Raw genomic sequence first — 57,671 nt, forward strand, 5'->3', positions numbered from 1 at the left:
CGAAGCCCGAGACGGGTGAGGGGGATGGGCGGCAGGGTGCCAAATCAGGCCGGTGCCTGGGAGCACCCCCTCCTAGCTTCGCTAGGCCTTACGGCCAAGCTGCGCTACCTCCCCCATCAAGGGGGAGGTGGGGGTGCGGTGCATGGGGGTGGGTCGTTGGGGTGGGTCGTTCGGCAAACTCGATGCGGCACCCTCCCCCTTGCGGGGAGGGATGGGGTGGGGGGATGGGCGGCAGGGTGTTTAATTTCTAGCGCCAGTGCCTGCCGGCACCCCCTCCTAGCTCCGCTAGGCCTTCGGCCAAGCTGCGCTACCTCCCCCGTCAAGGGGGAGGTGGGGGCCGGTGTTTGGGATAGCACCCCGCCATTCGCGCATAGCGCTCATAGCCTTCTCGCCTCAAATCTCTCCACCGGAGAGATTTGCCCTTCGGGACGGCTCGAAGCCCATCAAGGGGGAGGTGGGGGCCGGGTGTTTGCCACACCCACCGCTCGTCACCCTCGGGCTTGACCCGAGGGCGTTCAAAGGCGAGCCGCTGGCGTAGCGCGTGTGGCGACTGGTTTGTATCGGGAAAGGTGATCAAGCCAGGCTCGCGCGCCGGAGATAAGGCCTGAGGGCACTGCCGGCCAAGGCGGGGTTGATTGGTTCAGGTTTCCTGATACACAATTGCCGTCCTTTTTCTCCCGCGTGGCAAAATTCCATGAGCCGTAATTTTCTGGTCGTCGATCCCGAGGAAGGGCTCGAAGTGCTCAAGGGCCTCGCCTCGGCCATCCGCATCAAGATTCTCAAGCTGCTGCACGTGGAAGGGCCGCTCAACGGCAATGACATTGCCGAGCGGCTGAGCCTGCCGCAATCGACGGTCTCGACCAATCTGCAAATCCTGGAAACGGCAGGACTGATCCGCACCGAGACGCAGAAGGCGCGCAAGGGCAACCAGAAGATCTGCCATTCCACGTTCGATGAAGTGCTGGTGATGTTCAAGGAAGACATCACGCCGCTGCGCTCGAACACGATCGAGGTGGCGATGCCGCTCGGGCTCTATACGAGCTGCGAAGTATCGGCGCCCTGCGGGCTGTGCTCGAGCGACGGCATTATCGGACTGCTCGACGTGCCCGACACCTTCCTCGATCCCGACCGGATGAAGGCCGGGCTGATCTGGTTCACCCGGGGCTTCCTCGAATACCAGTTTCCCAACAATGCCAAGCTGGCGCAGAACACCATCACGACGATGGAATTCGTCATGGAGCTGAGCTCGGAAGTGCCCGGCACCTCGGCGGACTGGCCCAGCGACATCACGCTTTCGGTCAATGGCACGGAAATCGGCACCTGGATGTCGACCGGCGATTATGGCGACAAGCGCGGGGTCTATACGCCGGACTGGTGGAAGCTGAAGGGCAGCCAATATGGCAAGCTCAAGAACTGGCGGGTGACCAATGACGGCACCTATGTGGACGGCATGAAAATCTCGCCGGTCTCGCTGACCGATCTCGACCTGGCCAACCATCACTCGATCCGGTTGCGGATCGCGGTGAAGCCCGATGCCAAACACCCGGGGGGCATCAATATTTTCGGCCGGGGTTTTGGGAATTACGACCAGGACATCATCCTGCGCCTGCATACCGCGCCCTGAGCGGGCGTTCCACGAGCCCTGAACGGCGCGTACGAACACGCATGGCAAAAATCATACAATAAGGCTTGCACCGCGCCGCGACGGCCGCTAAAAACACCATAACTGATATAAATCAGCAAAATGGGATTAGTGGGAGGCCTCGGTGAAAGCGACCGTTATCGCGAACAAGAATTTTACGATCTCCAAAATCGACGATCGTGTCTATGGAGCTTTTCTGGAGCATCTGGGCCGCGCCATCTACGAGGGGATCTACGAGCCCGACCACCCCAGCGCCGACAAGAACGGCATGCGCGGCGACGTGGCCGAGCTGGTGAAGAAGCTCAATGTACCCGTGGTGCGCTATCCCGGGGGTAACTTTGTCTCCGCCTATAATTGGGAAGACGGGATCGGGCCGCGCGAGGAGCGCCCTACCCGGCTGGACCTGGCCTGGCATACGTCCGAGAGCAATGCGGTGGGCGTGCACGAATTCGCCGATTGGTGCGCGACTGTAGGCACCGAGATGATGCTGGCGGTGAACCTGGGCTCGCGCGGCGTCGACGACGCCCGCAATTTCCTCGAATATGTCAACCATCCCGGTGGCTCCTATTGGAGCGACCTGCGCATCAAGAACGGGCGCAAGGAGCCGTGGAACGTCAAGATGTGGTGCCTCGGCAACGAGATGGACGGCCCCTGGCAGGTCGGCCATAAGGATGCCGACGAATATGGCAAGCTGGCCGCCAATACGGCGCGGGCCATGCGCATGTTCGACAAGAGCCTGGAGCTGATCGTGTGCGGCTCCTCGCATATGGACATGCCCAGCTTCCCCGATTGGGAACGCATCGTGCTCGAGCACACCTATGATCATGTCGATCATATCAGCCTGCACATGTATTTCGCCAATCGCGACGACAATACGCCGAACTATCTCGGGCTGAGCCACAAGCTGGAGCGCTATATCGACACGGTCGCGGCGACTATCAAGCAGGTCAAGGCGAAGAAGAAGTCGAAGAAGGACATCACCATTTCCTTCGACGAATGGAATGTCTGGTATCATTCCAACAAGAAGGACCGCGAAATCCTCGACGGCGGCAATGGCTGGCCGCATGCGCCGGGCCTGCTGGAAGACATCTACAATTTCGAAGACGTGCTGATGGTGGGGCTGATCCTCAACACCTTCATCCGCCGCTCGGACGTGGTGAAGATCGCCTGTATCGCCCAGCTCGTGAATGTCATTGCCCCGATCATGACCGAAAAGGGCGGGCCGGCCTGGGCGCAAACGATCTACTATCCCTATTATTTCGCTTCGGTTTTCGGTCGCGGCACGGCCTTGCAGCTGGTGGCCAGCTCGCCGGGCTACGAAACGACCCATGCGGCCGAAACGCCGTTCGTGGACGTGTCGGGCGTGCATAACGAGGACGAGGGGAGGCTGACCTTCTTCCTGGTCAACCGCCACACCACGGACAGCATCGACACCGAAATCAGCCTGCAAGGCTTTGGCGATGCGTCGATCATCGACCATCAGGTGATGACGCATCCGGACCTCAAGGCGGTCAATACGGCCAAGGCGCAGGAAGAAGTGGCGCCGCGCAAGGGCGACGGAGCCCGGATCGGCGACGGCAAGCTGACGGTCGCCTTGCCGCCCTATTCCTATCAGATGGTTCGCGTCAAAATCTGAGGCGCAGGCCGGCCACGATTATCGGCCAACGCATTTTAGCATCGCGGGGCAATAGGTTAGCAGACTGTTAGCACTGAGCCCCGCACCCAAAGGAAATGAGGGTCCATCGGCAGCGATGGGCCCTCATTCAATTTTATATCATAGTTCTGGATTTACATCATAAACCACATTGACAGAGAAAGAGCCCTCGCTAAAGTATGACTTATCGCGGGGTCGAGGAGCCTCGCGCAAAAGGAATGCGGCAACGCGTTCAAGTGGGAGGATTACATGGACAGACGACATTTTTTGATCGGCAGCACCGCCGTCGGCACCCTGATGGTGGCCGGCAACGGGCTGGCATTGGCGCAGGACGCGCAGGGCACCGCCCCTGACCTGGCGCAATTTCCGCGCAACGAAACCCTGATCATCCACAATCCGGAAGGCGTGATCCGCAATCCGGGCTGGTTCAACAATTGGGTGGTGGGCGCCGGCGCGGGCATTTCCAACGGCCTGCACCAGCTGACCACCGACACGTTCTGGCTGATCGATCCCGATGCGGGCATCGAGGGCGCCAGCGAGAACGCCATCTACAATTCGCTGGCCGACGATCTGTGGGAATATAACGAGGACTTCACGGAAATGACCGTGAAGCTGAAGCAGGGCATCTATTGGAGCGATGGCGTCGAGTTCACCGCCGACGACGTGGTGTTCACGGTCGAAAAGCACAAGGCGACGCCCGGCCTGTCCCAGAACGGCGCCTATAATGCCCAGGTCGAGACGGTGGAAGCCGTCGATCCCTATACGGTGCATTTCACCCTCAAGGGCCCCAATTCGCGCTTCCACACGCTGTTCTCGGTGCGCTGGACCGGCGCCTGGATTATGCCCAAGCATCACTTCGAAGGCGTCGAGGACATCCTCAGCTTCCCGAACGATCCGCCGGTGAGCCTGGGGCCGTACACGCTGCATTCCTACGATCCGAACGGCACCTGGTATATCTGGCAGCGCCGCGAGGACTGGCAGCGCACCGCCTTGGGCATGATCGGCGAGCCGACGCCCAAATTCATCATCTATCGCAACAATATCAATGCCGATAACCGGCTGATCGAGATGCGCAACGGCAATCTCGACATGGTGCATGACCTGTCGCCGGAAGCCACGTTCTCGATCATCCAGCAGGACCCGCAAATCCAGGGCTGGTTCCCGGGCTTCCCCTATGCCCACCCCGATCCGACGCTGGTGATGGCCATCTTCAATCACCAGAATCCCAAATTCCAGGACAAGCGCGTCCGCTGGGCCCTGGCGCTCATGCTCGATGCGCGCGCCATGTCCATGGCCTCCTATCGCGGCGCGGCGACGCTGTCGGCGATCTCGGTGCCGCCGACCGGCACGCATCCGCGCGACTATCATGCGCCTTTGCAGGAGTTCATGACGAACTACGAGATCACGGCCGGCGGCAACACGGTCAAGCCATACGATCCCACCATCGGCATGCAGATCGCCGACATGGTCCGCGGCCAGTTCCCCGACGCGCCGACCGACGAAGATGCGATCCGCAACGCCTTCGGCTATGGCTGGTGGAAGCAGGATATCGCGACCGCCGAAGCCCTGCTCACCGAGGCCGGCTTCACCAAGAACGGCAATCAGTGGATGATGCCGGACGGGCAGCCCTTCAGCTTCTCGGTGATGGTGCCAACCGACGGCGTGGTCAACCGCCTCGGCGCGATCATCGCCCAGACCTGGGCCCAGAACGGCGTCGGCGCGCAGATGGAAGCGGCCTCCGATACCTGGGACCGCCAGCGCGTCGGCAATTACGAGGTCAATATCGCCTGGGCCGTGGAAACCTGGGGCGGCCACCCCGACCTCAGCTTCTTCCTCGACAGCTATCATTCCGAATATGTGGTGGAGCCCGGCCAGTCCCAGCCCGACCGCAACTGGATGCGCTGGAAGGATCCGCGCCTGGACGAACTGATCGAAAAAATCCGGAACAGCGACTTCAACGATCCCGTGGGCATCGAATATGGCCATGAATTCGTGAAGCTGCATCTGGAGGAAATGCCGAATATCCCGATCATGGCCTATAACGTGTTCTCGGTGCAGTCGAACCGGTTCTGGACCGGCTGGCCCAATGCCGAGAACCCCTATGCCAATCCGGTGACCAATTGGTCGAACGGCCGCTACATCTTCACCCAGATCACGCCCGTCGAAGGGGCGTCATAGGGTCCTCCCCTGGTGGCCCGGCGCAAGCCGGGCCGCTTGGAGGTGTTTGGGTTTGGGTGGTTTGGTTCGGTTCGCGTAGCAGGTTTGGTTCTTTCGCCCCCTCCCCCTTGAGGGGAGGGCCGGGGTGGGGGTTCTGGAGGTGCAGCGTACTCACATGGTTGTGGCGATTGCTGATAGGCCTGAACCCCCACCCTCATTCCCTCCCCTCAAGGGGGGAGGGAGGCGATGGAGCCGGAAAACAAGAGTGGCAAGCATGCAAGTGTACTCCCTCGTCGAGCGGGCATTTCCGGCGCGCCAATGCCTGGACCTCCACGATGTCGGTGGATCAATGAAGCCCCAGAGCGAATATCTTGGGGCGGCGATGAAAGTTGAAGACCGCCGCGCCGAAGCATCGACGATGCGCCGTGATGCGGCGATATGAAGGTTAGTTGAGGAGGCCAGATGCAGGGCTATCTATGGTTCGTGGGCAAGAGATTGCTGCAATTGCTCGCCGTTATCTTCTGCGGCATCTCGGCCACATTCCTGGTGACGCATCTGTCGCCGGTCGATCCGGTGGAGCAGGTGCTGGGCCGGCTTTCGGCGCGCTCCAATCTCTCGCCTGAGGCCATCGCGGCGACGCGCGCGGCGCTGACCGAGATGTACGGCACCGGCCAGCCCATATTGCAGCAATATTTCAATTTCTGGACGCGGCTGCTGCGCGGCGATCTGGGCCCGTCGCTACTGGCCTTCCCCACGCCGGCCATGGACCTGGTGGGCCGGGCCATGCCCTGGACGCTGGGCCTGCTGGTCACCTCGACCATGATCACCTTCATCATCGGCAATCTGCTCGGCGCGCTGGCCGGCTACAATCCCGACAACCGCTTCCTCAAGGCCTTCGGGCTGGTGGCCATGGGCATCCAGCCCATCCCCTATTACGTGGTGGCGTTCATCCTCCTGATCATCTTCGGCTATTTCTTCCCCATCCTGCCGGTTTCGGGTGGCTTTGCCATGGATGTGCGGCCGGGGCTGTCCTGGCAATTCGCCGGTTCGATCCTGCAGCATTCCATCCTGCCGGCGCTGTCGCTGGTGCTGGTGGGCTTCGGCGGCTGGTTCCTGGGCATGCGGGCGCTGGTCAGCAATGTGGTGAACGACGATTACGTGACCTATGCCGAACTGGCCGGGGTCAAGCGCTCGACCATTGCCGGCGGCTATGTGATCCGCAATGCCATGGTGCCGCAGATCACCGCCCTGGCCATGGCCATTGGCGGGGTGTTTTCGGGCACGGTCATCACCGAGCAGGTGTTCAACTATCCCGGCCTGGGCTCGCTGCTGATCGATGCGGTGAACTGGGGCGATTATTCGCTGGTGCTGGCGGTGTCGACCGTCTCGATCACCGCCGTGGCGGGGGCGATCTTCATCGTCGACCTGCTGCACCCCCTGCTCGATCCTCGCGTGCGTGCGGAGTAAGCCATGTTTTCCATTCTCCGCGACCTCATCCGCTACAATATCGAATTCGCCATCGGGCTGGCGCTGGTCGCCATCGTGGTGCTGTTCGCCGCGCTGAGCTTCTTTTCGCCGGTCGATCCGACGCTGATCTATGTGGCCATCCCCGACCAGCCGCCCTCGGCCCAATATTGGTTCGGCACCAATTCGCGCGGGCAGGACCTGTTCTGGCAATTGTCCGCCGCCTTCCGCAACAGCCTGATCTTCGGCATCACCGTGGCGGTGCTCAGCCGCATCATCTCCATCGCGGTGGGGCTGGCCTCGGGCTATATCGGGGGCTGGGTCGACCGGGTGCTGATGTTCGTCAACGACATCTTCGTGGCCATCCCGATCTTTCCCATCCTGGTGCTGTTCTATTTCGTGCTGCGCAACAATATGGACAGCTTCACGCTGGCGCTGATCATGGCCTGTTTCGGCTGGCCGTTCGACGCGCGGCTGATCCGCTCGGTGGCCCTGGGCCTCAAGCACCGCGAATTCACCCGCCATGCGGTGTTCGCCGGGATGAGCACGCGCAAGGTGCTTCTGGAAGAGCACCTGCCCTATGTGATGCCCATCGTGTTCTCGACGTTCATGAACAACATGCTGTGGTCGATCGGGCTCGAAGTGACGCTGGCGGTGCTGGGCTTCACCAATCTTAACAATCCCACCATCGGCACGGTGCTGTACTGGGCCAATTCGCACTCCGCCATGGTGGTGGGCGTGTGGTGGTGGATCCTGATCCCGGTGATCCTGATCGTCATGACCTTTCTCGGCCTGTTCCTGCTGGCGATCTCGATGAACGAATATATCGACCCGCGCAGCCGGTTGCGGAGGATGGGGGCATGAGGGCGGTGCAGTCGTCTCCCTCCCCCTTGTGGGGAGGGATCAAGGGTGGGGGTGAGTCACGCGCACCGCATGTGCTGCCCCACCCCACCCTAACCCTCCCCATCAAGGGGAGGGAACCGCGCGGTGATAGCCGCGATATCGCAGAAGGAACCGTGCGATGACGGACAATATCCTCACGGTCGAAGGGCTTAAGGCCTATTACCAGATGAATTATTTCGGCGTGGAGCGGGAAGTCCGCGCCGTGGACGACATCACCATGAATGTGCGCAAGGGTGAGGTCTATGGCATTGCCGGGGAGAGTTCCTCGGGCAAGACCAGCTTCATCAAGGTGCTGGCCGCCGCCATCCGCCCGCCTTTGCGCATCATGTCGGGCAGCGTCAAATACGATTTCAAGACCGGGCCGATCGACGTGGCACGGGCCAGCCCGGCCGAGATCGAGGCGGTGCGCTGGCGGCACCTGTCCTACATCATGCAGGGCTCGATGAGCGTGCTCAACCCGGTGCGCCGCATCGGCAAGACCTTCCACGATTTCGCATCGCGGCCGCTGGGGCTAAGCGGCAAGGCGTTCGAGGAGCGGGTGCTGGGACACCTGGCGCGGCTCAAGCTGCCGCCCGAAGTGCTGCGGGCCTATCCGCACGAATTGTCCGGCGGCATGCGGCAGCGCGTGACCATCGGGCTGGCGACGGTGTGCCATCCCGAATTCGTCATTGCCGACGAGCCGACCACGGCGCTGGACGTGGTGGTGCAGAAGGAAGTGCTGAACCTGATCCGCGACATCCAGAAGGAAATGAATTCCTCGGTGGTGTTCGTGACCCATGACATGAGCGTGCATGCCAATGTGGCCGACCGGGTGGGCATCATCTATGCCGGGCGGCTGGTGGAGGAAGGGCCGACGCGGCAGATGTTCTTCACGCCGCGCCATCCCTATACGGCGCATCTGGTGGCCAGCCTGCCGCGCATCGGCGACACGCGGCAGCGCCCGGCCCTCGAAGGAAGACCGCCGAACCTGGCCGATCCGCCGCAGGGCTGCCGCTTCCATCCGCGCTGCCCCTTGGCCGTGGACAAATGCCGCAAGGAAGTGCCGCCGCTCGAAACGGTGGCGCCCGATCATCGCAGCGCCTGCTGGCGCTGGCAGGATGTGGAGCCGCTGGTCAACGCGGCGGCGCCGGCGGGAGAAATGGCATGAGTAGCCTGCTCGATATTCGCAATGTCTCGAAACGCTTCACCATGGGCGGGCTGTTCGGCCGCAAGGTGGTGGACGCGGTGGTGGACGCCAATTTCTCGCTCTCGGCGGAAAAGCCCGAAATCTTCACCATTATCGGGGAATCGGGATCCGGCAAGACGACGCTGGCGCGGATGATCCTGGGGCTGGAAGACCCCACCGAAGGGGAAATCCTGTTTCGCGGGCAGAAGGTGGACCGGCATGGGCGCGCCAAGCGGCTGGACTTCATGGCCAATGTGCAGCCGGTGTTCCAGAACCCGTTCGAGGCGTTCAATCCGCTGAAGAAAATCGAGCGCTACCTGGAAAGCACGGCGCGGCGGTTTCTCCACACCACGGACAAGGCCGTGATCGACAAGGCCATGGACGAGGCGCTGCAGAAGGTGGGCCTCAGCCTCAAGGAGGTGCGCGGGCGGTTTCCGCACGAAATGAGCGGCGGGCAATTGCAGCGCTGCGCCATCGCGCGGGCGCTGATCCCCAATCCGCCGCTGCTGATCGCGGACGAGCCGGTGTCCATGGTGGATGCGAGCCTCAGGATGAGCATCGTCAACCTGCTCAAAAGCCTGCGCGACGACCTGGGCGTCTCGGTCATCTACATCACGCACGACCTGGCGACGGCCTATTACATCTCCAACCGGCTGATCATCATGCAGCGTGGGCGGATCGTGGAAATGGGGGATGCGCGCACGGTGCTGGACAATCCCGAGCATCCCTATTCGCGGCTGCTCAAGGCCTCGGTCCTCTCCACCGACGATGCGGGCGCGGGGAAACTGGCGACGGACCCGGCAATGGTCAGCCTGGCCACCGATATGGTCGGCAAGCCGGGGCGGCTGGTGGACCGGGCCGATGGGCGCAGCGTCAGGGTGTATGAAGGAGCATGATGGCCATCATCCGGACGGAAGGCCCCCTCACCCGGCGCTACGCGCCGACCCTCGGGTCTTGGCCCGAGGGCAGGCTCTCTTCCCCGGAGGGAGAGGTAAGATGAGCGCGCCGATCTATCGCGACCCCATTCAGGATGGCGCCGCCGATCCCGTTGTCGTCCGTAAGGAAGGCACGGACGAATATTGGATGTTCTACACCAATCGCCGGGCGCAGATGGATGCGCCGGGCTTCGGCTGGATTCATGGCTCGCCCATCGGGGTGGCCGTGTCGAAGGATGGTGGCGGGAGTTGGACCTATCGCGGCACGGTGAAGGGGCTGGATGCGCCGGGCGATGATGGGCTCAACACCCATTGGGCGCCGGAAGTGCTCTGGGCCGAGGGACAATATCACATGTTCCTCAGCTATATTTCCGGCACGCCGACGCATTGGAAGGTGGCGCGGACCATCACCCATTTCACCAGCCCCGACCTCGAAAACTGGACGCGCGTGGGGCCGCTGAAACTCTCGAGCAATAATTGCATCGATGCCTGCGTGTTCCGCAGCCCCGATGGGCTATGGCGCATGTGGTACAAGGACGAGGGCCAGGGCTCGAGCACCTGGAGCGCGACCAGCACGGACATGATGGAGTGGAAACTGGAAGGGCTGGTGCTGCCCGGATCGCCGGAGGCGCCGCCGCATGAAGGGCCGAATGTCTTCGAGATGGGCGGCTGGTATTGGCTGATCACCGACGAATGGCGCGGACAGGCGGTGTACCGCTCGGACGACACGCTGAACTGGACGCGGCAGAGCCTTGTGGGCGGAGAACCCGGGGCGGACCCGATGGACAAGAGGTTCGTGCGCCATGCCGATGTGGTGGTCAATGGCGAGCACGCGGCCATGTATTATTTCACCCATTGCCAATGGGACGAAAAGGGCCAGCCCGAGGGGCCGCCGGATGTGGCGGCGCGGGCGACTGCCATTCATCAGGCGCGCTTGAGCGTGGTGGACGGCAACCTGGTGTTCGAGCGGGATGTGCCGGCGGGACTGGCGCTGCTGGCTTAGGGCGCGGCATGAAGGTGCGCGGTTCCTCCGCTCATGCCGGCCGACCGGCCGGCTCGCCGCCGGGACCGCATGATGGCTCAACCTTCAGGACGGAGACGCAGTGACCAAGGTTGAACGGGCGTCATTTGGTCAATTGCTGCGTTATCCCGGCTTCGTGCGACTCTGGGCGGCTGACGGGCTCTCGAATTTCGGCATCTTCATTTTCGGGCTGTCGCTGCAGCTCCTGCTGATCCACGTGCTCGATGCCGACCAATTGGAGATCGGCTGGGTGCGGTCCGCGCAATGGCTGCCTTCATTGTTGTTCGGGCTCTTGGCGGGTGTGATCGTCGATCGTGTGCAGCGGAAGACATTGCTGATCGCCACCGACATCGCGAGTTGCGTGCTGCTGTTGGCGATTGCCGGAATGGGCCTGTTGGGCATGCTCTCCCCGCTTGGGGTGGCCGTGCTGGTCTTCCTGCTCGGCACCGCCGCGGTCCTGCAAGGCGGGGCACATCAATCGTTCACCGCCGACCTGCTGCCTCCGAGCCTTCTGGCCTCGGGCAACGTGGCGTTGACCCAGACCTATACGGCAGCGCAGACAGTGGGGCCGCTGATCGCGGGGGCGTTGGCCGGTGTCGTCGGCGCGCCGGTCACGATGCTGATCAATGCCGCGACCTATGCCATCTCGGCAATGCTGCTGGCGGGGGTACCCGGCGGGCGGCCAGCCGAGCGCGGGCCTTCATCCTCACTCGGCGCCGATCTGAGGGAGGGTATCGCCTGGGTCTATCGGCATCCGTTCCTCGCGCCCTATGCCCTTTGCCTGCATGCCTGGTTCATCGGGAATGCCATTGCCGGGACGGTTTACATCTTCCATGCGACGCGCCTGGGGCTGGACGCGGGCGCCGTGGGGCTGACGCTGGGCGTGGCGGGGCTGGCCGGGGTGATCGGGGCGGGAGTGGCGGAACGCACGGCGCGACTGCTCGGGACGGGCAAGGCCATCCTGTTCTGCGACTTCCTGACCGGGTTCGCCTGGCTGGCGATAGCGGTGGCGCCACAGACGGACCTCCTGCTCTACGCATTCTGCGCTGCGCAATTCGTCTATGGCATAGGGCTTGGCTTGCGTGGCCCCCTGGAGATGAGCTCCGCAATGCGGTGACGCCCTCGCGCCTGAGGGGACGGATGAACACGACGATCCGCTCGATAAACTGGGGCCTGATCGCGCTGGCGGCGCCGCTGGGCGGGTGGCTGGCGCTACAGTTCGGCGATCGGGTGGCGCTGGCAATTGCGGGCGCGATGATGCTGGCGACGGGGACGGTTCTGCTGCTCTCGCGGTTCCGCGACGCCTCGATGCCCGCGGACGAACCGACTAACCCTTGAGGATGGCGATGAAGCTTGCCCCTATTCCGGCTTCCACACCGGGGCGGCTTCGCGTTTCAGCGGGCCCATCTGGGTGATGTCGTCGCCGCGGCGCATGTAGATGTTCATGCGGAAGGAATTGCCGATGCGTTCGGAGCGTTCGGTGAAGAGGGCGGCGATGTCCGGGGGGCAGAGTTCTTCCACGGTTTCGCGGAAGAGGCGCAGCCAGCGCATGAAATGGGCGTCGGACAATTCGGGAATGGCCATGTGCTTGGGCATGGGGCGGCCGTCATAGCGGCCGGTGCCGAGCAGCATGGAGCTCCAGAAATCGGCGATCTTGGCGAGATGGGCGGGCCATTCGGCATCGGGGATGACGCGATTGAAGACCGGGCCGATGACGTCGTCGCGCCGGGCGCGGGCATAGAAGGCGTCGACCACGGCACCGATCATGGCTTCGTCGAGGCCCTCGGGGGTTTCCCAGCCGATCCGGGTGAGACGGGTGCCGGGGGGCGGGCGATCAGGCAGGGACATCGGTGCGGGCCTTGATGGAATAGGTGCAGCGGCGGCCGCCCGACACGATATGATCCTGCCGCTCGACCGTGACGTCGGGTCCGAGCACCGCGCGGAACACGTCCAGCTCGGCCCGGCAGAAGCCCTGGCAGGCCGTGGCGGCGGCGCAGATGGGGCAATGATTTTCCACCAGCAGCAGCGAGCCATCGGGCAGCTCGGTCCAGGCGGCCATGTAGCCTTCCTGGCTGCGCAGATCGGTCAAGGCGGCGACGCGGGACTTGAGATCGCCGGCAGAGGCGACGGCGGCCTCATAGGCCGCTTTGGTATCGGTCTCGCGGGCGCTGATGATCGTGTCGAGCGCGGCCTCGCCCAATTGCGCGCGGACGATATCGAGCAATTGCACGGTGAGGGCGGCATGGGTATCGGGGAAACGGGCCTGAGCCGAGGGGGTGAGGCTCCAGAGCTGGGTGGGGCGCCCCCGGCCGGCGGCGGCGCTGTGCGCCTCGACCAGGCCCTCTTCTGCCAGCCGCACGAGCTGCTGGCGCGCCGCCTCGCCCGAAGTGCCCAGCCGCTCGCCCAGCGTCGAGGCGGACAGGGAGCCGGACATCTTGAGCGCCATGAGAATGCGCTCGGCAGGATTGCGCGGCGACCAGGACGCATTTTCCAAGCCTGAACTTGACATATCTGCGGAAAGGGTTTTCAAAGCCATTACTTGGAAATTAAACGTTCCGGTCAATCCTGTCCAGTCCACCCCGAAAGGAGCGACAACATGACCTTCTCCCTCCCTACCCTGCCCTATTCCGTTTCCGCCCTGGCCGACAAAGGCATGAGCCAGGAGACGCTGGAACTGCACCACGGCAAGCACCACCAGGCCTATGTGACGGCGCTGAACGGCTTCGTGGAAAAGAATGCCGACCTGGCCGGCAAGTCGCTCGAAGAGATCGTCGCCTTCGCCAAGGACAAGGCCGACCTGGCGCCGGTGTTCAACAATGCCGGCCAGCACTGGAACCACATCCATTTCTGGCAGGCGCTGTCGCGCGATGGCGGCAAGCTGCCGGGGCGGCTGGAAGCCAAGATCGTCGAGGATTTCGGTTCGGTGGACGCGTTCAAGGACAGCTTCAAGACCGCCGCCACCACCCAGTTCGGCTCCGGCTGGGCCTGGCTGGTGCTGGGCACTGACGGCAAGCTCAAGACCACCAAGACCCCGAACGGCTCCAACCCGCTGGCGACCGGGGAAGGCAAGGTGCTGCTCGGCCTCGATGTGTGGGAGCATTCCTATTATGTCGATTTCCGCAATCGCCGCCCCGATTACGTGAGCAATTTCCTCGACAAGCTGGCGAACTACGAGTTCGCCGAAGCGAATTTGGGATAAAGGCGGGCTTTGCCGGCCTTTATCCGAGACGTCACCACCGGGCCATCCTCGGGCTCGACCCGGGGACCCGGTGGTCCATGTTCGGTGGCACGACGGATTGCCGGAACAAGCCCGGCAATGACGGCAGCACTGGGCCCCTGCCCTCTCCCTTAAGGGGGAGGGAGCGACAGCGCCGCTGCGCCGAACGCGCCCAAACGTTTGCACCTTTAGCGATTATACGCGATGACCATTCTCATGCCCGATTTCGACCTGCCCGACAGCATGGCTCTCCGGCCGCTTCGCCGCCCCGCGGTGAGCGACAAGGAATTTCGCGCCGCCATGTCCGGCATGGCCTCCAGCGTGCACGTGGTGGCGGCACAGCGGGGCAACGAGCGGGTGGGACGGACGGCCACGGCGGTGCTGTCGCTGTCGGCGCAGCCGCCCGCCGTACTGGTGTCGATCGACATCGTCAGCCGGCTGGCCGATTTCATCGCCAAGACCGGCGGCTTCTCGCTGGCCATGCTGGCGGAGGACCAGGACGCCATCGGGGATGCCTTTGCCGGCCATGTGGCGCCCGAGAAGAGGTTCGATATCGGAGATTGGGGCGCCTGGCCCTCGGGCCAGCCGCTGCTGCGCGGGACGGTGACCATGCTCGATTGCGAGGTGATCGGGGCCATGGAAACGGGCACGCATGTGCTGTTTGCCGGCGCGGTGGTGGAGGCCGAGACCGATCCGGCCCGCGCGCCGCTGCTGTGGCAGCGCCACACTTATCACGGACTGCGCAGGCTCGACGGCGCCGCCGAGCAATGACAGACTGAACCGGTTGGGGCGGCAACATATTCCGCCGCCCGACGTTCATCCCCGATAAGGGAAGTCCGATGCCGCGCTATTTTTTCCATTACCGCACCGAAGAAGCCCTGATCCGCGACGAGGCGGGCAGCGAGCATGCCAATCTCGAGGCGGCCGAGCACAATGCCGCCGAGATGGGCCGCGCCATCATCGAGCGAATCGCGGGCGAAGGCGGCGAAATGGATGCGCCGCGCTCCATCGAGATCACCGACGCGACGGGGCAGGACCTGCTCTATGTGGTGTTCTGGGCGGGCCCGAAAGTGGGCGACGGCCCGGCAAGCCCGGTGGAGCCGGCACGGCTGCATTGAGGGGCGGCGCCGGAGCAGTGCCGGCGTTCCCGACCTCGTGGTTCGACAGGCTCACCATGAGGTCTTCCGAGGATCGCGCTTCAACAGGGGTCGGCGCAAGCACCAAGCCTAGAAGAAAAGCCCCGCATGGGCCGTGACCGCGAAGCCGAGGATGAGCGCGGCGGCGAGGGCCGCGTAGGACACGTATTGGGATAGCTTCGGCATGAAATGCACCTGCATTGTGATCCCATAAGACTACCAGAGTGCTAGAGTTTAACAAGAGGTAAACACCGTTTCGCTTTGCGCGGCGGGAAAACGCTTTGCCCAAATGCGGCATTTTCCGGCAATGGCTTGCTCCTTGGATGGGCCAAATGTCCCACTGGGTTGAAGTGGCTTTGTCACAGGTCCCGGCCTAGACTTGCCGGCAGCGATTCAGGGAGCATGGCATGACGGACATGGTGACGGCGCGGTTTCTGGCGGGAATCGAGGCCGGGGCGGCGGATGAGAGCCTGCGGCGCTTCCTGAAGCAGGCCATTGCCGCCATCGACCCCGACGACCTGGCGCGGCAGGATGAAAAGACGCTGATCGCGGCTTTGCGGCGCAGCCATGAACGGCTGGTGGAAGGCCCGCTGGAGCAGACGCGGATCTATGCCACGCCGGCCGCGGCGCCCGGCGATGCGCTGGTGCTCGACATCATCTGCCCCGACATGCCCTTCATCGTCGACAGCGCCCTGGCCGCGTTGCGCGCCATGGGCGGGGCGATCCGGCTGTTCGCGCACCCGGTGGTGCATGTGGCCGATGGGCGGGTCGGCGCCGGCGGCGTGGCGATGAGCGTGCTGCATATCCATAGCGCCCCCATCGCCGATATCGACGCCCTGGTGGCCGAATTGCGCGCCACCCTGCAGGACGTGACCTGGGCGACGCGGGACTGGCAGGCCATGCTGGAGCGCGTGCAGGGCGCCATGGCCGGCCTGACCGCCGCTCCCACGGGCCAGCGCGAGGAGGCGCTGAGCTTCCTCGACTGGCTGATCGGGCACAATTTCACCTTTCTGGGCCTGCGCGAATATCGCCTGGAAAATGCGGCGCTGACGCCGGTGGCCGGCTCGGGGCTGGGCATATTGCGCGACGAGCAGCTCAAGGTGGTGCGCAGCGGCGCCGAATATGTGGACAGCACGCCCGAACTGGTGGCTTTCGCCAAGGGCAAGGAGCCGCTGCTGGTGACCAAGGCCAATATCCGCGCCCGGGTGCATCGGCGCGTGCATATGGATTATGTCGGCATCAAGCTGTTCGGGCCGGACGGGCAGGCGCGCGGGGAATTGCGCGTGGTGGGGCTCTATACGGCGCAGGCGCTGGTGGCGCCGCATACCGACGTGCCCATCATCCGCAAGAAGATCGCCGAGGTGATGCGGCGCTCGGGCGTCGATCCACTGGGCCATGCCGGGCGCACGCTGCTGGGGGCGCTGGACGGCTATCCGCGCGACGAATTGTTCCAGATCGAGGCCGGGCAATTGGGCGAATTCGCCGAGGCCATTGCCGGGCTCTATGACCGGCCGCGCGTGCGGGTGCTGCCGCGCATCGACCGGTTCGACAATTTCGTCTCGGTGCTGGTCTATGTGCCGCGCGACAAATATGACGGCGCCGTGCGGGCGCGGATCACGCGCTATCTCGCCGAAATCTATGACGGGCGCGTCTCGGCCTTCTATCCGCATTTCCCCGAGGGGGAATTGGTGCGGCTGCATGTGATCATCGGGCGCAATGGCGGGCCGACGCCGCGACCGGAACGGCGGGAACTGGAAGCGGGCGTCGAGGCGCTGACGCGGGATTTCGCCGACATGCTGGCCGCCGCCGCGCCCGAGCCGGGGCTGATCAGCGATTGGCGGCAGGCCTTTTCGCCGGCCTATCAGAGCCGCAACGGCGTGGCCGAGGCGCTGGCGGACATCGCCATCTTCCAGGGGCTGGAGGCGGACGGGATCGGCCTGCGCCTGGGGGCGCGCAGCGGCGCCGATGGCGGATTGAGCCTCAAGGTCTATCACGAGGGTACGGCCATTCCGCTGAGCGAGCGCGTGCCGGTGCTGGAGAATTTCGGCTTCCAGGTGATCGACGAACGCACCTATACGCTGGTGCCCCGCGACGGGGTGGAGCGCTACCTGCACGACATGGTGCTGGACCTGGGCGAGGGCGGCATGGACGAGGTTCTGGCGCGCGCAGCCGCCATCGAGGCGGGGCTGTCGGCCGTATGGCGCGGGGATGCCGAGAGCGACCAGCTCAATAGCCTGGTGACCCTGGCGGGGCTGGACTGGAACGAGGCGGCGCTGCTGCGGGCGCTGTCGCGCTATCTGCGGCAGATCGGGATTTCCTATTCGCAGCGCTACCTGGCGCGGGTGCTGGTGACGCAGAAGCGGGCGGCCCAGGCGCTGGTGGCGCTGTTCGAGGCGCTGCACAATCCCGCCCTGCCCGATGGCGCGCAGCGGGCGGAGGCGGCACGGGCCGCCATCGCCGTGGAGCTGGAGCAAATCTCCTCGCTGGACGAGGACAATATCGTGCGGCGGTTCCAGAACCTGATCGAGGCGGCGCTGCGCACCAATGCCTGGCAGCGCGATGCCGAGGGCGGGCGGCGGCCGGCCCTGGCGATCAAGTTCGACAGTGCTGCCGTGGACGGCATGGCCGAGCCCCGGCCCTATCGGGAAATCTCGGTCTATTCGCCGCGCGTGGAAGGGGTACACCTGCGCTTCGGCGCCATTGCGCGCGGCGGCATCCGCTGGTCGGACCGGCCGGAGGATTTCCGCACCGAAGTGCTGGGCCTGGTCAAGGCGCAGCAGGTGAAGAACGCGGTGATCGTGCCGGTGGGCGCCAAGGGCGGCTTCGTGCCCAAAAGGCTCAGCGCCGGCATGCCGCGCGACGCCTTCATGGCGGAAGGCACGGAAAGCTACAAAATCTTCATCGGCGCGCTGCTGGACGTTACCGACAACCTGGTCGAGGGCGCCATAGTGCCGCCGGACAATGTGGTGCGGCGGGATGGGGACGATCCCTATCTGGTGGTGGCGGCGGACAAGGGCACGGCGAGCTTTTCGGACATCGCCAATGGGCTGGCCACGAGCCGCGGCTTCTGGCTGGGCGATGCCTTCGCCTCGGGCGGCTCGGCCGGCTATGACCACAAGAAGATGGGCATTACCGCGCGGGGCGGCTGGGAGGCGGTGAAGCGGCATTTCCGCGAGATGGACCGCGACATCCAGAGCGAGCCGTTCAGCGTGGCCGGCGTGGGCGACATGAGCGGGGACGTGTTCGGCAATGGCATGCTGCTGAGCGGCGAAATCCGACTGGTGGCGGCTTTCGACCATCGGGATATCTTCATCGATCCCGCACCGGACGCGGCGACCAGCTTCGCCGAGCGGCAGCGGCTCTTCGCCCTGCCCCGCTCCAGCTGGCAGGACTACGACAAAAGCCTGATCTCCAAGGGCGGCGGCGTCTTTTCGCGGGCGGCCAAATCCATTCCGCTCAGTACGGAAATGCAGGCCCTGCTGGGTCTGGACAAGGACGCGGCCAATCCGGCGGAAGTGATGCGGGCCATTCTCTGCGCGCCGGTGGACCTGCTCTGGTTCGGCGGCATCGGCACCTATATCAAGGCCGCCGAGGAAGACGATGCCAATGTGGGCGACCGGGCCAATGACGCCATCCGCGTCGCTGCCGAGGCGGTGCGGGCCAAGGTGGTGGGCGAAGGCGCCAATCTGGGCGTGACGCAGCGCGGCCGCATCGCCTATGCGCTCAAGGGCGGGCGGATCGATACCGACGCCATCGATAATTCGGCCGGCGTCAATTCCTCCGACCTCGAGGTCAATATCAAGATCGCGCTGGCGCCCGTCGTCGCGTCGGGCCGGCTGGACATGGCGGCGCGCAATGCCTTCCTCGCCGGCATGACCGGGGACGTGGCGGCCTTGTGCCTGCGCAACAATTATCTTCAGACCCTGGCGCTGTCGCTGGCCGAGCGGGCGGGCGTGGCCGAATTGCCCGACCATCGGGTGCTGATCGAAGGGCTGGAAGCGCGGGGCCTTCTCGACCGCAATGTCGAATTCCTGCCTAGCGACGCCACGCTCGATGCGCGGGCCGCCGAAGGCAAGGGGCTGACGCGGCCGGAACTGGCCGTGATCCTGGCCTATGCCAAGCTGACGCTGTTCGACGATTTGCTGGCCGGGACGGAAATCGACGATCCCTATCTCGCCAGCGAATTGTTCCGCTATTTCCCCGAGCCGATCCACGCGAGCTATCCCGAGGCGGTGGAAGGCCATCGCCTGCGGCGCGAAATCATCGCCACGGTGCTGACCAATGCCATGATCAATCGCGGCGGCCCGGCCTTCATTTCCGAGTTGACGGCGGCGACCAGCGCCAGCCCGGGCGAAGTAGCGCTGGCCTTTGCCGCGGTGCGCGATTCCTATGGGCTGAGCGCGCTCAATGCCGGGATAGACGCGCTGGACGGCCGGGTTTCGGGGGCGGTGCAATTGTCGCTCTATGCGCAGGTTGAAGCGCTGCTGCGGCAGGAAACACTCTGGTTCCTGCGCAACAGCACGGTCCGCGAGGGGCTGGCGGGATTGGTCGAGCGGCACCGGCAGGGCGTGGAGGGATTGCGCGCGGCCGAGGGGCTGCTGCCCGCCGAACAAAGGGCTGAGCTGGACAGCCGGATCGGCGAATTAGTGGAAGCCGGCGTGCCCGAGGCCCTGGCGCGGCGGATCGGCGAATTGCCGTTCCTGGGCCATAGCAGCGATATCGTGCTGGTGGCCGAGCGCAGCGGCAACAGCCTCGAACAGACGGCGCGCGCCTATTTCGGGGTGGCCGGCCTGTTCGACCTGTTCCGCGTCATCGCGGGGGGCCGCGCCATCGTCATGAGCGACCGCTTCGACCGCATGGCGCTGGACCGCGCCATGGCCAATGTGATGCGGGCCCTCCGCGACCTGACGGCCGACGCGCTGGCGGCCGGCTCGGTGGACGACCTGGTGGCACAGCGCTCCGTCGCCGTGGCGCGGAGCGTGGCCGCGGTGAAGACGCTTACGGAAGGCGGGCTGACCGTGTCGCGACTGAGCGTCGCGGCGGGGTTGCTGGCCGATCTGGCGCGGGAGGGGTGAGGAAGCCTTGCTGCCATTTGTGAGCGTGTGGCGGCATCCCCCTCATCCGCCCTCCGGGCACCTTCTCCCCGAGGGGGAGAAGAATGGTTCTGCGTTCGCCTCTTATTCCTCTCCCCCTCGGGGAGAGGGTGGATCGGCCGAAGGCCGAGACGGGTGAGGGTCCTCCCCCGAAAGTCGCTCTTGTATGGTTGATCCACATGAGGAGATTGGGGACACAAGAAGGAGCCCTCCATGACCAATCTGTCCCAATGGCTTGCCGCCCAGACCGATGACGCGAACATTGCCGGGGTGATCACCGCCATGGCGGCGGCGGGGGCGGAAATCGCGGCCGTGCTGCGCCAGGCGCCGATTGCCGGGCAGACGGGGCTGGCGGGGGCGACCAATGTGCAGGGTGAGGCGCAGAAGGCGCTCGACGTGATCTCGAACGATATTGTTTTGAATCACTTACGGGCAAATCCGGCAGTATCGATTCTGGTTTCCGAAGAGCTGGATGAAGCCGTTGACATCTCGAGTCAGGGCGCGGTGATTGTCGCCACCGATCCCTTGGACGGATCTTCAAATCTCGACGTAAATGTCACCGTGGGCACGATTTTTTCGCTGCTGCCGGCCGATGGCGGGCCGTTGCAGAAGGGCAGCGCGCAATTGGCGGCGGGCTATGTCGCCTATGGCCCGGCCACCAGCCTGGTGCTGCGCATCGCGGGGCCCACGAGCGTCTTCACCCTGGCCGATGACGGGCAATGGCTGCTGACCGTCGCCGCCGCGGCGGTGCCGGAAGCATCGGGGGAATTCGCCATCAATACGGCGCGGGAACGGTTCTGGGACGCGCCGACGCTCGGCTACGTGCAGGAGAGCGTGGCCGGCGAGACCGGGCCGGCCGGCAAGCGCTACAATATGCGCTGGGTGGGCTCGATGGTGGCCGATATCCACCGCATCCTGATGCGCGGCGGCATTTTCCTCTATCCGCTGGACCGCGAGACCGCGAGCAAGGGCGGGCGGCTGCGGCTGCTCTACGAGGCCAATCCCATGGCCTGGCTGGTGGAGGGCGCCGGCGGGCGTTCGACTACCGGGCGGCAGGGCATATTGAGCGTGCAGCCGACGGGAATTCACCAGCGGGTGCCGGTGATCCTGGGATCGGCGGAGGAAGTGAAGCGGGTGGAGGACTGGTACGCGCGGGGATAGTGAGAGGAGGCATATCGGACTTCTCGATTTGGCGGCTCCATCGCCTCCCTCCCCCTTGAGGGGAGGGAATGAGGGTGGGGGTCCATCAGTAGATCACCGCACCACCCCCACCCCGGCCCTCCCCTCAAGGGGGAGGGGGCAAAGAACCGAGATCGTTGCGCGTGCCAAAGCAAAACTATGGCAGCCTAGACCGCCTCAAAATTTGCAACGTTCTTTTGGCTTCGCTAGAAAGCATCCCATATCGCGCCGATGGGAGCCAAGATGAGCGACGCCGACTATTCCTTGCCGAAGACCAATGCCGGGCCGTGGCAGGCGCGACCCTTCCACCGGCAATATCTGATGCGGCAGGCCAATAATCTGTTCGACTTCTTCGAGGCCGCCTCGATCAATCCCCGGGGCGGGTTCTACGAATTGAGCGACGAGGGCAGCCCGCTCAAGCCCGACAATGCCGTTCGGCAAATCCATGTCACGACGCGCATGATCCATTGCGCGGTGATCGGGAGCCTGCTGGGCCGGCCCGGCTCGGACGAGGTGATCGACCATGGCATGCGCTATCTGTGGGAAAAGCATCGCGATCCCCAACATGGCGGCTATGTCTGGGGCCTGGACGACAATGGCTATACCGATCCCAGCAAGCAGGCCTATGGCCATGCCTTCGTGCTGCTGGCCGGGGCCAGCGCCAAGCTGGTGAACCACCCGCTGGCCGACAGGGTGATCGCCGACGTCACCGAGGTGATCGAGACCCGGTTCTGGGACAAGAAGGTGGGCGCGGTGCGCGAGGAATTCGCCAATGATTGGGGGCAGACCAGCACCTATCGGGGGCAGAATTCCAACATGCACCTGACGGAGGCGCTGATGGCCGCCTATGAGGCGACGGGGCAGAACGAGTATATCGCCAAGGCGACGCGCATTGCCGACCTGATCATAAGGCGCAATGCCGTCCAGCTCGACCATCGGGTGGCCGAGCATTTCCACGAGGACTGGAGCCTCGACAAGGACTTCAAGGGCTCGGAAATGTTCCGCCCCTCCGGCACGACGCCGGGCCATGCGCTGGAATGGTCGCGCCTGCTGTTCCAGCTCTTCGTGCTGGGCCGCAAGGAACATGGCTGGATGACCGAGGCGGCGCGGGGCCTGTTCCGCAACGCCATCGACCTGGGCTGGGACAAGGTGCATGGCGGCTTTTTCTACACGCTGGACTGGGACAACCAGCCGATCATGCGCGAGAAGCTGTGGTGGCCGGTGGCCGAGGCCATCGGCGCGGCGGCCTTTATCGGCGCCTATGACAAGGACGCCTATTACCAGCATTGGTATCGCCGGCTCTGGGACTTTGCCGAGAACCACGTGATCGATCACGAGCGCGGCGGCTGGACCAGCGAGCTCAAGGAAGACCTGACGCCGACCTCGCGGCTCTTCGTGGGCAAGCCGGACATCTATCATGCGCTGCAGGCCTGCCTGATCCCGCTCTATCCGCCCAGCGGCAGCCTGACCCGGGCGATCATCGAGGGGGACGATCTGGGGCCGCGCTACTAGGGGAAGGCCCCCTCACCGGCGCTTCGCGCCGACCTCTCCCCCAAAGGGAGAGGTGCGCCTGCCGGCGACAACCATTGCCCGGCTCCCGCGTTGCTCCTCCAGCAACACGGAGAACAGGCATGGCTTTACTGGACGGCAAGGTGGCGCTGGTGACGGGCGCGGGATCGGGCATCGGCAAGGCGACGGCCCTGGCGCTGGCGCGGGAGGGCGCGGCGCTGATCGTGATGAGCCGGACCCAGGCGGAAGTCGAGGCGACGGCGGCCGAAATCGAGCAGGCAGGCGGCCGGGCCTGGGCGGCGACGGCGGATGTCACCGATGACGCGGCGATGAAAAAGCTGGTGGCCGAGGGCATCGAGCGCTTCGGCCGGCTCGACGCCGTGGTGGCCAATGCCGGGATCAACGGGGTCTGGGCGCCCATCGAAACGCTGACGCCCGAGGAATGGGACAAGACCATTTCGGTCAATCTGCGGGGCACCTATCTCACTATCCATCACAGCGTGCCGGCGCTGGAACAGGCGGGGGGCGGCTCGATCGTCATCGTCTCCTCGATCAATGGCACGCGCAGTTTCAGCACGCCCGGCGCCAGCGCCTATTCGGCCACCAAGGCGGCGCAGGTGGCCATGGCCCAGCAATTGGCGCTGGAGCTGGGGCAACGGAAAATCCGCGTCAATGCCGTGTGCCCGGGGGCCATCGAGAGCCAGATCGACGACAATACCGAGAAGCGCGACAGCGACAAGGCGGGCATTCCGGTGGAATTTCCCGAGGGCGACATTCCGCTGACCGGCGGCAAGAGCGGCAAGGCGGCCGACGTGGCCGATGTCATCGTGTTCCTGTGTTCGGATGCGGCGCGGCATGTGACCGGCACACCGGTGTGGATCGACGGGGGGCAGAGTTTGTTGCGCTAGACGCTTCCGCCGCAAATCCATGCCTCGCGGAGCGGTTGCCAGCGCCGGTATCGCGGCGTAAAGCACCGGCATCCCTGTCCGAGCCGGTGAGCCGCCATGAATGCCCTGCCCGCCCAATTGCCGCGCCTCTTGATCGAACGCGCGGTCGCCGCCGCGCTGGAAGAAGATCTGGGGCTGGCCGGCGACCTGACCAGCCAGGCGACCCTCCTGCCCGATGCCTGGGCGGAAGCAACGTTGTCGGCGCGGGAGCCGGGCGTAATCGCCGGGCTGGAGCTGGCGGCGGCGGCGTTCCGGCTGGTGGGCGACGGCGTCAATTTCGTGCCGAAAGTGGCCGATGGCGACAGGATCGCGGCCGGCGGCGTGGTGGCTGCGGTGTCGGGCCCGGCGCGACTGGTGATGTCGGGCGAGCGGGTGGCGCTCAATTTCCTCAATCATCTGAGCGGGATCGCGACATTGACGCGGACCTATGCCGATGCGGTCGAGGGCACGGGCGCGCGGATCTGCGACACGCGCAAGACCACGCCGGGCCTGCGCGCCTTCGAGAAATACGCGGTGCGCTGCGGGGGCGGCGCCAATCATCGCTATGCGCTCAACGACGCCATTCTGATCAAGGACAATCATATCGCGGTGGCCGGCAGCGTCACGGCGGCCTACAAGGCGGCGGAGGCCTTTGCCGGGCACCTGGTGGCCATCGAGATCGAGGTGGGCAGTCTTGCCGAGCTCGAAGAAGCGCTCGCCGCCGGCGCGCGGATCGTGCTGCTCGACAATATGGACAACGAGACGCTGCGCCAGGCCGTGGCCATCAATGCCGGGCGGGCGCGGCTCGAAGCCTCGGGCGGGGTGAAGCTGGATCGGGTGCGCTCCATCGGGGAAACCGGCGTCGACTATATTTCCACCAGCCAGATCACCATGGGCGCCAAGCCGCTGGACCTGGGGCTGGACGTGACCATCGGCGGGCGCAAATGACCCTGACACAGGCCGGGCTTCCCGCCGCCTCGCTCACCGAACTGGCGGTGGAGGCCGCTATCGCGGCAGCCGAGGTGATCTGCGCGGTCTATCACCGGCCGATCCACGTGGTGACCAAGGATGACGGCTCGCCGGTGACGGAAGCCGATGCTGCGGCCGAGGCGGTCATCATCGCCCATCTCAAGGCCAGCGGACTGCCGGTTCTGGGGGAGGAGAGCGTCGCGGCCGGCATCGTGCCGGTGCTGGGCGAGCGCTATTTCATCGTCGATCCGCTGGACGGCACCAAGGAATTCATCAAGCGTAATGGCGAGTTCACCGTCAATATCGGCCTGGTGGACCAGGGCCGTCCGGTGATGGGCGTGGTGTTGGCGCCCGCGAGCGGGGAAATCTTCGTCGGCGATGCCGGTGGCGCCTGGGCCGGCAAGGTCGTGGACGGCGTGGTGACCGGGCGGGCCCCGATCAGCGTCGGCTGGCTGGAGCGGTTGCGCATCGTGGCCAGCCGCTCGCATGGCCATGAAGCGCTGGAACAGCTCTGCCGCACGCTGGACGTCGAAAGCGACGTGTCGGTCGGCTCCTCGCTCAAATTCTGCCTGCTGGCGCGGGGGGATGCCCAGCTTTACCCGCGCTTTACCCCGACTTGCGAATGGGATACCGCCGCCGGCCAGGCCGTGCTTGAAGCGGCGGGCGGCGCAGTCGTCACCCTGGACGGCGCACCGATGCGCTACGGCAAGGGCGAACTGGGTTTCCTCAATCCCTATTTCGTTGCCGCCGCCAGCATGGAGCTGGCGCAGAAGGCCGCGGCCGAGATGCGTGTGCTGCTGGGATAGGCAGATTAGCGAGGGGATCCGAGTCCAGAAGACCTCATGGTGAGCCTGTCAAACCACGAGGTCGGGAACGAGATGGTGCCGCGACCCCGTCCTTCGACGGGCTCAGGATGAGGTCTACTGAAAGACAGCCCAGCCTAGGTGTTTTTGTCGCACCTGCCTTGCGAGAAAGCGGGGCTCTCGCCCGGAAAATGGCGGCCTAAGCTGCCGTTCTGCAACCAGCGCTTAACTGATCTGCATAATTGCCACGCTCGTATCGCTTGCAGCGTGATCGGCCGACATATATAGGCCCGACATATATCGGGCCGTCATATGCCCGTGGGAAAGGTCGATGAACGTCAGAACGCTTTGCCTCTCGATCCTCTATAATGGGGAAGCGAGCGGTTACGATATTCGCCGGATGTGCACGGAAGAGGAATTCGCCTATTTCGTGGAGGCCAGCTATGGCTCGATCTATCCGGCCCTGGGCAAGCTCGAAGAGGACGGCCTGGTGACGAGCCGGACCGAGCAGCAGGACGGCAAGCCGGCGCGCAAGGTCTATTCGATCACCAATGCGGGGCGGCAGGCTTTTGCCGAGCAATTGGCCGAGCCCCTGGGCGAAGACATGTTCCGCAGCCCGTTCCTGCTGTTCGCGCGCTTTGCCCATATCCTGCCGCGCGAATTGGTGGAGCAGCGCTGCGCCGAATTCCTGAGCCGTACCGCCGGCAAGCTTCAGCAACTCAAGGATGCTGGGGGCCGATACGAGTGCAATCCCGCCGACAAGTGGGTCATCGATTACGGTCATGCGGTGCTGGAGGTTGCGGAGCGACATTTCCGCACCCATATGCACGAACTGATCACAATGGCGCGAGCCGAGCCGCGTAAGGACGCGGCGGAATAAGGGGCGAGATCTTCCGATGCGTGCAGTGTTTTCCTATGGACTGGCCTTTGTGATCCTGCTGCTGGCGGGCGCATGGCTGGCAACCGGCACCCTGGTCCAGGGTGGCCAGGGACCGGGCAATGGCGAGCGGCCGATCATCTCGGTCATCGAGGGCGAAGAGCACGGGCCGATCGCCAATGCGCTCGGCGATGCCGGGCTTCTGGCCGAGCACCATCAGCCCGAGGTGGACCCGGCGCTGACCATAGCCCAGCGCAACGAGGTCACGATCGGCGCCGGCGCGCCACTGCAAAGCGTGCGCACCCAGGTCTTCACCGCCCAGCCCATGCCAATCGAAGTGCCGCTGCGCGGCCGCACCGAGGCCAAGGCGACCGTGACCGCGGTGGCCGAGATTACAGCCAGCGTCGATGTGGTGCATGTCGCCAAGGGCCAGCGCGTCAGTGCCGGCGACCTGCTCTGCACGCTGGACCAGGGCACCCGCGCCGCTGCATTGGCTCAGGCCGAAGCAGCGCTGGCGCAGGCGCAATTGAGCTTCAACACCAATGCCGACCTGCGTGAGCGCGGGCTTGCCGCGCCCAACAGCGCCAAAGCCGAAGAAGTGGCGCTGGCCCAGGCCCAGGCCGGGCTCGACAATGCCAAGGCGGAAATGGATCGTACCGAGATCAAGGCCAAGGTGGACGGGCTGGTGCAGGACCCGGTGGCCGTGGCCGGCTCGATGCTGAACCCAGGCTCGCCCTGCGCCACCATCGTGCAGCTCAACCCCATCGTCTTTACCGGCATGGTGCCCGAGGCCCATGTCGCCCTGGCGAAGACGGGGCTGACCGCCAATATCAAGACCGTGACCGGCCAGAATGTCGAAGGCAAGGTGACCTATATTGCCTCGGTAGCCGACAATGCCACCCGCGCCTTCCGCGCCGAGATCGAAATTCCCAATGACGATTTCGCCATCCGCGACGGGGTGACCGCCGAGGCCGTGGTCAATATCGGCACCGCGCCGGGGCACCTGCTGCCACAATCTGTCCTGACGCTGGACGACGATGGGGTGCTGGGGGTGCGCGCGGTGGAGAACGGCGTGGTGGCCTTCTATCCGATCACCATCGTCAGCGACACGCGGAACGGCGTCTGGGTGACCGGGCTGCCGGCCAGCATCGAGGTCATCACCATCGGCCAGGAAAATGTAACGGCCGGGCAGCATGTTGAAGCCAGCCCGGCCGCCCCCGCCACCGCAACCAGTGCCAGCTAGGGATTTCCCAGATGCTCGATTTCATCGAACGAATCCTCAGGATGCCGCGTGTCGTCCTGACGATCATGGTGATCATCCTGGCGGCCGGCGCCAGCGCCTATATGTCGATGCCCAAGGAAAGCTTCCCGGCCATCGACGTGCCCTATCTTTATGTGTCGATCAGCCAGACGGGCGTGTCGCCGCGCGACGCGGAGAACCTCTTGGCCAAGCCGGCCGAGGAGGAACTGGCCAACCTGCCGGGGCTGCAGAATATCAGCTCGACCTCCACCACCGGGCATGCCTCGGTGTTCCTGGAATTCGACATCAACACCGACAAGGACAAGGCGCTGCAGGATACGCGCGCGCGCATGGATGCGGTGAAGGCCAAGCTCCCCGCCGATGCCGACGATCCCACGGTCAACGAAATCGATCTCGTCGGCATGCCGATCATCTCGGTGGCCGTCTATGGCTCGGCCCCGGAAAAGGAACTGGTGCGCCGCGCCGAGCAGTTGCAGGACGCGCTGGAGGGCATTGCCGAGGTGCGCGAGGCTACCCTGTCGGGCGCCCGCAAGGAGCAGCTGGAAGTCCGCATCGACCTGCTGCGGCTGGAAGCCTATGGGCTGACCGCCAACCAGCTTCTCGACGCGCTGGCCCGCAACAACATGGTGGTGCCGGCCGGCACGCTCAATACCGGACAGGGCTCGTTCAATATCGAGGTTCCGGGCCTGATCACCAATCCCGAGGACGTCTATAACCTGCCGCTCAAGACCGATGGCAACACCATCGTCACTTTCGGCCAGGTGGCCACGATCACCCGCACCCTGGCGGATGCGACCGAATATACGCAGGTCAATGGCTCCCCTGCCCTGATCCTGGGCATCTCCAAGAAGCTGGGCACCAATATCATCGACGTGTCCGACAAGGTGCGCGCCACCACCGAGGAAGCGGCCAAGGACTGGCCCTCGGGCGTGACCTATTCCTTCTTCCTCGACCAGGCCGAGACCACCACCGCCCTGTTCCGCTCGCTGGAAGCGGCGGTGCTGACCGCGGTGGCGCTGGTGCTGATCACCTGTATCGCAACGCTGGGCGTGCGCCCCGCGCTGATGATCGGCCTGTCCATTCCGCTGTCCTTCATGATGGCCTTCCTGGTTGCCAGCGCGCTGGGCATGACCATCAACATGATGGTGATGTTCGGACTGGTAATCGCGGTGGGCGTGCTGGTGGACGACCCCGTGGTGGTGGTCGAATATGCCGAACGAAAATTGCAGGAAGGCGTGCCCAAGCGGGAAGCCTTCATCATGGCCATGCGCAAGATGTTCATTCCGGTGGTGGGCGCCACCGCCACGACGCTGGGCGCCTTCGTGCCGCTGCTGTTCTGGCCGGGCATTATCGGCAAATTCATGAGCTATCTGCCGATGATCGTGATCATCGTCATGGTCGCCTCGTTCATCTCGGCCCTGATCTTCATGCCCGTCATCGGCTCGGTCATCGCCTCCACCCATGTGGACAAGAAGGCCAAGGAAAAGGCCGACGTGGTGATGTATCCGGACAAGTTCGACACCTCCAGGGTGACCGGGATGACCGGCATCTATGTCCGGATCATGGACAAGCTGCTGCATTGGCCGCTGCCGACGCTGGCGGTGGGCTTCGGCATCATCGCCACCATTTTCGTGGCCTATTCGATGAACCCCACCGGCACCGAGGCCTTCCCCGCCTCGGAACCCGAATTCGCCACGGTGGCCGTGGTGGGACGGGGCAATTATTCGCCCGAAGAAATCCGGGCCATGATGGTGGAGGTCGAGGACCAGCTGTTGCAGGTGCACGGCATCCAGGACGTGATCATGCAGTTCGGCACGACCGGCGCCTTCGGCTCGCTGCCCCCCGACACGATCGGCAATTTCCAGCTGCAATTGACCAATTGGAACCATCGCGTCCCTGCCACGGAAATCTTCGCCGATATCCGCGAGCGGGTGGCCGGCTTTGCCGGGCTCGACGTGCAGGTGCTGGCGGCCGAGAACGGCCCGCCGGCCGGCAAGGATATCAACCTGCGGGTGGAAAGCACCAATTACGACGACCTGGTGCCGGTGGTGACCGCGATCCGCAATCACCTGGAAACCTGGCCGGAAGCGGTGGATATCGAAGATGGCCGCCCCTCGCCCGGCATCGACTGGCAGATCACCGTCAATCGCGCCGAAGCGGGCACCTATGGGGTCGGGGTGCGCGAACTGGCGCCCTATGTGCAGCTCATCACCTCGGGCGTGAAGCTGGGCACCTATCGCGACGCCGAAAGCGGCGACGAGCTGGATATCCGCGTGCGCCTGCCGCGGGAGGAGCGCACTTTCGACGCGCTCGATTCCATGCGGATCGCCACGGCGGAGGGCCTGGTGCCGGTGTCCAACTTCATCGAGCGCAAGGCCGTGCCCAAGGTGGCCAATATCCAGCGGCGCAACCAGGTCTATACGATGCCGGTTGCGGCCAGCCTCACCAACCTGCCCGAAGGCGTCTATGCCGCCGACAAGGTGCAGGAATTGCAGGGCTGGATCGCCGAGCAGGATTTCCCGCAGACGGTGACTGTAGCCTTTGGCGGCGCCGAGGAGCAGATGGGCGATGCCAATGCCTTTATCGGGCAGGCCATGATGATGGCCATGGCGCTGATCTTCTTCATCCTGCTGCTGGAATATAACAGCTTCTACCAGGTGATGGTGACGCTCTCGACCGTGATCATGTCGGTGGCGGGCGTGCTGCTCGGCATGCTGGCCACGGGCATGAGCTTCTCGGCGATCATGACGGGCCTGGGCATCGTGGCGCTGGCCGGTATCGTGGTGAAGAACGGCATCGTGCTGATCGACACCTATAACGATTACCATCGCCACCAGGACGTGGAGGCCGTGAAGGCCATGCTGCTGACCGTCAGCCAGCGCGTGCGGCCGGTGCTGCTGACCGCGTTCCTGACGGCCCTGGGCGTGATCCCGATGTGGGCGAATGTCGAATTCGACTTCATCCGCCGCGAGATCGTCATCGGGGGCCTGGCAGGCTCCTGGTTCATCCACCTCTCGGCCGCCTTGGTTTCGGGCCTGTTCTTCTCCACCGCTCTGACCCTGGTGATGGTGCCGGTGATGATCACCGCGCCGACCGTGATGCGGAAGCAGTTCGGCTGGCTGGGCAGCTTGTTCGGCGCCCTGGGCGGCTGGATCGCCAGCCCCTTCCGCCGCGGCAAGGCCGTGGCCGTGCCCGCCGGCTTCGACGGCATGGCCATCGAAGTGCCCGAGGATGCGGACAGCGCCAAGCGCTATATCGTCTCCAAGGAGGCCGGGCTGACCGAAAAGGAGGCCAATGGCGTCACGGTGGTGAGCCGGAGGGATGCGGCCGAATAGGCCCGGTCCGTCCCCTGCCCTTCCAAAGGCCCGCAGCGATGCGGGCCTTTTCTTTTTAGCTAAAATGGCCATATAGGTATTTAGCCAATTCAGCTAAAGGAGCCCATCATGGCCGAAATGTCCGCTACCGACGCCAAGAACAAGTTCGGGCAGATGCTGGACATGGCGCAGGCCGAGCCGGTCCGCATCCAGAAGAACGGCCGCGACGTGGCCGTGGTGCTGTCGGCCGAGCAATATGCGGCTTTGCAGGCATCGGGGGGCGCCCCGAGGGTCAGGCCGGCCATCGAGGAACTGATGTCGCGGAGCGTGAAACGCAGGAAATCGCTTTATGAAGCGCTGGCCAAATAGCCATGGCCATCAGCTACATCACTCTCGATGAAGCATTGCGCATCCATGAAATCCTGCTTGCCGAATTTGGTGGCGCAAAGGGCATACGCGATCCGGGATTGATCGAGGCCGCGCTGCTGCGCCCGCAGACCGGCTATTATGCCGATTTGATCGAGGAAGCCGCTGCCCTCTGGGAAAGCCTGGCGATGAACCATGGCTTCATCGATGGCAACAAGCGTGTGGCCTATGCCTGCCTCGAACTGTTCCTGCAAACCAACGGGGTCGATGTGAGCGCCGAGAACGATGAAATCGAGCGGTTCATCTACCAAAACCTTGAGGCCGGCACCTTTCGCAAGGATGTGCTGGAGGCTTGGCTCCACATCCATACGCGCGCTTTTGAGCCGTAGCGATCACCCCAGCCCGGGCAGGAAGAACCCTGTGCGCGCCTTGTAGGCCGCGTAGTCGGACGAGAGCGGGGACGCTTCGAAATTGCGTTCCTCGAGCCGGGCGGCGGCGATGTAGAGCCAGATGAGCACGATCACGCTCGGAATGGCGAAGATGGACCAGGTGGCTATGGCCCAGCCGAACCAGAAAACGGAGTAAGACAGGTAGAAGGGGTGCCGCACGAGCCGGTATGGCCCCTGCTCGACCAGGGAATGGGGATGCTCGGGGTCGAAGACGAAGCGCAGCCTGGCCTGGCGCGAGGCCTGGATGGCCGCATAGAAAATCCAGACGCTGAAGAGCTGGATGGCGAGCCCGGCAAGCTGGGCCGGAAGCGGCTGGGACACGAGCCAGGTCAGCGCCAGCATGATGATGGTCGATGCCGTGACGGCCGCGGCGATGACCCGCGCCCCCGATGGCATGACATCGGACGCGAAATGATTGCGCACCGACCAGATATAGGCCCCGACCACCGCGCCGCCGACCAGGGTCACCAGCCCGTCCAGTATCCATTCCATACGTTCATTCCCCCAGCAGCACGCATTGGCCCCTACGCCGCCTTCCATACTATCTTAACCGAGCGCGGAAACCTCTCCTATAGAGATAAGTCCCATAATATATTCCGGACTTCGGAGTATATGTGATGACAAGCGCCTGCCCCAAGATGCGCCTGAGCAGTGGCGGCATCGGGTATCGCGACACGGGCGGGCCCGGCCTGCCCATCGTTTTCGTCCATGGCGTCTGCGGCAGCAAGGAAGTGTTCCGGCATCAATTTGCCGAGGCGCTGACCGGCAGCTTCCGCCTCATCGCCTTCGACCTGCCGGGCCATGGCGCATCGGACGATGCGTCCGATGCGCAGAAAAGCTATTCGATCCGCGCCCTGGCCGATACCACGCTCGACGTGATGAACTATCTGCGGCTGCCGCGGGCGCTTATCGTGGGATGGTCGCTGGGCGGCCATATCGCCATGGAATTGATGGCCCGGTTTCCCGAGCGCCTGGCTGGCGTTGTCAGTCTGGGCGCCCCGCCCCTGGCGCCCGGAAGGCTGGAGGCGATGCGCGGCTTCCGCATGCATTGGGACCTGGCCCTGGCCCGCAAGGCGGAGTTTACCACGCGCGATGCCGAGCGCTGGCAGCGCCTGTGCTATGGGCCGGATGCCGACGGCATGGATTTCGCCGCGATCCTGCGGGCCGATGGCCGCATGCGTCCGGAAGTCAGCAAAAGCCTGCTCAAGGGCGAGGTCGCCGACGAAAGACAGGTGGTGGAAACCTCGCCGGTGCCGCTAGCCATGATCAACGGCGCCGAAGACCCGATCCTGCGCGTCAGATATCTGCAGAAGCCGGCCTATGCCAATCTCTGGGAGGGGCGGCCGCATCTGATCCCCGGCGCCGGACACGCGGCATTCCTGTCGCATCCCAATAGTTTCAACGTGCTGCTGCACCGCTTTGCCAGCGAAATGGCGCTACGCTTCCCGGGCCCTTACCAGACGGACAAGGCCAAGGTCAGCCCGCCCGATTTCGCGCGTGCAGCCGAACCCAGATCCCGCCGACGGGCCGCAAGGTAATCGAGGGCAGGAAGCTGACTGGCTTATCAGTCAGCCGCTCGACATCGAAACGCCGCGCAATGGTGGCCAGCAGCAGCATGGCCTCCATCATGGCGAAGCGATTGCCGATGCAAATCCTGGGGCCGCCGCCAAAGGGAAAATAGGCGAAGCGCGGCAATTTCCGGCGGAAATCGCCAGCCCAGCGCTCCGGCCGGAAGGCCAGCGGATCCTCGAAATAGCGGGGGTCGCGCTGGGTGATCCAGGGGCTGAGGATCACCGTCGTGCCCTTCTTGATGTCGTAATCGCCAATACGCACATCGCTGCGGGCCTCACGGCCGATGGCCCAGCCGGGCGGCAGGAGACGCAGCATTTCGATGACGGCATGCTCGGTCAGCTTGAGGTTGGGCAGATCGTCCGGCGTCACCGGGCGGCCCGGCGCCACCGCCTCGACCTCGGCGGCGATGGCAGCCTGGATATCCCGGTTCTGGCCCAGCAGGTGAAAACCATAGGCCATGCTCAGCGCCGACGTTTCATAGCCGGCGAGCAGCATGTTGCAGATCTGGTCGCGCAGCGCCTTGTCGCTCATCGGCCGGCCGTCCTCATCGCGGGCCGACATCAGCAGCGAGAGGAAACCGGCCGAGGCATTCTTGCCCGCCCGATTTTCGGCGATGACGCGATAGACGATGCGCTCGATCCGGGCGACGCCTTTCAGATAACGCCGATGCCCCGGCAGCGGCACCCAGTCGGGCACCACGACGGGCCGCGAGAAGCGCGCGGCAACCTCGTCGATAACCCAATAGGCAGCCTCTTCCATGGCTTCGAGATCGTCGGTCACATCGGCATCGAGCAGCGTCTTGGCGGCAATCTGGAGGCCCAAAGCCATCATCTCGCGATGCATGTCGATGTCCTGGCCATCCTGCCAGCGCTCGAGCTTGCGTTCGGTTAGCTCGACCATGTGCGGGCCATAGGACGCCAGCGGAATGGTGGCGAAGGCCGGGGCGGCGAGCTTGCGCTGGCGCTGCCATTCGGCATCCTCAGCGGTGAACAGCCCATTGCCGAGCAGCGCCTCGAGCTGGCGCCAGAACACCTTGTTCTTGGTGAAATGCTCGTTCTGCTTGACCAGGACCTGTTCGATCAGGTCCGGATGATTGACGATCACCGCCGGGAAGCCGCCCACCTGGATCGCGGTCATGTCGCCATATTGGCGGGCGCTGCGCTCGAAAAAGCCGAGCGTGTCGCGGCTCATTTCGAGCAGGTGGCCGAGAACGGGCAGGCCCTTGGGGCCCTCGGCCCGCCGCGCGGGCCGCATTTGCTGGGGCATATCCGTGCTGGTCACATCGCACCGCTCAACTGGTCCCGCCAGGGGGGACGACCGGCGCGATTTGACCACAGCGCAAGGCGCTATGCCAGTGCCTCGAAGGCATAGAGTGACCAATCATCCCCGTCGAAATGGATATCGCGGGGTGCCGGGGCGCGGGAGCCAAGGGCGCGGGGCCAGAAGGCCTGCGCGGCGGCGTTGGCGCGGGGCACGGCGATATGCCAATGCCCCTGATGCGCCGCCAGGGCAAGATCGAGCGCCGCCCGCCCCGCGCCCTGTCGTCGATAGGCCTTGAGCACGAAGAACTCGGCCATGAACCAGCAGGGCGCGCGTCCGGTCAGCGGACAGGTATCGACCACCAGCGCGAAGCCCGCGATCTCGTCGCCGGACATGATGAAATAGGGATGGCGCCAGAAGCGGTCCAGAAAGCCGTAATCGTACCGCCCGTCGGCGCCGACCGGGAACGGCATGAACTGCGGGGCGGAGGGTGATCATGGAAGGAGGATAGGCGACTTTATAGGTGCTGCATATCCCGAAGACCTCATGGTGAGCCTGTCGAAGGACGAGGTCGGGCACCCTGACGCATGAGGGCCACGACCTCGTCCTTCGACGGGCTCAGGATGAGGTCTACTTTTGGTTTGGGCGGGAACGCACCCGCCCTATCCTATTCCGCCGCCGGAATGCCGCGTTTGACGAAGCCATCGGGGTCTTCCTGTGTCCGGGCCAGCAGTTCGGCTGCTTCCGAGGCCTCGCGCTGGCGGTTCCACATCTGGGCGTAGAGGCCATCGGCGGCGAGAAGCTGGAAGTGATTGCCGCGCTCGGCGACCTGGCCGTCGCGCAGGACCAGGATTTCATCGGCATTGACCACGGTGGAGAGGCGGTGGGCGATGACCACGGTGGTGCGGTTGCGCGAGACCTCGTCCAGGGCCTGCTGGATATCGCGCTCGGTCTTGGTGTCGAGCGCCGAGGTGGCTTCGTCCAGAATGAGGATCGAGGGCGATTTGAGGATGGTGCGCGCAATGGCGACGCGCTGCTTCTCGCCGCCGGAGAGTTTCAGCCCGCGCTCGCCGACCGGAGTATCGTAGCCCCTGGGCAGGGCCTCGATGAAGCCGCCGACCTGGGCCATGCGGGCGGCCTCGCGGATTTCGTCCTCGGAGGCGCCGGGGCGGCCATATTCGATATTGTAGCCGATGGTGTCATTGAACAGCACCGTATCCTGCGGCACCATGCCGATGGCCGAGCGGAGGCTTTCCTGGGTCACGTCGCGCAAGTCCTGGCCATCGATGGTGATGCGACCGCCGGTGACGTCGTAGAAGCGGAACAGGAGGCGCGAAATGGTCGACTTGCCGGCGCCGGTGGGGCCGACAATGGCCACGGTCTTGCCGGCGGGAACCTCGAAGCTGACGCCCTTCAAGATCGGCCGGTCGGGATCGTAGTGGAAGGTCACGTCCTCGAAGCGGATGACCGGGCCGCTCACGGCCAGCGGCGTCGCGCCCGGCTTGTCGGTGATTTCCGGATCCTGGTCGAGGAGCTTGAACATTTCCTCGATGTCGGTGAGGCCCTGGCGCAATTCGCGATAGACGAAGCCGATGAAATTGAGCGGCCGGTAAATCTGCATCAGGAAGGTGTTGAGCAGAACGAAATCGCCCAGGGTCAGCGTGCCGTCCATGACGCCGAGGATCGACATGATGGAGATGATGAGGAAGCCGCCATAGAAGATGACCGCCTGGCCGAAATTGAGAAAACCCAGCGAGGTCCAGATGCGGATGGCCGAACGCTCATAGCCGGCCATGGCATTGTCGAAGCGGTCGGCCTCCATCTTCTCGTTGGCGAAATATTTCACCGTCTCGAAATTGAGCAGGCTGTCGATGGCCTTGCCATTGGCGTCGGTATCGCTGTCGTTCATCTGGCGGCGGATGGAAATGCGCCAGTTGGAAGCCTTGATGGTGAAATAGAGATAGGCCCAGATCATCACCACCAGCACGCCGAGATAGGAAATCCCGAACAGCCAGATGAAAATCACCGCCACCACGACGAATTCGACGATGGTGGGCGCGATATTGAGCATGGCGAAACGGACCACCGTTTCGATGCCCTTGGTGCCGCGCTCGATGACGCGGGAAAGGCCGCCGGTGCGCCGCTGCAGATGGAAGCGCAGCGACAGGCGATGCATGTGATGGAAGGTCTGGAGCGCGAGCTTGCGCACCGCATGCTGGCCGACGCTGGCAAAGAGCACGTCGCGCAATTGCTGGAAGCCGGCATCGATGATGTTGCCCAGCACATAGGCGATGACCAAAGCCACCGGCACGGCCAGGCCCAGGATCAGCGCATTGTCGGGCGTGGAGCCGTCGAGGCTGTCGATAATGCCCTTATAGGCGAAGGGGACCAGCGTGGTGGCCACCTTGCTGGCCAGCAGGGCGCCGATGGCCAGCACCACGCGCAAGCGCAGATCGGGGCGGTTGTCGGGCCACATATAGGCCCAGAGGTTGCGGACGGTGGCAAACACCGACCCTTCGTCCGCGCTGACGGACGGCTTCTTCTCAACGCTGTCTATAGCCATCAGGCCAGTTCCGCTTCCTTGTTGGCGGTGGGGGCCAGACCCTGGAGCAGGCCGCCAAAGGCGGCGCCCAATTCGCTGAGCTTGTCCTGGCGGATGCAATAGCGATTGCGGGTACCATGGGCCTTACGGTCGATCAGGCCCGCATCGAGCAGAACCTTGATATGCTGGGACACGGTCGACTGCGCCAGCGGCAGGCTCTCGGTCACGTCGGCGCAGCAGCACTGCCCCTGTTGTTGATTGGCCAGAATACGCAGGATTTCAAGGCGCACCGGGTGGCCAAGGGCCCGCATCGTATTGGCAATGTCGTCGTCACGCATGGCGTCGCTCATGTGCACCTGATCGCGGCGGAAATGAAATCCTGCATCGGCGATCATTATTGATCGGTCATTTGCGATGGAAGATGGGACCTTTGCCCGCGAAAATCAATAGAGGGGCAGCGAAACGGCGCCCGAAGGCGCCGCTTCCCTTCATTCCCCGCCGGGCAGGTCGAAGACCTGTCCGGGATAGATGCGATCGGGGTCGCGGATCTGGCCGGTGTTGGCCTCGTAGATCGTGGTGTACTTGACCCCCTCGCCATAGACGCGGCGGGCAATGGTCCAGAGATTATCGCCGCGGCGAATAATGGCCTTGCCGGAGGCGAAGCGCTGGGCTTCCGGATCGCCGAGCGACACCGCCACCATGGTGGGCACGGCAGGCTCGGGCTCGGGTTCCGGCTCCGGCTCGGGTTCGACGACCGGCTCAGGCATGACCTGGCCCGGCTCCTCGGCAGCAGGGGAAGTTGCCGGTTGCGGCGCCGGCGCAATGGCCGGCGGACGCGCGGGCACGCTGGCGGGAGCCGCCGGCTCGGGGGCGGCGGGCGCGGTCTGGGCCGGCTGCTCGACGGGCTGGGCCGGAACGACTGGCTCGGCAATCCATCCGGGTTCCGGCGTCTCCGCCGCGGGCGCCGCGGCGGCGGGTGCGGCTGTCTCCGCCGGGGACGCCGGGGGTTCGCCCTCGGCCACGACGATGTCGCTTGCGGCGGTTTCGGGGACGTCGAGCACGAAATCCACCTCGGCACGCGCCACGACCTGGGCATTGTCCGGCTGCAGCAGATCGATGCGCACGCGCTGGCTGGGCTGGTTGAGCACCGGCCCGGCCTCGATCAGCCAGCGGCCTTCGGAAACGGATGCATCGGCAATGAAACCGTCATCGACATAGAGCCGCACGATGCCGTCTTCCGGGCCGGCGCCGGCAAAGAAGGTGCGGTCGCCGTCGAGCTCGATAGCGTCGATGGTGGGCGCGACATCGGCCAATCGGGGGGCGGCGGGTTCGGTGGCAGGCTGGGATGCCACGGCCGGTTCGGTTGGCGTCACCACAGTAGGTGCGGTGGCGGCCGGTTCCTCGGCGGCTGGGGCGGCCGCCATGCTGGTTTCCGGCTCGGCTTCCGTGACCAGCTCCGTGGCGTCGATATCGGCGGCGACCGGCGCGGCCGGCGTCTCGGGTTCGGCGGCCGGCTCGGGTTCCGCAGGTTCGGAAGTGGCCGGGGCCGCATCGGCGCTCTCTGCCGAAGGCGCGGTGGCGGGCACTTCGGCGGCCGTTTCAATGGCCGGCCGGTCGGCCGCGGGCGCATCCGCCGGCGCGGCGGCCGCCACGTCCGTGGTTTCGGGTTCGGCGGCTGGCTCGGGCTCCGGCGCGGCTGCGGTTTGCGGGGCGGGCGCGCTCAGGCCCTGGAGGACTTCGCTGGCCTGGCCGGGCGTGCTGGCGACGACCAAGGGCTGGGTCGTGCGGTCTTCGTTGAGCACGACGATGAAGGATTGCTCGGCGGTGCCGGGTTTGCCTTCCTCGCCCAGGGTGATTTCGAGATCGCCGGGCGCCAGGGGCGCGTCGGGCACGAAAACCCAGTCGCCGCTGGCTTCGACCTCGACAGTGCCGAGCAGTTCGCCATTGGCGAAGACTTCCACCCGGCTGCCGGGCGTGCCGCTGCCGGCAATGACGACCGAGCCATCGGGCTCGGCGCGCAGCAGGCCGAAGGTGGCGGCGATGACGCCATCGGCGGCGGCGCTATCGACCGTTTCGGCCGGCGGGGTCACATCGAGTTCGGGCGCGGCGGAAACGGCCTCTTCGGCGGTTTCGACGGCCTCGGGCGCAGGCGTCTCCGGGACGGCTTCGGTCTCGGCGACGGCCGGCGCGGGGAGCGGCGGGGCCAGGCCGACATCGGCCATCTTGCCGCGCAGGCAAAGGCCCAGGCCATCTTCGCTATTGAAGCAGGACACGATGGACGGGCCGGCCAGGACGCCGAGAATGACAACAAGGGTGGCTGCCGCTGCTCCGATAGTCAGAGCGAGAGGACGTTTCGGAGCGGTTTCGGCCAGTTTGCCCTCCACTGGATTTCGCGGCGGGCGGCCTCAGGCCGCCTCGGTTTTCAACAATTTATAGGTGATCGATTCATATAGAGCTTCAAAGGACGCATCAATGATATTGGGCGATACGCCGATGGTTACCCAGCGTTCGCCGCTATCGTCACGGCTTTCGACCAGTACACGGGTGACCGCGCCCGTGCCACCGTCCAGGATACGCACCTTGAAGTCGGCCAGTTCGAGGTCCTCGATTCGGCTCGAATAGATGCCCAGATCCTTGCGCAGGGCCAGGTCCAGCGCGTTGACGGGGCCATTGCCTTCGGCCACCGACATCAGCAATTCGCCCTCGACACGGATTTTCACCACCGCCTCGGTGACGGTGACTTCCTCGCCCAGCGCATTGTGGCGGCGTTCGACCATGGCGCGATAATGCTCGACCTGGAAGAAGTCGGGCAAGGTGCCGAGCACGCGGCGCGCCAGCACGCAGAAGGAGGCGTCGGCGCCGTCATAGGAATAGCCCCGCGCCTCGCGCTCCTTGACATGGGCCAGCAGCTTTTCGAGGCGCGGATCGTCCTTTTCGAGATGGATGCCGTGACGCGCCAGGGCCGTCAACAGGTTGGACTTGCCAGCCTGCTGGCTGACCATGATGGAGCGCTCATTGCCCACGCTTTCGGGCGGCACGTGCTCATAGGTGGAGAAATCCTTGAGCAGCGCCGAAGCGTGAATGCCGGCTTTGGTGGCGAAGGCCGAGACGCCGACATAGGGCGCCTGCCGCGCCGGAGCGCGATTGAGCCGGTCGTCGAAGACGCGGGAAATATGGGTCAGGCGTTCCAATTGCCCGGGCGCGATGCCGGTCTCGAAGCGCTCGGCATAATAGGGTTTGAGCACCAGATTGGGGATCAGCGTCACCAGATTGGTATTGCCGCAGCGTTCGCCCAGGCCATTGAGCGTGCCCTGCACCTGGCGGACGCCCGCCTCGACAGCCGCCAGGGCATTGGCGACGGCCTGGCCGGTATCGTCATGCGGGTGGATGCCCAGATGGTCACCCGGCGCGACCTTGAGCACATCGCCCACGATCTCGCGCACTTCCGAAGGCATGGTGCCGCCATTGGTGTCGCAGAGCACGACCCAGCGGGCGCCCGCCTCCAGCGCGGTCTTGACGCAGTCCAGCGCATAGACGGGATTGGCCTTGTAGCCGTCGAAGAAATGCTCGAGATCGACAAGTGCTTCCTTGCCGGCGGCAATGGCGGTGCGCACCGTATCGGCAATGCCTTCGAGGTGTTCGTCGGTGGTGGAATTGAGGGCCAGTTCCACCTGGTAATCCCAGGCCTTGGCGACGAAGCAGGTGGCGTCGGCCGCCGAATTGATGAGCCCCATGACGCCGGGATCGTTGGCGGCGGAGCGCCCTGCCCTTTTGGTCATGCCGAAGGCGGTGAAGGTGGCGTTCCTGGTCCGCTTCCGCTCGAAAAAGCCGGTATCCACCGGATTGGCGCCGGGATAGCCGCCCTCGATATAGTCCACGCCCAATTCCTCCAGCAGGCCGGTAATGGCGATCTTGTCCTCGAGCGAGAATTCGATGCCGGCGGTCTGGGCACCGTCGCGCAGGGTGGTGTCGAAGAGATAGAGGCGGTCGCGGGACATATTGGGGGCCTAACAGGGAAGTTTGACGCTTACTTGGGGGGCCAGACGGCGGTGTCGTGGTCGGGATGCTGGTGGTTTGAGGCCTGAATCGCACTCCACCAATCCTTGCGATCCGGATCTTCGGTCACGCCGCCATTCTCGATAACGGTCAGCGTTTCGAACCAGGGCACCATGCCCTCGGTGCCGGTATTGGCGCGGGGCGGGAAGAGCTCGGGATGGTCAAGCGACCCAATGGTGAAATTGACCCGGTTGCCTTCCACATTGTCGTAGAAAAGCGGCGTTCCACAATTGGCGCAGAAACCGCGATCGACATGATCGGATGAGCGGAAACGGGCCGGCTCGCCGCGCGTCCAGGTGATGGCCTCGCGCGGGGCAGCGACTAGGGCCGCGAAGATATTGCCCACGGCCTTCTGACACATGCGGCAATGGCAGATGTGGGAATTGTCCAGCATTTCGCTGGCGTGATAGCGCACGGCGCCGCATTGGCAGCCGCCGCTGACTTCCATCTTGTAGCGTTCCATCAGGTCTCCTCCTTCGGTGGCCAATCGGCTGTGTCGTGGTCCGGATGCTGGTTGGAATGGATGCCGGCCATGAAATCGCGCCATTCGTCGCTGACCTCGTGGCGCTCCGGCAGAGTGCTGAGCCCGGCGAAGAAGGGCTGGCGGTCGGTCAGGTTCACCTGGATTTCGGGGGCCGCGACCCTGGGATCGTCGAAGGCGCCGATGGCCAGTTCGAGCCCGAAGCGGGTTTCGTAGGCCAGCGGAGTGCCGCAATCGCCGCAGAAGGCGCGGCGGGCGGCATTGGAGCTCTGGAACCATTTGGGTTCGCCCCGGGTCCAGACCGCGTTATGCGCCGTGACCAGCGGGCCGAAAAAGCCGCCGAAGGCCTTTTGGCACATACGGCAATGGCAGATGGACGGGCGACCCAGACGGGTCACCCTGAAACGCACGGCGCCGCATTGGCACCCACCCGTATGGGCTTCTCTATCCGCCATGAAATACCGCCTCGATATTGTTGCCATCAGGGTCGAGCACGAAGGCACCGTAATAGTGCTCGTGATAATGGGGACGCGGGCCGGGACCGCCATTGTCCGTGCCGCCATTGGCCATGGCCGCCGCATAGAAGGCGTCCACTTCGGCCTGCGAGGCGGCCTGGAAGGCATAGTGACGGCCGGGACCGGTCTCGGCGCTCTCGGTCAGCCAGAAATCCGGCTTGGCCTTGCCATAGCCGCCAACCTTGACGCCCCCGGTATATTGCTCGGGGACTTCGGCCAGCATGGAATAGCCCAGCGGGGCAAAGGCGGCGTCATAGAAAGCGCGGGCCTTGGCCCAATCGGTGACGAGGATGCCGACATGATCGATCATTGCAATATCTCCTTTGGAACGGAGACCGGGTTTGAGCGCGCGACAATGACAGGCGCTGTCAGGAAGGCTGCTGACATGGCGACGAATCCTCTCATGACGCTTCACCCTGGAGAGCGGCCCAGATCGCGTCGGCGACGTTTTCGGAACGGGCAAGGATGTCGTTGTTCCAGAGGCGGAGGAGGCGGAAGCCGCGGCGGATGAGTTCGGCATCGCGCGTTTTATCGATGTCGTCCAACGCGTGCTGAGAACCATCCGCTTCCACGATCAATTTCGCCGAATAGCAGACGAAGTCAGCGATATACGGACCGATCGGCACCTGCCGTCTGAATTTGTAATTTGCGAAACGGCGATTGCGCAGGATCAGCCAGAGTTTTCTCTCGGCTTCGGTTGGCTCGTGACGCATCGAACGGGCATAGTTGCGGAGCCGGCTGCCAGAGGTGGGACCGCCCCCCTCATCCGCCCTTCGGGCACCTTCTCCCACGAGGGGAGAAGGGGGCTCAGCGTTTGTGGCGGATAGTTCGGCAAGCACCGGCTCGCCCTTCTCTCCTCGTGGGAGAAGGTGGCGCGCAGCGCCGGATGAGGGGGATTGCGGTGTCACCGCTTCACCTCCCACTTGGTGGCGCGCTGCCCCTGTTCGTCCTTGTAGTCCATCAACGCGATGCCCTGTTCGGCCAGCGCATTGCGGATGCGGTCGGCCTCGGCGAAATCTTTCGCATTGAGGGCGGCGAGGCGGGCCGCTACCTGCTCGGCCACGGCGGCATCGACGGCGATTTCGCGCTTGATGCCAATGCCCATAAGTTCGGCGAGCGCCAGGCCATCAGCAGCGCGGCCTTCATCGAGGATCAGCGCATGGATGCGGCCGATGGCGCCGGGCGTGTCCAGATCGTCGGCCAGGCGCTCGAGGAGATCAGGGGCGAGCATCGGGGCGGGCTGCGCCGCTCCGGCGGCGCGTTCCCATTTTTCCAGCAGGGTGAGCGCTTCTTCCAACCGCTTCACCGTGAAATCGATGGGCTCGCGGTAATGCGTCATCAGCATGGCCAGGCGCAGCACTTCGCCGGGCCATTTGCGGCCGCCGAAATCTTCCGTTTCCAGCAATTGGTGGATGGTGAAGAAATTGCCCAGGGATTTGGACATCTTCTGGCCTTCCACCATGAGGAAGCCATTGTGCATCCAGACATTGGCCATGGCGTGGGAGCCGTGGGCGCATCTTGATTGGGCGATTTCGTTTTCGTGGTGCGGGAAGATGAGATCGAGCCCACCGCCGTGAATGTCGAAGGTCTCGCCCAGATAGCGCTCGGACATGGCCGAGCACTCGATATGCCAGCCCGGGCGGCCGCGCCCCCAGGGGCTGTCCCAGCCGGGCTCATCGTCCGAGGACAATTTCCACAGCACGAAATCAGCCGGATTGCGCTTGTGCGCGTCCACGGCGATGCGGGCGCCGGCGAGATTGTCTTCGAGGTTGCGGCCGGAGAGCTGGCCGTAATCGGGCATGGAATCGACGGCGAACAGCACTTCGCTGCCGGCCTCGTAGGCATGGCCGCGCTGGATCAGCGTGCCGATGAGGCGCTGCATTTCATCGATATTGTCGGTGGCGCGGGGCTGGACATTCGGCTCGAGGCATCCCAGGGCCGCGACATCCTTCTGGTATTGCGCGGCGGTGGTCTCGGTGACCCTGCGGATGGCCTCGTTCAGCGGCAGGTCAGGGAAATCGCGCAGGGCCCGGGCATTTATCTTGTCGTCCACGTCGGTGATGTTGCGGACATAGGTGACGTGGTCTGCCCCATAGACGTGACGCAGCAGACGGAACAGCAGGTCGAAGACGATAGCGGCGCGGCCATTGCCGATATGGGCGAAGTCGTAGACCGTGGGGCCGCAGGCATAGAGGCGCACGTTGTTGTCGTCCATGGCCTGGAACGGCGCCTTGGAGCGGGTCAGCGTGTTGTAGAGCGTGAGCTGCGGCTTTGCCGAATTCATCGAGGGTCCTGTAGGCCAGACATGGGGATGCTCTGGCGGGGAGCCTCTATCCGTTGAGAATTACCGGGATGAAGAAGACCGCTCCGCCAACTTTGGGTTAGCAGGTAATAATGCAGCAGGTAATGGTGCACGTGGTCTTCATGGCGCCGGAGATTGGCCGCGCGGCTCCAAGAAATCAAGCCCAAAACAAAAGAGGGCGGCCCGGAGGCCGCCCCAATCGCTTTGGAGGCGATGCTTTAAATCGAATGACCGGCGGCGGCATATCGCCGTCGCGGACCGGTTGCGACGGCCACATTTGCACGGTCCGGCAATGCGCCCAACGGCCACACGCGAATGTTATCAATCGCTTGCAAGCAGCTCGACCGCCTGGTCGATATCGCCGAACAGCGACTGGCCGGCCGGGCCGATGGCGCCGACGCGGATCCTGTCGCCGGGCTTGAGGAAGGGCGTGCGGGCGCGGCCATATTTCGCCTTTTCGGCGGTGCGGGCCTCGGCGATGCAGGCGAAACCGATGCCGTCGCGCTTGATGGGCAGGGTTTCGTCATGCGGGTTGGAAACGGTGCCGCCCCCGATAATGGTGCCTGCGGCGAGCGGCCGTGTCCGCGCTGCCTCGACGATGAGATCGGCGAAATCGAAATGCATGCCGATGCCGGCATTGGGCTGGCCGTAGATGGTGCCGTTGACCTCGACCCGCACCGGCAGGTGCAGGCGATTGTCGCGCCAGGCATCGCCCAGGCTGTCGGGGGTGATGACGATGGGCGCGAAGGATGTCGAGGGCTTGGCGTGGAAGAAACCGAAGCCGTTCTGCAGATCGTCCACCACGAGCTTTCGGAGCGACACGTCGTTGAGGATGGTGACGAGGCGGATGGCGGCCTGGGCCTGTTCACGGCTGGCGCGCATGGGCACCGGGCCGATGATCACACCGGCTTCCGCCTCGAAATCCAGCGCCAGGTCGTCGGAGGGAATGACAATCGGGTCCATCGGCGCCGAGAGCGAATCGGAGCCGCCCTGGTAGATCAGCGGCCGCACCGACTGCAGCTCCTCGTCCTTGCTGCCCTTGAGCGAGCGCACACGTTCGAGATGGCTCATATAGCCGGAGCCGTCGATCCATTGATAGGCGCGCGGCAAGGGCGCATGGGCCAGGGCCGGATCGAAGAACTGCCCGGCAATCTCGCCGGCATCGAGCTGGGCGGAGAGGGCCGCAAGGGCCGGCGCCGCCTGGTCCCAATCGTCCAGCGCCGCCTGCAGATGGGACGCGATCCGCCCTGCCGAGACATAGCGCGCCAGATCGGCGGAAACGACGACGAGCTGACCATCGGGACGCGCATTGCGCAGGGTGGCGAGTTTCATGACGCCTTCCGCCTCCACTTGTGTGACCTTGGCGCGCTATGACGAAGCGGCGCGCCCCGCTATAATGTTGCCATGGCCCCTAGCGATGTCTTAAGGCGCGAGGGCCGAAGCGGTTGCGGCCCGCATATAAGGAATTCCGGTGACGTTTCCCTCTCCTGGCCTTCGGGTCCTCCTGCTCCTGGTTCTGACGACCATCGTGCTGGCCCTGGATGTCGAGTCCGCCTATGCTCAGGCCAATCAATGCGGGCGGCTGCAAAGCGCCCTGGCGCAGTTCGACCGCAATGGCGAATTCCGGCAGGTGAACCAGAATACCAATGCGGCCCGGCAATTGGGGCGGCAGGTGCAGGACGCGGAAAGCCGCTATATCCGCCAGGGCTGCAACGACGATGCGCGGGCCGGCCGCATCCTGACGCAGGAATGCCAGCTGATCGCGCGGGACGTGATCGCGCTGCGCAATCAATATGCCGCGCTCGCCCAGGCCGTCGACACCGGCAATGCGGTGGCCCAGCAGCGCGAGGCGATCCTGCAGGAAATGGCGCGCTTCGGCTGCAATGCCGGCTCCAGCGCCACTTTCTCCCAGGACCGGCAATCGATCTTCGACCGGATTTTCGGCTCCACCACCGGCGGCGATTTCACCGATGGGGATTTCGTCGATGGCGGGAACTGGGGCTACCAGGGCTACCACACGGTGCGCACGGTCTGCGTGCGGCTCTCGGACGGCTATTTCTGGCCGATCAGCTATGCCACGCTGTCCGAATATGTCGGCAATGACGCGATGGCGTGCCAGCAGATGTGCCCCAATACGCCGGTGGAGCTCTATTTCTACGACAATCCCGGCCAGGAGCCCGAGCAGATGCGCAATCTGTCGGGATCGCCCTATACCTCGCTCCCCAATGCCTTTGCCTATCGAACCAATTTCGACAACGATTCGAGCTGCACCGCGGCCCCGGTGGCGGACGGCTCGGTGCGCGTGGCCGAGAGCGCGGATGGCAGCGGCCGGGCCATCGTGGAGATCAATGGGGTGAATTTCCCCCTGCCGCTGCGCGATCCGCGCGGAGTCGTGCCGGTGCAGGCGGCCGTGGCGGCCGCCGAGCCGGTGGCCAATGTGGCGCTGGTCGACGTGCCCCTGCCCCGTCCCCGGCCTTCAGGCCCGGGCGAAATCGCGCGGCGGCCGGAAGCCCCGGCGCCGGCCGAAATGCGGATCGTTCATTTTGGCGACAAGGCGGTCAGGGTAGTCGGTCCAGACACGCCTTACGCCCAAGCAGGACGAGCAGGGACTTGAGCTCGGGGCCGTCGTGGCGGCCCGTAAGCGCCATGCGCAGGGGCATGAACAGCGCCTTGCCCTTGCGGCCGGTGGCGGTCTTGAGCGCATCGGTCCATTGTCCCCAGGTGGTGTCGTCCCAGGGCTCGGGCGGCAGCAGGGCCTTGGCCAGCGCCAGGAAATCCTGGTCTTCGGGCGCCACGACCGGCGCGATGGGGCCGGTGACGAGCCTGGACCATTCCACGATATCGGGAAAGCGCGTCAGGTTTTCGCGCAGCAGCATCCACATGGCCTCGCCCTCGAGCCCCAAAGCGGAAAGGCGCGGCGCGGCGTCCTCATAGGACATGGCGTGCAATAGGCGGGCATTGAGGCCATTGAGCTCGGCCGGGTCGAAGCGGGCCGAACCATGCGAAATCATCGAGAAATCGAGCTTTTCGGCGATGGCATCGAGGCTCTCATAGGGCTCGACGGACAGGCTGGTGCCGGTGAGCGTGGCGGCGATGGCCACCGCCAGCGGCTCATAGCCCTCGGCGCGGAAATCGGCGATGGACTGCGAGCCGAGGCGCTTGGAAAAGCCCTGCCCCGCCGCGTCGGTCAGCAGGTTGTGGTGGCCGAAGGCCGGCACCGTGCCGCCCAGGGCCTCGAAGATCTCGATCTGGGTGCCGGTATTGGACACATGGTCCTCGCCCCGGATCACATGGGTGATGCCTAGGTCGATATCGTCCACCACCGAGGGCAGCGTATAGAGATAGGAACCATCGGCCCGGATCAGCACCGGGTCAGACATGGAAGCGGTATTGACGGTCTGCGCGCCCTTGATGACGTCTTCGAACTGCACAGGGCGGCCGTCGAGCTTGAAACGCCAATGCGGCTTGCGGCCTTCGGCTTCGAGGCGGGCGCGATCATCGTCGGTTAGGGCCAAAGCGGCGCGATCATAGATGGGCGGCTTGCCCAGGAGGCGGGCGCGAGCGCGCTTGCGATCGAGCTCATCCTCGGTTTCGTAGCAGGGATAGAGCCGGCCGGCGGCGATCAGCCGGTCGCGGGCGCCATCGTAAAGCGCGGTGCGCTCGGACTGGCGCACCAGCAGGTCGGGCACGATGCCGAGCCAGGCCAGGTCCTCCTCGATGCCGTCGGCGAAGGCCCGCGTGGAGCGCGCCAGGTCGGTATCGTCCATGCGCAGGACATATTTGCCGCCGTGGCGGCGGGCGAAGAACCAGTTGAGCAAAGCCGGCCGGGCATTGCCCAGATGGATGCGACCGGTGGGCGATGGCGCCCAGCGTACGATGACACTCATCCGACGGTCAGGTCCTTATAGCCGTTGGTAATGGGATATTTGCGCCCCTGGCCGAAGGCGCGCGGGCTGAGCTTGGGGCCGGGCGCGGATTGGCGGCGCTTGTATTCGGCGATATTGACCAGCCGCTCGATGCGCTTGACCGTAGCGGGGTCGTGGCCGCGCTTGACGATGTCGCCCAGCGCCATCTCCTCTTCCACCATGCAGGTGAGGATATCGTCCAGAACCGGATAGGGCGGCAGGCTGTCCTGGTCCGTCTGGTCCGGGCGCAATTCGGCGCTGGGGGCCTTGTCGATGATGGCCTGGGGAATGACCTCCCCCGCCCGGCCCAGGCAATCGCCCGGCATATGCCTGTTGCGCCAGTCGGCCAGCGCATAGACCTGCATCTTGAACATGTCCTTGAGCGGATTGTAGCCGCCGTTCATGTCGCCATAGATCGTGGCATAGCCCACGCCCATCTCGCTCTTGTTGCCGGTGGAGAGCAGCATGGAGCCGAGTTTGTTGGACACGGCCATGAGCATGGTGCCGCGCATGCGGGACTGGATGTTTTCCTCGGCGAGGTCGATGGGCCGGTTGCCGAATATGGGTTGCAATTCGCGCAGCGCGCCGTCGACCGGACCCCCGATGGCCACGATGTCGTAGCGGACGCCCAGCCTTTCGGCGCAATCCCTGGCGTCGCGCAGGCTCTCCTGGGACGTATAGCGATAGGGCAGCATGATGGCATGGACCTTTTCGGGCCCGAACGCATCGGCCGCCATGGCCGCCACCACGGCGCTGTCGATGCCGCCCGAGAGGCCCAGCACGACATGGGAAAAGCCGTTCTTCAGGACATAGTCCCTTAGGCCCAGTACGCAGGCGCGCCAGGGCGCTTCCTCCACCGAGGTCAGTTCCTCCACCCGGCCATTGGCGCAGGTCCAGCCATTTTCGCCGCGCACCCAGTCCGACAGGATGAAATCGGTCTCGAAGGACTTGCCCTGCACGACCAGCTTGTCACCCGGTTCAATGGCGAAGGAGGCGCCGTCGAAGACCAGTTCGTCCTGTCCGCCGACCTGGTTGAGATAGAGCATGGGCACGCCGTCCTCGGCAACGCGGGCGCGCACCAGTTCCTTGCGGATATGCTGCTTGTTCGTCCAGTAGGGTGAGCCATTGGGGCAGAGCATGATTTCGGCGCCGCGCATGGTCAGGTGGTCGCAGACCGAAGAATGCCAGATATCCTCGCAGATCGGGATGCCGACGCTCACCCCCTTGATCTCGACCGGCATGGGCAGCGGGCCGGGCTGGAAATAGCGGCGCTCGTAGAAAACATCGTTATTGGGCAATTCGCGCTTGTGGCGAATGGCGACGATCTCGCCCTTTTCGGCCACCAGGACCGCATTGCGCAAATTGGCGCCATCCTGCCAGATGGTGGGCAGGATCAGCACCACATCGGAGCCGGCGGTATCGGCCACCAGGGCCCTGGCCGCTTCCATGGCGTCGGTTACGAATTGCGGCTTGAACAGAAGATCGTCGGGGAAATAGCCGGTGAGGAACAGTTCCGACAGCATCAGGATGTCTGCCCCCGTCGTCCCGGCCCGATGCAGGGCGTCGCGCGCCAGGGCCAGATTGCCCGGCAGGTCGCCCACTTTGGGGTTGAGCTGGGCGAGCGCAATACGAAGCTGGTCGGTCACGATAATGCTGGCCTGATGCTAGGAACGATCCGACCTGCCGGTTCGGCAGGCTGCGCGGCCAGACTTAGCCGCTCGCCCGCATCAGGGCAAGCGTGGCCCGTTGGGGCTTTGGTAAGAGCTGGCAGGCATGGTGGAGCGATCACAAGATCGGATTTCTCGCAACCCAAGTGGCAATCTGGGAGTTCCCGAGAACCCCAATTACATTTCTGAATGCAAAGTGCCTATGTCCTACCGAATATTGATCGTCGAAGACGAGATCATCGTCGCAACGGAGATCGAATATGTCGTGGCCGAAATGGGTCATGATCCGATCGCCATCGCGGCCGATCAGCGATCGGCGCTGGCTCATGCCAGCCGGGCCGACATCGCCCTGGTCGACCTGAACCTGCGCGATGGTCCGAGCGGCATCGGCATTGGCAAAATTCTCGCGCAGACCCATGGCGTCACCGTCCTCTTCCTCACCGCCAATCCCGCGCAGCTCGGCGAGGGCGTGCCCGGCACGGTGGGGGTGATGCCCAAGCCGGCGACCGATCGCGATGTCCGCGAGGCCGTGGAATTCGCCATCGCCCACCGACTTGCCGCCGAGGCCAGGCCGCCGCGTCGGCTGCGCCTGTTCGGCTGGGGCGACGGTAGCCTGGCCAGCAATTGATCCCTTTTCCGCGATCTAGTTGATCGTCTCGGCTCGCAAGCGTGCCGAGCGGTTCAGCGCGTCCAGGGGCAGCCTGACGATCACCTCCAGCCCTTCGGGACGCCAATGGCGTTCCAATTGGCCGCGCATCTGCCCTTCCACCGACAATTGCACCAGCCTCGTGCCGAAGCCGCCCAGCTTGTCGGGTTCCACCACGCTTGGGCCGCCGGTTTCCCGCCATTCCAGTTGATAGAAATCGGGATCGGTGTGGCCGGTAATGGTCACCATGCCTTCCGATTGCGACAGGGCGCCATATTTGGCGGAATTGGTCGCCAGTTCGTGGAACAGCAGCGCCATGGGCGTGGCCGCGGCATCATCGACCGCGGCGTCCGCGCCATTGAAGATCACGCGCGCCCTGCCATCGGCATTATAGGGGCGCATCAGGCGCTCGATCAGGGCCGAGAGCATGCCCTGGCCGCTGGCGCCGGCATGCAGATAGCTCTGCGGCCGCACGAAGTCATGCGCCTCGCCCAGGGCGTAGATGCGCTGCCGCAATTGATCGGCGAAGGGCTTTATCTCGGGCTGGCTGCGGGCCGAGAGGGCAATAATGCCATTAAGGACGGCAAAGATGTTCTTGATGCGGTGGCTGAGTTCCTGGGCCACCAATTCCCGCTCTTCGGCGGCAAGCTTGGATTCGTGAATATCGGTACAGGTCCCGATCCAGCGCAATATGTGCCCCTGCCCATCGTGGATGGGCAGCGCCCGCCCCAGCGTCCAGCGATATTCGCCGCTATGATGGCGCAGCCTATATTCGATCTGGTAGGGATCGCCGGTTTCCAGGCAATGGCGCCATTCGGTCCAGGCGCGCTCCCGGTCGTCGGGGTGGAACATCTCTCCCCAGATATCGCCATCGGTCGAGCCCTCCGGCATGCCGGTGAATTCGTACCAGCGGGCGTTGAAATAATCGTGGTGTCCGTCCGGCCGGGTCGACCAGACCATTTGCGGCATGGTGTCGGACAGGGTGCGGAAGCGCAGCTCGCTCTCGGCCAGGGCCTCGGCGGCGCGATGCTGTTCGGTCACGTCGATGGCGATGCCGGGAAAGCGATGGATACGCCCCTCCCCGTCCCTCCGCGGCCGGCCCGAGGCGATCACCCAGCGCACCTGCCCGTCGGTGCCCCGCAGGCGGTATTCGGACTTGAAGACAACGCCCTCGCGCAGGGCGGTCGCGATCTCCTCGCCCACCCGCTCCACATCCTCGGGATGGATGGCGCGCAGGAAATCCGCCATTGGCGTGCCCAGCCCGGCGCGCAGGGAATCCATGTTGAAAAGCCGGGCGAACTGGTCGTCGGCCGTCATCCGGTCATGGACGACATCCCAATCCCAGGTGCCGACGAGATCGGTGCCGTTGATGGCGAGCGACATGCGCTCTTCGCTGCGCGCCAGGGCGCGTTCGGCCAGCACCCGGTCGGTGGTTTCGTGCACCACGCAGAGCGTGCCCATCGACAGGCCGTCATCGCTGATGATCGGGCTGTAGTGCAGGTCCATCCATACCGGCTCCGGCTCGCCATGGCGATTGAGGACGAGCTCCTGGTTCCGTAGCGTCCAGGATTCCAGGCGCAGCCCGCGCTCCATGTTCTGCCGGTTGAAATCAGCGATCTCAGGCCAGGCCTCCATGGCCGGCATGCCGAAAATCTGGGGATGGCGCTGGCCGGCAAATTCGGCGTAGCCGTGATTGTAAAGCAGGATGCCCTGCGGGCCGACCATCATCACCATGGGAGTGGCAGCGACCATCATCAGGCGCACCGCGCCCTTGAGGTCTTCGGGCCAGTCAGGGATCAGGCCCAGCGGATTGGCCGACCAATCATAGGTATTGAAGAGTTTTAGAGTCGGGTCCTGTTCGAGCTTCGCGCGCGTCTCGGGAGCAGCGTGGGGGAACAGCGATTTGGGCATTGCCTACTCTTTGGCCAAAGGTGACGCAGGGACAGGCTGCCCGGACAGACAGGGGCCGCGCGCCGAAACATTCAACGCGCGGCCCCCGTTTCGGTTCACGCAAGAGCGTGATTATTCACCCGCGGCACGCTGCTGGCGCGGGGGCTTTTGCGCATGCACTTCCTCGGCCACCAGGAAGGCCAGCTCCAGCGCCTGGCTGGCATTGAGCCGCGGATCGCAATAGGTGTGATAGCGGTCGGACAGGGATGCTTCGGTGACTGCCGACATGCCGCCCACGCATTCGGTGACATCGTCGCCCGTCATCTCGATATGCACGCCGCCGGCATAGGTGCCCATATCGCGGTGCACCTCGAAGAAATTGCGCACTTCGGCCAGGACCCGGTCGAAGGGGCGGGTCTTGTAGCCGGTCGAGGCCTTGATCGTATTGCCGTGCATGGGGTCGCAGCACCACACCACCGTGCGGCCGGCCTTTTCCACCGTTTCGATCAGGCGCGGCAGATGTTCGTGCACCTTGTCGGCGCCGAAGCGGGAAATCAGCGTGATGCGGCCGGCTTCGTCGGTGGGATTGAGCCGGTCGAGCAGGCGCAGCAAATCGTCATTGCTGAGGCTGGGGCCGCATTTGACGCCGATCGGATTGTTGATGCCGGCGAAATATTCGACATGGGCCTCATCGGGATTGCGGGTGCGATCGCCGATCCAGAGCATGTGGCCGGACGTGGCGTACCAATTATTGGTGATGGAATCCCGCCGGGTCAGCGCTTCCTCATAGCCGAGCAGCAGCGCCTCGTGGCTGGTGTAGAAGCTGGTCTGCTTGAGGGCCGGCGTATTTTCCGGATTGAGCCCCAGGGCGGCCATGAAGGTGATGGCGTCGTCGATCTTGCGCGCCACTTCCTCATAGCGGGTGTTCCAGTTGGACCCCTTCATGAAGCCCATGGTCCATTCGTGGATGCGCGTCAGTTCGGCATAGCCGCCCATGGAAAAGGCGCGCAGCAGGTTGAGCGTCGCCGCCGATTGGCGATAGGCCTGCAACATGCGATGGGGATTGGGGACGCGGGAGGCCTCGGTGAAGCCGATATCGTTGATGATGTCGCCGCGATAGGACGGCAATTCGACGCCGTCGATCTCCTCGGTATCGGCCGAGCGCGGCTTGGCGAATTGCCCGGCGACGCGACCGACCTTGACCACCGGCTTGCTCGCGCCATGGGTCAGGACCAAAGCCATCTGCAGGAAGACGCGGAAGAAGTCGCGGATATGATCGGCGCCGTGCTCGGCAAAGCTCTCGGCGCAATCGCCGCCCTGGAGCAGGAAGGCTTCGCCGCGCGACACCGAGGCCAGCCGGGCCTTCAGCTCGCGCGCCTCACCGGCGAAGACCAGCGGGGGAAAGCTGCCGAGCTGCCGTTCCGCATCGGCCAGCGCGGCCGGATCGGGATAGGCCGGAACCTGCCGGATGGGCTTGCTGCGCCAGGAGCTCGGGGTCCAGGTGGTCATGTTCGTCTCGCTTACGCCGGAGCACTGATAAAACCTGAGGGCGATCTACCAAGCCAATGCCCCCGTGCCAAGGGCGAAAGGCTCAGACCTTCTGGCAATCCCGATAGACATAGGTGGGGGCCTTGAAGGTCACCAATTCCTCCGCCGCCGATGGATGGAGGGCGATGGTGCGGTCGAAATCGGCCTTGCTGGCGCCCATGCCGACGGCAATGGCGACGAGCTGGATCATTTCGGCGGCTCCGGGGCCCAGGATATGAACGCCCAACACCCTGCCCCCGTCCTTTTCGGTGATGAGCTTGAGCACCATGCGTTCGGTGCGGGTGGAGAGCGTGTTCTGCATCGGCCGGAAGCGGGCGACATAGACATCGATATCGCCATGGGTGGCGGCTTCGTCCTCGGTCAGCCCGACCACGCCGATTTCCGGCTCGGAAAAGACGGCGGTGGGGATCAGCGAATGATCTACGGCCTGCGGATTGTCATTGAAGACGGTTTCGGCGAAATACCAGCCCTCGCGGATGGCCACCGGGGTCAGCTGCGCACGGCCGGTGACGTCGCCCACCGCATAGATGGAAGGCACTGAGGTCTGCGAATATTTGTCGACGGCAATGGCGCCGAAATCATTGAGCCGGACGCCGGCCGTTTCGAGCCCCAGTCCCTCGACATTGGGCTGGCGGCCGGTGGCGAACATGACGGCGCCGAAGGGCGCGGTCACTCCGTCGCTGAAGGTTGCCAGCACATCCTCGCCCGGCTTGGAAAGCGCGGCGATGGTGGTCTGGTAGATCAGCCGGATACCCCTTTCGATCAGCCCAGCCTCGAGCCCGCGCCGCATATCGTCATCGAAGCCGCGCAGCACGCAATCGCCGCGATAGATGATCGTGGTATCGACGCCCAGCCCGGCGAAAATGGTGGCGAATTCGACTGCGATATAGCCCCCGCCCTCGATGAGGATGGAATGGGGCAGCGCCGGCAGGTCGAAGGCTTCATTGGAGGAAATGCCGAGCTCGGCGCCGGGAATATCGGGGATGAAAGGCCGTGCGCCGGTCGCCACCAGCAGATATTTCGCCGTCAGCTCGCGCCCGTCACTGGCCAGCCTGACGCTGTTGGGGCCGGTTACCACCGCGCGGTCGCGGATGATCTCGGCGCCGGGCTTTTCCAGATTGCTCGTATAGGCGTGTTCGAGCCGGGTGATTTCCTTTTCCTTGGCCGCGACCAGGGTCGGCCAGTCGAAGCTGGCATCGACCTGCCAGCCGAAGCTTTCCGCCACGTCGAACTGATCCTTGAACCGGGAGGCATAGACATAGAGCTTCTTGGGCACGCAGCCGCGAATGACGCAGGTGCCCCCGACCCGGAATTCCTCGATCACGGCGACTTTCGCGCCATAGGTGGCCGCCATGCGGGCCGCCCGTACACCGCCCGAACCGGCGCCGATGACAACCAGGTCGTAATCGAAACTCATTTCAGCTCCCATTCTTCATCGTCAAGTACCGATGAATATGATCACGCGCTTCGCACAAAAAAAGACCCCGCACAAGGCGGGGTCAATGCGGGAGATGTTTCCGCGATCAGATTTCGACGCCCTGGGCCCGCAGGGCGGAGCGCACCTTGGCGAAGAATTCGGTCCGCAGATTATTGGTATAGACCTGCAGGACGCGGCGAAGATCGGCGTTCACTTCCGAATTGGCCGTCGCCAGCTTCTGGCCGGTGGGCGATTCGTAGAAGGCAACGATCTCGGTGAGTTCTTCCAGCGTGAAGCGGATCGCGTAGACGCGCGCGAACTGATCGAGCAATTCGCCCTTGCGGCCACGATATTCGGCGATCACCTCGCCGATAATGGTATTGGTCTGCTCGACGATTTCGGGGTTCTGCGTCACGATCTGGCGCATGGTGTCGATGCCGATCTCGACCACGGTGGTTTCGAACACGGCGCCGCGGTCGGTCAGGTCGATATATTTGCGGGCCAGCGCCAATTGCTCGGGGGCGACCTCCTGCGCGAAAACCGGCGCCGAGACGGCAATGATGCCCGCCGTCAGCACCGCACCCATCACGGCCTTGGCGCCGCGCATCATGTTCCCGTTCGTCCAGAATGCCATCTTGTCCCGATCCACGCTCAGTCTATTGCCGTTTCAGTTCTTCTACGCCATTCGGCGTCGCCACATAAGCCTTGCTGCACATTTTCAGGAATAGCCCATGCTGGACCACGCCGGGAATATTCAGCAGGTCGCTCGATAGCGCTTCTGGCTGCGAAATGCGGCCAAAAAAAGCATCGAGAATAAGGTGTCCACCATCGGTCACGAAGGGATTGCCGGCCTCTTCGCCCCGCAGTTTCAGCCCGCCCTGAGCGCCGTGATGCGTCAGAACCTGCTCGATGGCGTGGCGGGTCGCGCCGAGCCCGAAGCGGTTGACCTCGATCGGCAGCGGAAAGCGGCCCAGCGCCTCGACGCATTTGGAGGCATCGGCAATGACCACCATGGCGTCGGAGGCCGCAGCCACGATCTTCTCGCGCAACAGCGCGCCGCCGCCACCCTTGATCAGGTTCAGGCCCGGGTCGATTTCGTCGGCTCCATCCACTGTCAGGTCCAGCCGGTCCAGCGTGTCGAGATCCGAGAGCGGGATATTCAACTCCTGCGCCTGGCGCGCCGTCGCCTCGGAGGTCGGCACGCAGATGACGTCGAGGCCAGCGGCGACCTTTTCGCCCAGCAGATCGACAAAATGGCGCGCGGTCGAGCCGGTGCCCAGGCCCAGGCGCATGCCCGGCCTGACTTCGGACAATGCCATGGCCGCAGCCTGCCGCTTCAACGCCTCGCTCATCGCGCAAAACCCTCCCGGAACGATGGGGCGGATGTGGCAGCGCGGCCCGCAAGCTGTCAAGGCCGCCAAAAGGCGGCATCCGCGCTGCGGCAAATGCAAAGTGAGGGAAGGAGTGTAACCTGCTGGCAACACAATATGGCGATGATGGGGCATTCATGGCAGCGGTAAGGCGGCTATGTCTTTCCGGCCAAATATATTCGAAGTAATTACGCTCATCATCGCGATCACCGAATCATGGCCGGTCGCGCATCCAGAGGCCAAGTAGAAGATGAAACTTATCAAAGTCATATTGGCGATCGGCATGTCGATCCTGCTGTCGGCCAGTTTGGTTGCGCCGGTATCCGCCGCGGTCTGGTACAATCCGGACACCAACCAGTTCGAAGAGCGCGACGCGACCGCCGGCCGTGGCGGCAGCCCGATCCGCAAGCAGATCGTCGATTACCAGACCAGCCAGAAGCCCGGCACCATCGTTATCGAA

General features: G+C 64.5%; 51 protein-coding genes (1 of these 51 running past the window's edge). 29 read left to right on the forward strand and 22 right to left on the reverse strand.

Annotated elements, in window-relative coordinates:
- Positions 1–694 precede the first annotated feature (694 nt).
- The 11 genes from A3840_RS03150 to A3840_RS18945 all read left to right on the forward strand — a co-directional run bounded on the left by A3840_RS03150 (position 695) and on the right by A3840_RS18945 (position 12,279).
- Complete coding sequence (locus tag A3840_RS03150) at positions 695–1,624, forward strand: ArsR/SmtB family transcription factor (RefSeq protein WP_067451737.1); 930 nt, start codon at positions 695–697, stop codon at positions 1,622–1,624.
- 142 nt (positions 1,625–1,766) lie between these two features.
- Positions 1,767–3,278, forward strand: coding sequence for an arabinosylfuranosidase ArfA (gene arfA, locus A3840_RS03155; RefSeq protein WP_067451740.1), 1,512 nt, complete (start codon positions 1,767–1,769; stop codon positions 3,276–3,278).
- Between the two features lie 315 nt (positions 3,279–3,593).
- Positions 3,594–5,474: an ABC transporter substrate-binding protein gene (locus A3840_RS03160; protein ID WP_067451983.1), complete on the forward strand. Its 1,881-nt coding sequence runs from the start codon at positions 3,594–3,596 to the stop codon at positions 5,472–5,474.
- A gap of 253 nt (positions 5,475–5,727) precedes the next feature.
- Complete coding sequence (locus tag A3840_RS19570) at positions 5,728–5,895, forward strand: hypothetical protein (protein ID WP_165603112.1); 168 nt, start codon at positions 5,728–5,730, stop codon at positions 5,893–5,895.
- 20 nt (positions 5,896–5,915) lie between these two features.
- A complete protein-coding gene (locus A3840_RS03165; RefSeq protein WP_067451743.1) occupies positions 5,916–6,920 on the forward strand; it encodes an ABC transporter permease in 1,005 nt (334 codons plus the stop codon).
- A 3-nt stretch (positions 6,921–6,923) separates the two neighbouring features.
- Entirely contained in the window at positions 6,924–7,781 is an 858-nt protein-coding gene (locus tag A3840_RS03170; protein WP_067451746.1) for an ABC transporter permease, read from the forward strand.
- Positions 7,782–7,938: 157 nt separating this feature from the next.
- Complete coding sequence (locus A3840_RS03175) at positions 7,939–8,967, forward strand: ABC transporter ATP-binding protein (protein WP_067451749.1); 1,029 nt, start codon at positions 7,939–7,941, stop codon at positions 8,965–8,967.
- Positions 8,964–9,881, forward strand: coding sequence for an ABC transporter ATP-binding protein (locus tag A3840_RS03180; RefSeq protein ID WP_067451752.1), 918 nt, complete (start codon positions 8,964–8,966; stop codon positions 9,879–9,881). Before A3840_RS03175 ends, A3840_RS03180 begins: the two co-directional genes overlap by 4 nt.
- A 100-nt stretch (positions 9,882–9,981) precedes the next feature.
- Positions 9,982–10,923: a family 43 glycosylhydrolase gene (locus A3840_RS03185; protein WP_067451755.1), complete on the forward strand. Its 942-nt coding sequence runs from the start codon at positions 9,982–9,984 to the stop codon at positions 10,921–10,923.
- A gap of 100 nt (positions 10,924–11,023) precedes the next feature.
- A complete protein-coding gene (locus A3840_RS03190) occupies positions 11,024–12,058 on the forward strand; it encodes an MFS transporter (protein WP_082903613.1) in 1,035 nt (344 codons plus the stop codon).
- Between the two features lie 23 nt (positions 12,059–12,081).
- A complete protein-coding gene (locus tag A3840_RS18945) occupies positions 12,082–12,279 on the forward strand; it encodes a hypothetical protein (protein WP_082903614.1) in 198 nt (65 codons plus the stop codon).
- A gap of 21 nt (positions 12,280–12,300) precedes the next feature.
- On the opposite strand, the gene A3840_RS03195 is transcribed toward A3840_RS18945, so the two are convergent.
- Both A3840_RS03195 and A3840_RS03200 read right to left on the reverse strand, forming a co-directional pair.
- Entirely contained in the window at positions 12,301–12,789 is a 489-nt protein-coding gene (locus A3840_RS03195; RefSeq protein ID WP_205633333.1) for a group III truncated hemoglobin, read from the reverse strand.
- Positions 12,776–13,387 carry a helix-turn-helix transcriptional regulator gene (locus A3840_RS03200; RefSeq protein WP_425388834.1) on the reverse strand — a complete coding sequence of 204 codons (612 nt, stop codon included), beginning with the start codon at positions 13,385–13,387 and terminating at the stop codon, positions 12,776–12,778. The genes A3840_RS03195 and A3840_RS03200 overlap by 14 nt, the downstream gene beginning before the upstream one ends.
- Positions 13,388–13,537: 150 nt before the next feature.
- On the opposite strand from A3840_RS03200, the gene A3840_RS03205 reads away from it, so the two are divergent.
- The 14 genes from A3840_RS03205 (at position 13,538) to A3840_RS03270 (ending at position 31,980) form a co-directional block, all read left to right on the forward strand.
- Positions 13,538–14,140, forward strand: a complete 603-nt coding sequence (locus tag A3840_RS03205; protein ID WP_067451761.1) for a superoxide dismutase — start codon at positions 13,538–13,540, stop codon at positions 14,138–14,140.
- Between the two features lie 222 nt (positions 14,141–14,362).
- On the forward strand, positions 14,363–14,929 hold the full coding sequence (locus tag A3840_RS03210; protein ID WP_245676539.1) for a flavin reductase family protein: 567 nt from the start codon (positions 14,363–14,365) through the stop codon (positions 14,927–14,929).
- Positions 14,930–14,997: 68 nt separating this feature from the next.
- Positions 14,998–15,276, forward strand: coding sequence for a DUF6894 family protein (locus A3840_RS03215; RefSeq protein WP_067451764.1), 279 nt, complete (start codon positions 14,998–15,000; stop codon positions 15,274–15,276).
- A 425-nt stretch (positions 15,277–15,701) separates the two neighbouring features.
- The gene (locus tag A3840_RS03220) at positions 15,702–20,369 is read left to right on the forward strand and encodes an NAD-glutamate dehydrogenase (RefSeq protein ID WP_067451767.1); all 4,668 of its coding nucleotides are present in this window, start codon (positions 15,702–15,704) and stop codon (positions 20,367–20,369) included.
- A 231-nt stretch (positions 20,370–20,600) separates the two neighbouring features.
- Positions 20,601–21,548: a class 1 fructose-bisphosphatase gene (locus tag A3840_RS03225; protein ID WP_067451771.1), complete on the forward strand. Its 948-nt coding sequence runs from the start codon at positions 20,601–20,603 to the stop codon at positions 21,546–21,548.
- A gap of 261 nt (positions 21,549–21,809) precedes the next feature.
- Positions 21,810–23,078, forward strand: a complete 1,269-nt coding sequence (locus A3840_RS03230) for an AGE family epimerase/isomerase (protein ID WP_109442273.1) — start codon at positions 21,810–21,812, stop codon at positions 23,076–23,078.
- A gap of 119 nt (positions 23,079–23,197) precedes the next feature.
- Positions 23,198–23,983, forward strand: a complete 786-nt coding sequence (locus tag A3840_RS03235; protein ID WP_067451778.1) for an SDR family oxidoreductase — start codon at positions 23,198–23,200, stop codon at positions 23,981–23,983.
- Positions 23,984–24,079: 96 nt separating this feature from the next.
- The gene (gene nadC, locus A3840_RS03240) at positions 24,080–24,949 is read left to right on the forward strand and encodes a carboxylating nicotinate-nucleotide diphosphorylase (protein WP_067451781.1); all 870 of its coding nucleotides are present in this window, start codon (positions 24,080–24,082) and stop codon (positions 24,947–24,949) included.
- Positions 24,946–25,776: a 3'(2'),5'-bisphosphate nucleotidase CysQ gene (cysQ, locus tag A3840_RS03245; protein WP_067451783.1), complete on the forward strand. Its 831-nt coding sequence runs from the start codon at positions 24,946–24,948 to the stop codon at positions 25,774–25,776. Before nadC ends, cysQ begins: the two co-directional genes overlap by 4 nt.
- Positions 25,777–26,104: 328 nt before the next feature.
- Positions 26,105–26,653, forward strand: a complete 549-nt coding sequence (locus A3840_RS03250) for a PadR family transcriptional regulator (protein ID WP_067451786.1) — start codon at positions 26,105–26,107, stop codon at positions 26,651–26,653.
- Between the two features lie 16 nt (positions 26,654–26,669).
- Positions 26,670–27,893, forward strand: coding sequence for an efflux RND transporter periplasmic adaptor subunit (locus A3840_RS03255; protein WP_082903615.1), 1,224 nt, complete (start codon positions 26,670–26,672; stop codon positions 27,891–27,893).
- An 11-nt stretch (positions 27,894–27,904) separates the two neighbouring features.
- A complete protein-coding gene (locus A3840_RS03260; RefSeq protein WP_067451792.1) occupies positions 27,905–31,246 on the forward strand; it encodes an efflux RND transporter permease subunit in 3,342 nt (1,113 codons plus the stop codon).
- A 108-nt stretch (positions 31,247–31,354) separates the two neighbouring features.
- Complete coding sequence (locus A3840_RS03265) at positions 31,355–31,594, forward strand: type II toxin-antitoxin system prevent-host-death family antitoxin (RefSeq protein ID WP_067451795.1); 240 nt, start codon at positions 31,355–31,357, stop codon at positions 31,592–31,594.
- 2 nt (positions 31,595–31,596) lie between these two features.
- Positions 31,597–31,980, forward strand: a complete 384-nt coding sequence (locus A3840_RS03270) for a type II toxin-antitoxin system death-on-curing family toxin (protein WP_067451798.1) — start codon at positions 31,597–31,599, stop codon at positions 31,978–31,980.
- A gap of 3 nt (positions 31,981–31,983) precedes the next feature.
- Here the strand turns inward: A3840_RS03270 and A3840_RS03275 are convergent, their stop codons facing one another.
- The gene (locus A3840_RS03275; protein ID WP_067451801.1) at positions 31,984–32,532 is read right to left on the reverse strand and encodes a methyltransferase family protein; all 549 of its coding nucleotides are present in this window, start codon (positions 32,530–32,532) and stop codon (positions 31,984–31,986) included.
- Positions 32,533–32,657: 125 nt separating this feature from the next.
- Here A3840_RS03275 and A3840_RS03280 point away from each other — a divergent pair, with 125 nt between their 5' ends.
- Positions 32,658–33,578 (forward strand): alpha/beta fold hydrolase, encoded by a 921-nt coding sequence (locus A3840_RS03280; RefSeq protein ID WP_067451804.1) that lies wholly within the window; start codon positions 32,658–32,660, stop codon positions 33,576–33,578.
- Here the strand turns inward: A3840_RS03280 and A3840_RS03285 are convergent.
- The 12 genes from A3840_RS03285 to A3840_RS03340 all read right to left on the reverse strand — a co-directional run bounded on the left by A3840_RS03285 (position 33,517) and on the right by A3840_RS03340 (position 46,100).
- The gene (locus tag A3840_RS03285; RefSeq protein ID WP_131798234.1) at positions 33,517–34,893 is read right to left on the reverse strand and encodes a cytochrome P450; all 1,377 of its coding nucleotides are present in this window, start codon (positions 34,891–34,893) and stop codon (positions 33,517–33,519) included. The two genes, A3840_RS03280 and A3840_RS03285, sit on opposite strands and share 62 nt — an antisense overlap.
- Positions 34,894–34,958: 65 nt before the next feature.
- Complete coding sequence (locus tag A3840_RS03290; RefSeq protein WP_067451809.1) at positions 34,959–35,345, reverse strand: GNAT family N-acetyltransferase; 387 nt, start codon at positions 35,343–35,345, stop codon at positions 34,959–34,961.
- Between the two features lie 194 nt (positions 35,346–35,539).
- Positions 35,540–37,435, reverse strand: a complete 1,896-nt coding sequence (locus tag A3840_RS03295; RefSeq protein WP_067451812.1) for an ABCB family ABC transporter ATP-binding protein/permease — start codon at positions 37,433–37,435, stop codon at positions 35,540–35,542.
- A complete protein-coding gene (locus tag A3840_RS03300) occupies positions 37,435–37,809 on the reverse strand; it encodes an ArsR/SmtB family transcription factor (RefSeq protein ID WP_082903616.1) in 375 nt (124 codons plus the stop codon). Before A3840_RS03300 ends, A3840_RS03295 begins: the two co-directional genes overlap by 1 nt.
- Before the next feature lie 93 nt (positions 37,810–37,902).
- Positions 37,903–39,798: a LysM peptidoglycan-binding domain-containing protein gene (locus tag A3840_RS03305; RefSeq protein WP_067451815.1), complete on the reverse strand. Its 1,896-nt coding sequence runs from the start codon at positions 39,796–39,798 to the stop codon at positions 37,903–37,905.
- Positions 39,799–39,819: 21 nt separating this feature from the next.
- On the reverse strand, positions 39,820–41,412 hold the full coding sequence (gene cimA / locus A3840_RS03310) for a citramalate synthase (protein ID WP_067451818.1): 1,593 nt from the start codon (positions 41,410–41,412) through the stop codon (positions 39,820–39,822).
- 29 nt (positions 41,413–41,441) lie between these two features.
- Positions 41,442–41,933, reverse strand: coding sequence for a GFA family protein (locus A3840_RS03315; RefSeq protein WP_067451821.1), 492 nt, complete (start codon positions 41,931–41,933; stop codon positions 41,442–41,444).
- Entirely contained in the window at positions 41,933–42,406 is a 474-nt protein-coding gene (locus A3840_RS03320) for a GFA family protein (protein WP_067451824.1), read from the reverse strand. The genes A3840_RS03315 and A3840_RS03320 overlap by 1 nt, the downstream gene beginning before the upstream one ends.
- Positions 42,396–42,776, reverse strand: a complete 381-nt coding sequence (locus A3840_RS03325) for a VOC family protein (RefSeq protein ID WP_067451827.1) — start codon at positions 42,774–42,776, stop codon at positions 42,396–42,398. The genes A3840_RS03320 and A3840_RS03325 overlap by 11 nt, the downstream gene beginning before the upstream one ends.
- A 91-nt stretch (positions 42,777–42,867) precedes the next feature.
- Positions 42,868–43,257, reverse strand: coding sequence for an endonuclease domain-containing protein (locus A3840_RS19935; protein ID WP_281180536.1), 390 nt, complete (start codon positions 43,255–43,257; stop codon positions 42,868–42,870).
- A 113-nt stretch (positions 43,258–43,370) separates the two neighbouring features.
- Positions 43,371–44,750 (reverse strand): cysteine--tRNA ligase, encoded by a 1,380-nt coding sequence (gene cysS, locus A3840_RS03335; protein ID WP_067451833.1) that lies wholly within the window; start codon positions 44,748–44,750, stop codon positions 43,371–43,373.
- A gap of 339 nt (positions 44,751–45,089) precedes the next feature.
- A complete protein-coding gene (locus A3840_RS03340; RefSeq protein ID WP_067451991.1) occupies positions 45,090–46,100 on the reverse strand; it encodes a fumarylacetoacetate hydrolase family protein in 1,011 nt (336 codons plus the stop codon).
- A 139-nt stretch (positions 46,101–46,239) separates the two neighbouring features.
- Here A3840_RS03340 and A3840_RS03345 point away from each other — a divergent pair, with 139 nt between their 5' ends.
- On the forward strand, positions 46,240–47,382 hold the full coding sequence (locus tag A3840_RS03345) for a DUF2865 domain-containing protein (RefSeq protein ID WP_067451836.1): 1,143 nt from the start codon (positions 46,240–46,242) through the stop codon (positions 47,380–47,382).
- Here A3840_RS03345 and gltX read toward each other — a convergent pair.
- Together gltX and A3840_RS03355 are read right to left on the reverse strand one after the other, a co-directional pair.
- The gene (gltX, locus tag A3840_RS03350; RefSeq protein ID WP_067451839.1) at positions 47,327–48,655 is read right to left on the reverse strand and encodes a glutamate--tRNA ligase; all 1,329 of its coding nucleotides are present in this window, start codon (positions 48,653–48,655) and stop codon (positions 47,327–47,329) included. The two genes, A3840_RS03345 and gltX, sit on opposite strands and share 56 nt — an antisense overlap.
- Positions 48,652–50,319: an NAD+ synthase gene (locus A3840_RS03355; RefSeq protein ID WP_067451841.1), complete on the reverse strand. Its 1,668-nt coding sequence runs from the start codon at positions 50,317–50,319 to the stop codon at positions 48,652–48,654. The genes gltX and A3840_RS03355 overlap by 4 nt, the downstream gene beginning before the upstream one ends.
- Before the next feature lie 223 nt (positions 50,320–50,542).
- Here A3840_RS03355 and A3840_RS03360 point away from each other — a divergent pair, with 223 nt between their 5' ends.
- Positions 50,543–50,968 (forward strand): response regulator, encoded by a 426-nt coding sequence (locus A3840_RS03360; RefSeq protein ID WP_067451844.1) that lies wholly within the window; start codon positions 50,543–50,545, stop codon positions 50,966–50,968.
- 15 nt (positions 50,969–50,983) lie between these two features.
- Here A3840_RS03360 and A3840_RS03365 read toward each other — a convergent pair whose 3' ends face one another.
- From A3840_RS03365 to rpiA, 5 genes are all read right to left on the reverse strand, one after another.
- Positions 50,984–52,897: a PAS domain-containing protein gene (locus A3840_RS03365; RefSeq protein ID WP_067451847.1), complete on the reverse strand. Its 1,914-nt coding sequence runs from the start codon at positions 52,895–52,897 to the stop codon at positions 50,984–50,986.
- A gap of 111 nt (positions 52,898–53,008) precedes the next feature.
- A complete protein-coding gene (locus tag A3840_RS03370) occupies positions 53,009–54,385 on the reverse strand; it encodes a class II 3-deoxy-7-phosphoheptulonate synthase (protein ID WP_067451850.1) in 1,377 nt (458 codons plus the stop codon).
- 82 nt (positions 54,386–54,467) lie between these two features.
- The gene (gene gor / locus A3840_RS03375; protein ID WP_082903618.1) at positions 54,468–55,841 is read right to left on the reverse strand and encodes a glutathione-disulfide reductase; all 1,374 of its coding nucleotides are present in this window, start codon (positions 55,839–55,841) and stop codon (positions 54,468–54,470) included.
- Between the two features lie 106 nt (positions 55,842–55,947).
- Entirely contained in the window at positions 55,948–56,475 is a 528-nt protein-coding gene (locus A3840_RS03380) for a DUF2059 domain-containing protein (protein WP_131798235.1), read from the reverse strand.
- Positions 56,476–56,497: 22 nt separating this feature from the next.
- Positions 56,498–57,193 (reverse strand): ribose-5-phosphate isomerase RpiA, encoded by a 696-nt coding sequence (gene rpiA / locus A3840_RS03385; RefSeq protein ID WP_067451859.1) that lies wholly within the window; start codon positions 57,191–57,193, stop codon positions 56,498–56,500.
- A gap of 268 nt (positions 57,194–57,461) precedes the next feature.
- Here rpiA and A3840_RS03390 point away from each other — a divergent pair, with 268 nt between their 5' ends.
- Positions 57,462–57,671: the 5' end (the start) of a L,D-transpeptidase gene (locus A3840_RS03390; protein WP_067451862.1), read on the forward strand. 378 nt of this gene lie beyond the right edge of the window; only the first 210 of its 588 coding nucleotides appear in the window; it begins with the start codon at positions 57,462–57,464; its stop codon lies beyond the right edge, outside the window.

This window comes from Devosia elaeis (assembly GCF_001650025.1).
Lineage (GTDB): Bacteria > Pseudomonadota > Alphaproteobacteria > Rhizobiales > Devosiaceae > Devosia > Devosia elaeis.

Coding starts and splice junctions, on each gene's coding strand:
- nadC (WP_067451781.1), top strand. CDS start 24,080: ATGAATGCCCTGCCCGCCCAATTGCCGCGCCTCTTGATCGAACGCGCG.
- A3840_RS03270 (WP_067451798.1), top strand. CDS start 31,597: ATGGCCATCAGCTACATCACTCTCGATGAAGCATTGCGCATCCATGAA.
- cysQ (WP_067451783.1), top strand. CDS start 24,946: ATGACCCTGACACAGGCCGGGCTTCCCGCCGCCTCGCTCACCGAACTG.
- A3840_RS03255 (WP_082903615.1), top strand. CDS start 26,670: ATGCGTGCAGTGTTTTCCTATGGACTGGCCTTTGTGATCCTGCTGCTG.
- A3840_RS03295 (WP_067451812.1), bottom strand. CDS start 37,435: ATGGCTATAGACAGCGTTGAGAAGAAGCCGTCCGTCAGCGCGGACGAA.
- A3840_RS03320 (WP_067451824.1), bottom strand. CDS start 42,406: ATGGCGGATAGAGAAGCCCATACGGGTGGGTGCCAATGCGGCGCCGTG.
- A3840_RS03235 (WP_067451778.1), top strand. CDS start 23,198: ATGGCTTTACTGGACGGCAAGGTGGCGCTGGTGACGGGCGCGGGATCG.
- A3840_RS03165 (WP_067451743.1), top strand. CDS start 5,916: ATGCAGGGCTATCTATGGTTCGTGGGCAAGAGATTGCTGCAATTGCTC.
- A3840_RS18945 (WP_082903614.1), top strand. CDS start 12,082: ATGAACACGACGATCCGCTCGATAAACTGGGGCCTGATCGCGCTGGCG.
- A3840_RS19570 (WP_165603112.1), top strand. CDS start 5,728: ATGCAAGTGTACTCCCTCGTCGAGCGGGCATTTCCGGCGCGCCAATGC.
- A3840_RS03290 (WP_067451809.1), bottom strand. CDS start 35,345: ATGCCGTTCCCGGTCGGCGCCGACGGGCGGTACGATTACGGCTTTCTG.
- A3840_RS03170 (WP_067451746.1), top strand. CDS start 6,924: ATGTTTTCCATTCTCCGCGACCTCATCCGCTACAATATCGAATTCGCC.
- A3840_RS03195 (WP_205633333.1), bottom strand. CDS start 12,789: ATGTCCCTGCCTGATCGCCCGCCCCCCGGCACCCGTCTCACCCGGATC.
- A3840_RS03260 (WP_067451792.1), top strand. CDS start 27,905: ATGCTCGATTTCATCGAACGAATCCTCAGGATGCCGCGTGTCGTCCTG.
- A3840_RS03315 (WP_067451821.1), bottom strand. CDS start 41,933: ATGGAACGCTACAAGATGGAAGTCAGCGGCGGCTGCCAATGCGGCGCC.
- cysS (WP_067451833.1), bottom strand. CDS start 44,750: ATGAATTCGGCAAAGCCGCAGCTCACGCTCTACAACACGCTGACCCGC.
- A3840_RS03205 (WP_067451761.1), top strand. CDS start 13,538: ATGACCTTCTCCCTCCCTACCCTGCCCTATTCCGTTTCCGCCCTGGCC.
- A3840_RS03325 (WP_067451827.1), bottom strand. CDS start 42,776: ATGATCGATCATGTCGGCATCCTCGTCACCGATTGGGCCAAGGCCCGC.
- A3840_RS03265 (WP_067451795.1), top strand. CDS start 31,355: ATGGCCGAAATGTCCGCTACCGACGCCAAGAACAAGTTCGGGCAGATG.
- A3840_RS03250 (WP_067451786.1), top strand. CDS start 26,105: ATGAACGTCAGAACGCTTTGCCTCTCGATCCTCTATAATGGGGAAGCG.
- A3840_RS03160 (WP_067451983.1), top strand. CDS start 3,594: ATGGTGGCCGGCAACGGGCTGGCATTGGCGCAGGACGCGCAGGGCACC.
- A3840_RS03220 (WP_067451767.1), top strand. CDS start 15,702: ATGACGGACATGGTGACGGCGCGGTTTCTGGCGGGAATCGAGGCCGGG.
- A3840_RS03360 (WP_067451844.1), top strand. CDS start 50,543: ATGTCCTACCGAATATTGATCGTCGAAGACGAGATCATCGTCGCAACG.
- gltX (WP_067451839.1), bottom strand. CDS start 48,655: ATGAGTGTCATCGTACGCTGGGCGCCATCGCCCACCGGTCGCATCCAT.
- A3840_RS03185 (WP_067451755.1), top strand. CDS start 9,982: ATGAGCGCGCCGATCTATCGCGACCCCATTCAGGATGGCGCCGCCGAT.
- A3840_RS03150 (WP_067451737.1), top strand. CDS start 695: ATGAGCCGTAATTTTCTGGTCGTCGATCCCGAGGAAGGGCTCGAAGTG.
- A3840_RS03230 (WP_109442273.1), top strand. CDS start 21,810: ATGAGCGACGCCGACTATTCCTTGCCGAAGACCAATGCCGGGCCGTGG.
- A3840_RS03280 (WP_067451804.1), top strand. CDS start 32,658: ATGACAAGCGCCTGCCCCAAGATGCGCCTGAGCAGTGGCGGCATCGGG.
- A3840_RS03380 (WP_131798235.1), bottom strand. CDS start 56,475: ATGGCATTCTGGACGAACGGGAACATGATGCGCGGCGCCAAGGCCGTG.
- A3840_RS03210 (WP_245676539.1), top strand. CDS start 14,363: ATGACCATTCTCATGCCCGATTTCGACCTGCCCGACAGCATGGCTCTC.
- gor (WP_082903618.1), bottom strand. CDS start 55,841: ATGAGTTTCGATTACGACCTGGTTGTCATCGGCGCCGGTTCGGGCGGT.
- A3840_RS03225 (WP_067451771.1), top strand. CDS start 20,601: ATGACCAATCTGTCCCAATGGCTTGCCGCCCAGACCGATGACGCGAAC.
- A3840_RS03175 (WP_067451749.1), top strand. CDS start 7,939: ATGACGGACAATATCCTCACGGTCGAAGGGCTTAAGGCCTATTACCAG.
- A3840_RS03180 (WP_067451752.1), top strand. CDS start 8,964: ATGAGTAGCCTGCTCGATATTCGCAATGTCTCGAAACGCTTCACCATG.
- A3840_RS03275 (WP_067451801.1), bottom strand. CDS start 32,532: ATGGAATGGATACTGGACGGGCTGGTGACCCTGGTCGGCGGCGCGGTG.
- A3840_RS03370 (WP_067451850.1), bottom strand. CDS start 54,385: ATGACCACCTGGACCCCGAGCTCCTGGCGCAGCAAGCCCATCCGGCAG.
- A3840_RS03215 (WP_067451764.1), top strand. CDS start 14,998: ATGCCGCGCTATTTTTTCCATTACCGCACCGAAGAAGCCCTGATCCGC.
- rpiA (WP_067451859.1), bottom strand. CDS start 57,193: ATGAGCGAGGCGTTGAAGCGGCAGGCTGCGGCCATGGCATTGTCCGAA.
- A3840_RS03300 (WP_082903616.1), bottom strand. CDS start 37,809: ATGATCGCCGATGCAGGATTTCATTTCCGCCGCGATCAGGTGCACATG.
- A3840_RS03200 (WP_425388834.1), bottom strand. CDS start 13,387: ATGGCGCTCAAGATGTCCGGCTCCCTGTCCGCCTCGACGCTGGGCGAG.
- A3840_RS03340 (WP_067451991.1), bottom strand. CDS start 46,100: ATGAAACTCGCCACCCTGCGCAATGCGCGTCCCGATGGTCAGCTCGTC.
- cimA (WP_067451818.1), bottom strand. CDS start 41,412: ATGTCCCGCGACCGCCTCTATCTCTTCGACACCACCCTGCGCGACGGT.
- A3840_RS03365 (WP_067451847.1), bottom strand. CDS start 52,897: ATGCCCAAATCGCTGTTCCCCCACGCTGCTCCCGAGACGCGCGCGAAG.